Source organism: Vibrio diabolicus (assembly GCF_011801455.1).
Lineage (GTDB): Bacteria > Pseudomonadota > Gammaproteobacteria > Enterobacterales > Vibrionaceae > Vibrio > Vibrio diabolicus.
In genome coordinates this window covers 2883566-2941236 of sequence record NZ_CP042451.1, presented here as the reverse complement: position 1 = coordinate 2941236, position 57671 = coordinate 2883566, and the positions used below count along the sequence as shown (strand labels likewise).

The window sequence follows — 57671 nt, the reverse complement described above, 5'->3', positions numbered from 1 at the left end:
AAACACTTTTGCGTCTTCACCTGACTCATCCGTCATCTTCAAAACGCCAACAGGACGGCAGCGAATCACTGAACCTGGCATGAGTGGGTATGGTGTTGGTACCAGTACGTCGACTGGGTCGCCATCAAGAGACAGCGTATTGTTCACGTAGCCATAGTTACATGGGTAGAACATCGGTGCAGACATGAAACGGTCGACAAATACCGCACCAGAGTCTTTATCTACTTCGTACTTGATTGGATCTGCATTTGCAGGAATTTCGATCACGACATAGATATCTTCAGGCAGCGACTTGCCTGCTGGCACATGGTTTAAGCTCATTAGAATATTCCTTTTCATTAACGATGAGTCACACAGAAGCGGCTTCATCTGATGATAAATTCGCGTTTCACTTTAGCGACAAAAACGCGGCAGGTAAACACCTGCCGCGTTGGACAAAGGTCTGAAATTATTCTTCGTCGCGGTGCAGTTCAAGGAACTCTTCAACTTTGCGAACCATGTTCTTAGAACCAACAAAGAAAGGCACACGTTGGTGCAATTCGGTTGGTTTGATATCCATGATGCGATTGACGCCGTCTGATGCAATACCGCCCGCTTGCTCAATTAAGAACGCCATTGGGTTACATTCATAAAGCAGACGCAGTTTGCCCTGTGGATGGCTTTGCGTACTAGGGTAAAGGTAGATACCACCTTTCAGTAAGTTGCGGTGGAAATCAGCAACCAATGAGCCAATGTAGCGCGAAGTGTATGGACGACCGTCTTCTGGCACATTCTCTTGGCAGTACTTGATGTACTTCTTCACCCCTTGAGGGAAGCGAATGTAGTTACCTTCGTTGATCGAATAAATCTTGCCTTCTTCTGGAATCATCATGTTTTCATGAGAAAGGCAGAAGCTGCCGATAGATGGGTCGTAAGTAAAGCCGTTTACGCCGTTACCCGTGGTGTAAACCAACATGGTTGATGAACCGTAAATCACGTAACCAGCGGCAACTTGCTTATGACCAGGCTGAAGGAAATCTTCTTCTGTCGCTGGCGTGCCAATAGGTGAAACACGGCGATAAATAGAGAAGATAGTACCGACAGAGACGTTCACATCGATGTTAGAAGAACCATCAAGTGGGTCCATCAGTACCACATATTTGGCGTTTTGGTTGAGCTCTTTGTTGAAAGCAACCGCTTCGTCTTCTTCCTCACTGGCAACGCCACACACTTGGTCACGAGCTTCAAGCGCGGCTTTGAACTTATCGTTCGCGTAAACATCGAGCTTTTGCTGGTCTTCACCTTGGACATTTTCCGTGCCTACAGCACCAGTGATATCACCGAGACCCGCTGCGTTGATTTCGCGGTTAACGATTTTTGCAGCTAAACGAATGGAGGCTAAAAGGGATGATAGATCACCGCTAGCGTGGGGGAAATCCGCTTGTTTTTCGACAATGAACTCGCCTAGGGTGCGCAGTCCTGACATGGTTAATCCTTACATTTTCATTTCATTGGGGGTAGTGCGCAAGTGAGCATCTCTTTATGGATGTTAAACGATTGCGCTGGATGTAAGTTTAAGTCGCAGATCTTTTTAATGGTAATGAAGTAACTGTTTGAGATCTCAATTTATTTGTAGACTTGTTTGAGGGATTCATCAGTAAGCAAGAGGTTGTACAGTCTGTGTTCAACCTTGTCATATTTGTGAAAGGGACTGCAAGAAGAAGGCTAAAGTCTCTCGCTTTTCTGGTTGTGATCGCGATAATGAAAGCATTAAAGAACGCATTACAAGGTTTAGTTTATGCACATTCATATCTTGGGTATCTGTGGCACATTTATGGGCGGCGCTGCGATTTTAGCGCGCCAATTAGGGCATAAAGTCACTGGTTCTGATGCCAACGTTTACCCACCGATGAGCACGTTGCTTGAGTCTCAAGGTATTGAAATTATTGAAGGCTTCGACCCGTCTCAACTCGACCCTCAACCAGACCTTGTGGTGATCGGTAATGCCATGAGCCGCGGTAACCCATGTGTTGAACATGTGCTCAATACCAACATGCGCTACACCTCTGGTCCGCAGTGGCTCAACGAGTTTTTGCTGCACGATCGCTGGGTATTGGCGGTATCGGGTACACACGGTAAAACGACCACGTCGAGCATGCTGGCTTGGATACTCGAAGACTGCGGTTATCAACCTGGTTTCCTAGTTGGTGGAGTTCTTGGTAACTTTGGAGTCTCTGCTCGTTTGGGCGAAAGCATGTTTTTTGTCGTTGAAGCGGACGAATATGACAGTGCTTTTTTCGATAAGCGTTCTAAGTTTGTGCACTACCATCCTCGAACCTTAATCATGAACAACCTTGAGTTTGATCATGCTGACATCTTCGATGATCTAGAGGCGATCAAGCGCCAATTCCATCATTTAGTGCGAACGGTTCCCGGCAATGGCTTAATCTTAGCTCCGAAGCAAGACCAAGCTTTGGCGGATGTATTAGAGCGTGGTTGCTGGACAGAAAAGCAGTTTTCAGGTGTTGATGGCGACTGGCAAGCGCACAAATTAGTGGTCGATGGCTCAAAATTTGAAGTTGCTCTGCAAGGCGAGAAGGTCGGTACCGTCGAATGGGATTTGGTGGGTGATCATAACGTTGATAATGCACTGATGGCGATTGCCGCGGCGCGACACGTTGGCGTAACGCCGGAGCTTGCGTGTCAGGCTCTGGGCCGTTTCATTAACACCAAGCGCCGTCTTGAGTTAAAAGGTGAAGAGCAAGGTGTGACGGTTTACGATGATTTTGCGCATCACCCAACGGCAATTGAACTCACCGTCGGTGGTTTGCGTAACAAGGTAGGCGAAAAACGCATTCTTGCCGTGTTGGAACCTCGTTCTGCCACTATGAAGCGCGGCGTGCACAAAAACACACTCGCGGATTCGCTACACAGCGCAGATGAAGTGTTCTTATTCCAACCAGACAACATCGAATGGTCGGTGCAAGATATCGCGGAACAATGTCAGCAACCTGCTTTTGTTGACGCTGACATCGATAACTTTGTAGCGAAAATCGTTGAACGTGCGCAGCCAGGTGACCAAATCCTCGTGATGAGTAATGGTGGCTTTGGCGGTATTCACGGCAAGATCCTCGAGCAACTTAAACAAAAAGCCTGATTTTATGCAAAACAAACAGCAGCAAGCAGAAAAAGCCATCACTTTAGCGTTAACTGGAGCATCTGGTGCACCTTATGGTCTGCGCCTTTTAGAATGTTTGGTCGCGGCGGATTATCATGTCTACGTTCTGATCTCTTCGGCGGCTCGTGTCGTGATGGCAACCGAACACAATCTTAAGTTGCCAAGTGGCCCAGAAGCCGCAAAGCAAGCGCTGGTGGAACATCTCAACTGTGATCCAAATAACATCACCGTTTGCGGTAAAGACGATTGGTTCTCGCCGGTTGCGTCTGGTTCTGCAGCGCCCAAACAAATGGTGGTTTGCCCATGCTCTGCGGGAAGCGTTGCGGCCATAGCACACGGTATGTCGGACAACTTGATCGAACGGGCCGCTGATGTAGTAATGAAAGAGCGCGGGCAGCTGTTGCTCGTGGTTCGCGAAACACCATTCTCAACGCTGCATCTGGAGAACATGCACAAACTGTCGCAAATGGGCGTGACCATCATGCCAGCGGCTCCGGGCTTCTATCATCAGCCGAAGAGCATTGAAGACTTAGTGGATTTTATGGTGGCGAGAATTCTCGACCACTTAGGTATTGAGCAAGGTTTAGTGCCTCGTTGGGGTTATGACCAGCGTTCGTGAGCTGATTGTGTAACCACTCAAATACCTTTACAATCCATCCAACTCATCGGGGAGCAAACCCATTTAGCATTGAGTCAATCAATGCATTTGGGCGCTGAGACCTAAGTTCTTAACTAGGGACCCGTATTACCTGAACCAGATAATGCTGGCGTAGGAATTGAGTCTGGATATTGGAAGTCCTTAATAGCCGCCTCAACCCTGTGCCGCTCAACTTATTTCTCTGAAATACTCATGGAGAGCGAGCAGTGAAAACCACTTCAAGTCTGATTGCCTTAGCTGCAATTACCTCTACTTCAGCGTTTGCTGCTGAAAACCCATTAACTATTTATACCTACGATTCTTTTGCCGCAGATTGGGGGCCGGGTCCTAAAATCGAGCAAGCTTTTGAAGCAAAATGTGGCTGTGACGTTAACTTCGTGGCGTTGGACGATGGTGTGTCGATCCTGAATCGTCTTCGTCTTGAAGGCGGTAATAGCAAAGCCGACATCGTGTTAGGTCTGGATAACAACCTGATGGCAGAAGCAAAGAAAACCGGTCTGCTTACCGAGCACAATGTGGATACGGCCAACACAGTGTTACCAAATGGTTGGAGCGACACGACGTTTGTACCGTACGATTACGGCTACTTCGCATTTGTGTACAACACAGAGAAACTGGCTAATCCGCCGAAAAGCATGAAAGAGCTGGTGGAAACGCGCGATGATTTGAAAGTGATTTATCAAGATCCGCGTACGTCAACGCCGGGCCAAGGCTTGATGCTGTGGATGAAATCCATCTATGGAGACGATGTGACGCAAGCGTGGCAGAAGCTAGCGAGCAAAACCGTAACGGTCACGAAAGGTTGGTCAGAAGCGTATTCCATGTTCCTTAACGGCGAGTCGGACTTAGTGCTTTCTTACACTACGTCACCTGCGTACCACTTAATTGCGGAAAACGATTCAAAGTTTGCGACGGCGAATTTTGCTGAAGGTCACTACATGCAAGTTGAAGTCGCCGCTAAAGTGAAAGGGGCAAAAAATTCAGAACTTGCTGATCAATTTATGAATTTCATTTTAAGTGATGAGTTCCAGTCAGCGATGCCAACGGGTAACTGGATGTACCCTGTTACTGACGTTGAGTTACCTGAAGGTTTTGAAACCTTGAGCGTTCCAAACAAGTCGTTGAGCTTTAGTGCTGATGAAGTGGCAAAAATGCGTAAGTCTTGGATTCGCGAATGGCAAAGCGCACTGACGTTTTAGCTGACGTTCCACCCCTCATCTGAATGAGATAGGTTTTACCTTTGAATTCTGTTCCAAAAATAGGTTTAGGGGTCGCGATGATCATCGCGACCTTTGTTGTTTCTGCCCTAGGTGCTTTGATTGTTCAAGCCCCTTCACTTGATGTGTCTGTGGTATGGGACGACCCGTATTATCAACATGTCACCAAGTTCAGCTTCTACCAAGCTTTTCTTTCCACATTGCTCAGTGTTGGCTTTGCCATTCCAGTTGCGCACGCGCTTTCACGTCGCCAATTTTGGGGTAAGTCATTACTGCTTAAGCTGTTTGCATCGACGCTAGTTTTGCCTGTTTTGGTTGGTGTTTTCGGGCTGTTAGCGATTTATGGCAACAGCGGTTTGTTAGCGCAGTGGCTACAGAGTTTCGATAGCAAACTGCCATTTTCTATTTACGGTTTGAACGGCATTTTACTCGCCCATGTGTTCTTTAATTTACCTTACGCGGCGCGCTTGCTGTTGCAAGCATTAGAATCTATTCCTGCCGAGCAACATAAGCTGTGTGCGCATTTAGGTATGAACCATTGGAATAAGTTTCGTTGGGTGGAATGGCCGCGTTTAAGACAGCAACTTCCCCACGTTTGTGGTTTGGTATTTATGCTGTGCTTCACCAGTTTCGCCACTGTAATGGCATTGGGGGGCGGGCCAAAATCTACCACCATTGAATTGGCCATTTACCAAGCGATTAAGTTTGATTTTGATTTACAAGCTGGGGCGTTATTGGCGCTGTGGCAGATGCTGTTATGTGGACTGCTTGCCATTGGAGTGCAGAAGTTAACAAAGCCTGTTTCTATCAGTGCTGGCAGCACATCGGTACAGCAATATTTAACGAAGGATCATGGGTGGTCAAAAGCTTGGGATAGCTTTTGGATCATAGGTGCCTTTTTACTGGTGATACCACCGTTATTGATGGTGTTACTGAGTGGCATCAACCAACAAGTTTGGACGGTTTTAACCGATGAACGTTTTTGGTCTGCGTTATCTAACTCACTCAAAGTGGCAGGGTTAGCCAGTGCGCTTGCGGTCGCTGCGGGCGTGTCTATATTGTTGACCAGTCGCCGTTGGCGATTGCAGTACAAAAATACGCGAGCCGATCAGATTGAGCTAATCGGCACCATTATTTTGGTGACGCCGGGTTTGGTGATTAGCACCGGATTATTCTTGCTGTTGCGATCATTTACCGATGTTTTTAGCTTGGCGTTTTTTGTTGTGATTTTGGTAAATGGTTTGATGGCTTTGCCTTACGTGATCAAAACGCTGGCACAGCCAATACTGCACATCGAGCAGCAATACCAGTATCTGTGTGCCAGCTTAGGCATGCGTGGCTGGCAACGCTTTAAAGTGGTGGAGTGGCAGGCGCTGCGCAAGCCATTCGCACATGCGTTTGCGATCAGCTTTATGTTTGCGATTGGCGATTTAAGTGCTATCGCGTTGTTTGGCGGGCAAGAGTTCCGCACTTTGCCTCTGTATTTGTTCCAGTTACTTGGCAGCTATCAGATGGACGCGGCTGCGGTGGTATCGGTGACCTTGTTGTTGTTGAGTGTGGGCTGTTTTGCCTTGATTGAGAAAGTATTGAAAACGAAGGAGAGAGCGTAATGTTAGTGTTGGATGATGTGCAGTACACCTACCAACGTGAGCTGTTTCGTTTTGACTTAACGATTGAGCAAGGTCAGATTGTGTCGCTGATGGGACCAAGTGGGGCTGGAAAATCGACGTTGCTGGCGTTGGTGGCTGGGTTTATCCATCCTGACCAAGGTGACATTCGGGTTGATCGTGAGTCGATTGTGCACAAAGAGCCCTATCAGCGTCCTTTCTCCATGCTGTTCCAAGAGCATAACTTGTTTTCTCACTTGTCGGTGCGTGACAACATTGGCTTAGGTTTACACCCAGGGCTAAAGCTCACGGTAGACCAAAAACGTCAGGTTGAACAAGCTGCGCAGCAAGTTGGCGTTGCAGAGTACCTCGACCGTTTGCCTGAGCACCTTTCTGGTGGGCAGCGTCAACGTGTTGCCTTAGCACGTTGTTTTGTTCAGCCTCATCCCATGTGGCTGTTGGATGAGCCTTTCTCGGCGCTTGATCCGGTTTTACGTGAAGAGATGCTGAGCTTGGTAAAAAAACTGGCGGCAGAGCGGGGAATAACCGTATTGATGGTCACGCACCATTTAAGCGATGCCAAAGCCATTGCCAGCCACTTTGTGTTTGTGGCTGATGGCAAAGTGGAAGCGGCGGATAGTATGTCTGCATTGAGTGAACAGCATGCTAGTGAGAAGCTTGCGGCATTTATCCGAGCCGCACGCTAATGCTCAATGGTGGCGGGATTATGCTTCACCGCAACACAAACCATGTCGAGGACCAAATTCAAACTGAGATCTTAGGCTCATGATATGGTCAATCATCGCTTGTACTCGTCGCGTTCGGTTTGCGCCAGGACGATAGACTAAATAAATGGGCATTGGTACCGTGTGCCATTGAGGTAAAACTCTGACTAAGGAGCCATTTTCCAGCTCTTGCGTCATGTTTTGCATAGGTAAGTTAGCGATTCCCAATCCTTTGAGCGCGCCTTTTAATACCGCTTCTACGGTGGTGCTAGAGAAGTTACTGCTTACCGAGACGTTGACCGTGCTGTCCTGCGAAATCAACGTCCAAGGGCCTATCTCTGAAACATACTGATATCTCAAACAGTTGTGTGTTGTCAGATCTTCTGGCGTTTTAGGTACGCCACACTCAGCTAAATACTCAGGACTGGCGGCCAATACTCGGGTGGTGTAGCCCAATTTTTTAGCAATCAGTCGATCATCGACGATCTGGCCGACTCGAATTGCCATATCAAAACCGTGTGAAAACAGATCAACAAAATCGTTCGATGCTTCTAACGCAATTTGTACTTTTGGCCATTGTTTTAAAAATGGTAAAAAGATGTGCTCAGCCATATACGCGTCCAAGGCTGGTGGCGCAGCAATGCGAAGCCGACCTTGGATCTGCTGTTCCATTTCCTGAACGTCTTGACCAATCGAGTGAAATTCCTCAACTAAGCTTGCAGCACGCTCTAAAACCATTTGACCAGCTTCGGTAATCACCAACTTTCGGGTCGTGCGCTCTAGGAGCTTGGCTTCAAAGTGTTGTTCGAGTCTGGTTATGGCTTTACTAACAGTAGATTTTGGTAGGTTTAACTCCAGCGCGCACTTGGTTAAGCTCAGTAGTCGACAGCTTGTGACAAAGATAGAGAGCGTCCTAAAGTCAATTGTTTCTAAATTTCGAACAATCACTTTCAATTATCCATATTGTTTCAATATTGATCTGATTATAGTCTGGCTCTTCATCCTTAGCCATCAAGTTATTGTCATTTGAGGTAAACAACATGTCCAACTCTGTAGACTTATTTTCTCCTATCGAACTCGGTCAATTAGCATTAGATAACCGTGCCATTATGGCCCCTTTAACGCGCGCTCGTGCCAGCGCAGATCATATCCCGAATGACCTTATGGTTGAGTACTATGCTCAACGCGCGAGTGCTGGACTTATCATTGCTGAATGCACCATGGTGATGGAAGGAACGTCTGCTTTTATGGCAGAACCGGGCATTTATAACGAAGAACAAATTGCAGCTTGGAAAAAGGTAACGGATGCGGTTCATGAAAGAGGCGGTAAGATCGTCTTGCAAATTTGGCATGCGGGACGCGCTTGTCATCCTGAACTGAATGACGGGAAAACGCCTGTTGCAGCGAGCGCACTAGCCATTCGTGATGAGTTAGTCCATACCCCTTCAGGTAAGCAAGCATATACGGTACCACGAGCACTCGAAGTGGATGAGATAGCTTCCATTGTGGCAGCGTTTAAGCAAGGTGCGGAAAACGCCAAGAGAGCAGGCTTTGATGGTGTGGAGATACATTGCGCCAATGGTTATCTTATCGATAACTTTCTTCGTGATGGATCGAATTTACGTACTGATGAGTACGGTGGCTCGGTCGAAAATCGTGCTCGTTTCTTACTTGAGATAGTTAAAGAAGTGATCGAGGTATGGGGATCTGGAAGAGTAGGGCTGCGCACATCACCATTAAATGGATTTAATGATATGAAAGACAGCGATCCGGTTGGCTTGGTTCGTTACTTAGCTAAGCAACTTAATGCTTTCGATCTTGCTTATTGGCACGTGATGCGTGCGGATCTAAAGGGCGTACAAAAAGCAGATGTTCTCAAGCCAGCACGCGAAAACTATCAAGGTCACTTAATGGCGAACGTGGGCTACAGTGCACAAGAAGCGACAACGGCAATTGCAGAAAATCAAGTTGATGTGGTCGCATTTGGCGTTCCATTTATCGCCAACCCTGATTTAGTTGAGCGATTTAAGAAAAATGCACCTCTTAATGAGGCAAAACCTGAGCACTTTTATTTAGGTGGAGCAGAAGGTTATACCGATTACCCAGTAATGGCATAATCCTTACTTGTTCAATATAAAAAGGACGCTAATGTTAGCGTCCTTTTTCGTTTCTTTAGTTGTTTAACCTTGCGGTTTCACGACCATCACATTGATTGGAGAATATTCCACGACCTTACTTGCGACAGAGCCAAGCATTACTTTATTGATTTTAGAACGCTTGTGACTTGGCATAATGATGAGATCAGCGCCCAAGCGCTCTGCATAATCAAGAATCGTCGCGTAGGCTTTGCCCTCAGCAACATGCACTTGGTACACAACATCTTCAGCAATATGCTTATTGGCGAAAGCTTTTAATTGCTGCTTCACGTCTTGCTTCATTTTGGCTGCTGCATCTTTTGGGAAGTATGTAGCAACCATCGACATGTGAATACCAGGTAATACTGTTAGAAGGTGGATTTGTGCATTCGCTTGCTTTGCCTGCCAAACCGCTAGTTCAACCGCTCGGTCTGAAAAGCCTTGGTCATTTAGATCAACCGGAACAAGAATTTGTTTGTACATTCAATGTCTCTCACTAAGGCCCCTTCCTCGGGGCCAAATCGGTTATGCGCTCAATTGTTCCTTACGAGCACGACGTTTTTGGTTCATGGCAAGCACCAGCAAAATCATTAAGCATGGCACAAATACCCATTCTTTCATCGGACGTTCTGCATCTTGGATAACCCACTTGATCTCCCAATCAAAGTCGATACCTGCAGACTCTGCCGGGCTACCAAACTCGACCATATCGACAATCATTTTGTTGTCGCTTTCGGTCAGCATCAGACCCATAGACGAAATACGTGCTTCCGCTGTTGTCGCACTGTCTTCGAATGGAAGACGAACCGTTTTCTCGATGTAGTCGCCCTCAAGGTTTTCGCCGGCAACACGTAGCTCCAATGATTCTCCTACACTTAGCGTTTCCGTGATTTGAGCTACCTCAACGCCAGGAGAAAGAACTTTCGCTGGATACAGCATGTCCCACCAAAAACCAGGACGGAAAAACGAAAATGTCAGTACTAATAATAGAACGGTTTCCCACCACTTGTTACGCGTGAACCACCATCCTTGTGTTGCGGCGGAGAAGATCAGCATCGCAATGATCGATGAGATGACAGTGAGTGCTAAATGCCACCAAGAGTCTATCCCCATCAACAGTAGCTGGGTATTGAACACAAACATGAATGGCAAAATGGCGGTTCGAATATCGTAAGTAAAGCCTTGGATACCTGTACGAATTGGGTCTGATTTAGCAATCGCAGCCGCCGCAAATGCCGCAAGACCTACGGGTGGGGTGTCGTCGGCCAAAATACCAAAGTAGAACACGAACAAGTGCACCGCAATGAGTGGGATGATCAAGCCATGTGCCGCACCTAGCGTGACAATAACCGGTGCCATCAACGTAGAGACGACGATGTAGTTCGCCGTTGTCGGTAGACCCATCCCAAGAACCAAGCTGATTATTGCAGTAAACAGCAGCATAAGAATGATGCTACCGCCAGAGATAAACTCGACGAAGTCGGTCATCACTAGGCCGATACCCGTCAGCGTGACAACACCAACCACGGTACCTGCCGCTGCCGTTGCAACGCCGATACCAATCATGTTACGAGCGCCAGCAACTAAGCTCTCAGCCAGATCGACGAAGCCATCTTTGGTTTGCTGCATCATGTCACCTTGCTTTGATAACAGAGCAATCAATGGACGCTGAGTCAGCAAAATGAAAATCATGAACACCGTTGCCCAGAATGCTGAAAGACCTGGCGAGAAGCGCTCTACAGTCAGACACCAAACCAATACAACGATAGGCAGTAGATAGTGCAAACCAGATTTAACCGTTGGGCCAGGATCAGGTACTTCTGTTAACTCTGCATCAATCTCAATTGCGCCATCTTGCACGTGATTTGCTGAGATCTTCACCAAGCCAACGTACGCAATTAACAGGGCAACCGTAACAATTGGCGTCGCGGCATCACCAAAGACATCTTTCGTCCAACCCACTCCGTAGTAAACCAATGCGCTGATCACACACAGTCCTAAGATTGTGCCAGTAAAGGAAAGCAAACTTTGTACTAACGTTGGGTTGTGGCGACGAGGAAGACCTGTCATACCCGCTTTACACGCCTCAAGGTGAACGATGTAAATCAAAGCGATGTAAGAGATAAGTGCCGGAAGTAGGGCAGCCTTAATCACCTCAACGTAGGAGATACCGACATATTCCACCATCAAGAATGCCGCTGCGCCCATGATTGGTGGTGTTAACTGACCATTGGTTGAGGCGGCAACCTCAACGGCTCCCGCTTTGGTGCCCGGAAAACCGACACGTTTCATCAATGGAATGGTAAAGGTACCAGTGGTTACCACGTTTGCGATTGAAGAGCCAGAAACAAGCCCGGATAAACCAGATGCAACAACGGCCGCTTTTGCAGGACCACCTTTCATATGACCCAGTAAAGAAAAGGCGACTTTAATGAAGTAAGCACCTGCGCCAGCACGTTCCAGCATGGCGCCAAACAATACAAACAAGAACACAAAAGAGGTTGAAACGCCTAATGCGACACCGAATACACCTTCCGTTGTTAGCCATAAGTGAGACATGGCCTTGTTTAAGCTCGCTCCTTTATGCGCGATGACATCGGGCATGTAAGGGCCTGCAAAGGTGTAAGTAAGGAAGACAGCAGCAACCACCATCAGTGGTGGACCGAGCGCTCGGCGTGTTGCTTCTAAAAGGAGAACCATACCGATGACAGCAACGACGATATCTACCGTTGTTGGTGCACCGGAACGTCCAGCTAGCTCGGTATAAAAAAGGTAAATATATGCCGCAGAAAAACTACCTGCTAGCGCCAATATCCAATCGACAAGAGGGATATGATCGCGAGGGGAATTTTTCATCGCTGGATAAGCAGTGAAAGCCAAGAAGATCGCGAAAGTGAGGTGGATTGATCGCGCTTCCGTGTCGTTCAGTACGCCGAAATTAAAAATAAATGGTAGCGGAGATGCGTACCATAATTGAAATAGTGACCAACACAGAGGAACAAACCAAAGGATTCGTCCTTGCATTCCCGAGGGGCTACGTGCACCTGTGTCTGCCTGAGCCACCATTTCTTGCACATCTTGTGACGGAGCTTGATTCGTCGCCATGTACTTTTTCCTTATTATTGATGGTCCTGTCGGATTTTTATCTATAACCACACTTCGCCTTTATCAGTGTAGCGAATGGAGCGAAGTTTGCTTTCGAGTATTTTGCTGCCTGAACTCAAAGTGTTGAATTTTGGAGACTCTGCTAGGCGGCGTTTAAGTTTTTCTTGGGTATGAACTCGCAATTTTCGGAAGAAAACTGGCGAATGAAGCATGCAGTTAGCACGTGCTACAACCTGCATGCTCAAACAGGCAGAAAACCATCTTTTCCTGCCTGTGAGTTTGGAGTCTGAGGAAGTTACTTAAGTAGACCCACTTCTTTGTAGTATTTTTCTGCACCTGGGTGAAGAGGGATAGATAGACCCGCTTTCACCATGTCTTCTTTTTTCAGGTTTGCAAACGCAGGGTGTAGACGTTTGAACGTATCGAAGTTTTCAAACACGGCTTTTGCAACGTTGTAAGCGACATCGTCTGAAACGTCTGCTGTTGTAACCATCGTTGCCGCAACACCAAAGCTGTTTACGTCTTTGTCTGTGCCACGATACATGCCAGCCGGCACTGAGCTAAAGGCGTAGTATGGGTTATCAGCAACAATCTTATCGATTTTCGGGCCAGTTGCAGAAACTAGCTTAGCATCACATGATGTTGTTGCTTCTTTGATTGAACCGTTCGGGTGACCCACCATGTAAATGAATGCGTCAATTTTGTTGTCACAAAGTGCTTGAGAACGCTCAGAGCCCTTTAGCTCAGAAGCCAATTTGAAGCTGTCGTTTGTCCAGCCCATCGCTTCCATAACAACGCCCATGGTTGCACGGTCACCAGAGCCAGGGTTACCGATGTTTACGCGCTTACCTTTTAGGTCTTCAACGTTTTCGATACCTGAATCTGCACGAGCAATGATGTTGAAAGGTTCTGTATGAAGAGAGAACATTGCACGTAGCTTTTTGTACGGGCCTTGTTCCGCAAACTTACTCGTACCGTTGTAGCCGTGGTACTGCCAATCCGATTGCACGATACCAAAATCTAACTCGCCAGCACGGATAGTGTTAACGTTGTAAATAGAGCCGCCAGTCGATTCTACTGAACAACGAATGTTGTGTTCTTTACGACCTTTATTGACCAATTTACAGATAGCACCACCAGTAGGGTAGTAAACACCTGTAACAGAGCCAGTACCGATAGTAATAAACTCTTGAGCGTTAACTGCGCCTGCACCCATTACTGCTGCAGCGATAGCGCCTACTTTGAGAAGTTTGTTAAATGCCATGAATTTCCCTTCCTTATATTCATTATTTACCCGGAAATAACCATAAATCACTTCTGGAGTTTCCTATTTGGAAACGGCATCTTTTCCAATCCAATCGTTTGAAAAAGCGAGCGAATCATAACAAAAAATTGGCAGAAAATTATCCAATTGTTAAATGTTATAGTTGATAAGTCTGAATCTTGTGCAGGAGGATAGTGTTAGATTTGTGATTTAATTCTTTTTATAACAAACACTTAATAAGTATTAAGTGAACGAAGTGAAAAAGATCAATTGCGTGATGTTAATCACAAAATAGGTGGTTAAATAATGGTCTGGATAAGCAAAAAATTTACATAAATCATGGGCTACAAAATGAGATTTCTTTTATAGCCCACAAAGAGTTAGCTGATCTAAATGTGAAAGAACTTAGCCAGTGTATTCGAACAGTTCACACACTGATTTGAACAACTGTTCAGTCGTAATCGCCATCGTTGGAGTGATAAAGATAGTGTCATCACCTGCAACAACACCAAGAATACCTTCGGATTTACCCAGTGAGTCAAGCAAGCGAGCAATCAACTGCGCAGCACCAGGGCCAGTATGGATAACAACTAATGCCGCGTTATGGTCAATGTCTAGCACCAGTTCACGCAAAGAGCTGCTTACAGTCGGTACGCCTAGCTCAGCAGGAAGGCAGTAAACCATTTCCATTTTTGCATTGCGTGTGCGGACGGCGCCAAATTTAGTCAGCATGCGTGATACTTTCGATTGGTTAATGCTTTCAAATCCTTGTTGTTTGAGTGCATCAACAATCTCACCCTGTGAGCCAAAGCTCTCTTCTTTTAATAGGGCTTTAAAGGCGCGGACTAAGTTGTCTTGTTTTTCTGAATTGCGCATAGTCATTACGAATCTCTTATTACGGGTCAGCAATTTTGCATATTCTCGCATATATATTCATGCGGTGCCAAAGAGTCCCAGTATTATGTTAGTTACGTCACTGTAAACTATATACCACATGGAATTCTTTAACTATATGAAGTAGGGCTGTTTTTGTTTTCTTGAATTCCTTGTCATTTCAACAGAATAAAAGAATAATCCAAGCCCCATTTGTAGCACGGTAACAGCGAGTTGCGCGAGGTCGCAAAGCTAGCGTTAATTGATTGTAATCAAGTTGTGATTCCGATAGCTTTATTTAAGTTGGTTACAAACTACCCTACGAATACGTTTATAAGAGAAATACTCTCAAGGAGAACTACATGAAAGTAGCCGTTATTGGTGCCGCTGGTGGCATCGGTCAAGCCCTGGCCCTTCTACTTAAGAACCGTCTTCCTGCTGGTTCTGATTTAGCCCTATACGATATTGCTCCAGTAACTCCTGGTGTGGCTGCTGATCTTAGCCACATCCCGACGCCAGTTTCTATCAAAGGTTACGCGGGTGAAGATCCTACTCCAGCACTAGAAGGTGCGGATGTTGTGCTGATTTCTGCAGGTGTTGCTCGTAAGCCTGGTATGGATCGCGCGGATCTATTCAATGTAAATGCTGGTATCGTTAAGTCGCTAGCGGAGAAGATTGCGGTTGTTTGTCCGAAAGCTTGTGTTGGTATCATCACAAACCCGGTAAATACAACAGTGCCAATTGCCGCTGAAGTACTTAAAAAAGCGGGTGTTTACGATAAGCGTCGCTTGTTCGGTGTAACAACACTGGATGTTATCCGTTCAGAAACATTCGTTGCAGAGCTAAAAGACAAAGATCCAGGTGACATTCGCGTACCTGTTATCGGTGGCCACTCTGGCGTAACGATCTTACCTCTACTGTCTCAAGTGGAAGGCGTTGAGTTTACAGCTGAAGAAGTAGAAGCATTAACGAAACGTATTCAAAACGCAGGTACTGAAGTTGTAGAAGCGAAAGCGGGTGGTGGTAGTGCAACACTATCAATGGGCCAAGCTGCATGTCGCTTTGGTCTGTCTCTAGTTCGTGCTCTTCAAGGAGAAGAAGGCGTAGTTGAATGTGCATACGTTGAAGGCGACGGTGAACATGCGACTTACTTCGCACAGCCTGTGAAACTGGGTAAAGAAGGCGTAGAAGAAGTACTAAGCTACGGCAAACTCAGCGACTACGAAAAGTCTGCACTAGACGGTATGCTAGAAACACTAAATGGCGACATCAACATTGGTGTTGAATTCGCAAAGTAATCTAGAAAGCTCGAATAAGAAGAAAGCCGATCAAAATGATCGGCTTTTTTGATCTTTGGCTTCTCTGCTTCGTAAAATTACTTGATCAAAACAACGTGGTGAAGGAGAAGATGATGGAAGCAAGTCGAATCCGTAAAGGCATGGTTGTTGAGTGCCAGCAGGGCGTAGGTACGATATTGGTGGTCGACCGTGAAGCAGAGACGGTACTGTTGTCGAAACAAGGCTCTGATCAGCAGATTGCGGTTAGCTTTGATGAAATAGAAGATGACCCACAACTGCATGGCGGTAGTGACAGATATTACTAGCGCCTATCACGGCATTAGGTATCAGATACAAAAAAGGAAGAGCTTGCTCTTCCTTTTTGTTTTAAGTCTTGCGTTATGGGTTGCTATGATTACTTCGTGCGTTGTACCGCGACATGAGCCAGAGTAATAAGCGCTTGCTTGTATTCAGATTCCGGCAATACTGATAGTTCTTCGATTGCTTTGTCTGCTTCTTCTAGTGCTTTTTGCGTCGTGTATTCCAGAGATCCGGCCTCTTTCATCACCGCGAGAATTTCTTCTAAGCGATCCATGCCATTGGCCTTCTCAATTGCTTCGCGAATCATGAGGGCATTGTCTGGCGTGGTATTACGCATAGCGTGAAGTAGAGGTAAAGTTGGCTTGCCTTCAGCCAAATCATCCCCCACATTTTTACCCATGTCTTCGCCATCAGAGGTGTAATCCATGACGTCATCAATAAGCTGAAACGCAGTACCCAAATACTTACCGTAATTTTGCATTGCGATTTCAACATGCTCAGGAGCATCGTTTAAGATTGCGCCAATTTGAGTTGCAGACTCAAATAAGCGTGCCGTCTTAGAGTAGATGACTTGCATGTAGCTTTCTTCTGTCGTGTCAGGATCGTTACAGTTCATCAACTGCTGAACTTCACCTTCGGCGATCACGTTTACGGCATTGCTCATTAGCTTAAGGATCTTCATGGATCCTAGCTCCGTCATCATTTGGAATGAGCGAGTATAGATAAAGTCCCCAACTAACACGCTAGCAGCATTGCCAAATGCAGCATTCGCAGTTGCTTTACCGCGGCGCATGTCTGATTCGTCGACCACGTCATCATGCAGCAAAGTCGCTGTATGGATGAACTCAATAAACGCAGCTGCCATGGTATGACCGTTGCCTTGGTAACCAAGTGCGCGGGCTGACAGTATCGCTAAAAGCGGTCTCAGACGTTTGCCTCCACCACTCACGATATAAAAACCGAGCTGGTTGATTAAAGAGACATCAGAATTAAGTTGGGCTTGAATTGTTTCATTCACTTTTGCCATGTCATCGGCAGTAAGCGCTTGGATAGTTTTAAAATCCATCGTATATCCGGCTGAAGTTAGACCCTGCAAGGCTTATTCGATTTATATAATTGTCGAATAATACACTAAAAAACGTTGATTAATACATTACTAAAGGGCATGATTGCCGCACTTTTCTTTGGCGATTAGCTTTTCGCCAATTTTTTCAAAATATGGCTTGTCATAGGAGCATCTATTCTGTAGAATCTGCGCCCTATTGATGATTAGTTTAGCGCACACCCTCAAGAAAGGCTGTGCGGAAAAAGCGGAGTAAAATATGTACGCTGTTTTCCAATCTGGTGGTAAACAACACCGTGTAAGCGAAGGTCAAACTCTTCGTTTAGAGAAATTAGACGTTGAAACTGGTGCAACTGTAGAATTTGATAAAGTTCTTCTTGTTGCTAACGGCGAAGACATCAAAGTTGGTGCTCCTCTTGTAGAGGGCGGCAAAATTGTTGCTGAAGTTGTACAACACGGTCGTGGCGATAAAGTTAAAATCGTTAAGTTCCGTCGTCGTAAGCACTCTCGTAAGCAACAGGGTCACCGTCAGTGGTTCACTGAAGTGAAGATCACTGGTATCAACGCTTAATCTATTAGGAGAGTTTAACAATGGCACACAAAAAAGCTGGTGGTTCTACTCGTAACGGCCGCGATTCAGAAAGCAAACGTCTAGGTGTTAAGCGTTTCGGTGGTGAATCTGTACTTGCAGGTAACATCATCGTTCGTCAACGTGGTACTAAGTTCCACGCTGGTAACAACGTAGGTATCGGTAAAGACCACACTCTATTCGCTCTTACTGAAGGTAAAGTGAAGTTCGAAGTGAAAGGTCCTAAGAACCGTAAGTTTGTAAGCATCGAAGCTGAGTAATTAGGTTTTTACCAAGTTACTTAATAGCTTTAAGCTGAATTCAAAAGCCCTGCCGAATCGGCGGGGTTTTTTATTTATGGCAGTCGACATATCGAAGTTTCTCGTTTCCACCTTATTTGTGGACTGGGAGCTTAGATCTGTCATCTGCTAAAATTGTCAGATGACAAAGTAGATTTAATCCACGCACGAAGTAGTCGGAGTAAAAGATGAAGTTCGTAGATGAAGCGGTAGTAAAAGTTCAGGCTGGCGACGGCGGTAGCGGCGTTGTGAGTTTCTGGCGTGAAAAATTCATCACTAAAGGTGGCCCTGATGGCGGTGATGGTGGCGACGGTGGTGATGTTTATATCCAAGCCGATGAAAACCTTAACACTCTGATTGATTATCGTTTCCAGCGCTTCTACGAAGCGGAGCGTGGTGAGAATGGCCGCGGCGGTAACTGTACTGGTAAACGTGGTAAAGACATTGTTCTTCGTGTACCTGTAGGTACGCGCGCAGTGGATATCCACACAAATGAAATCGTGGCAGAAGTTGCTGAACACGGTAAGAAAGTGATGATCGCAAAAGGCGGTTGGCACGGTCTAGGTAACACGCGTTTCAAATCTTCAGTAAACCGCGCGCCTCGTCAAAGAACATTAGGCACAAAAGGTGAAGTACGTGAAATTCGCCTTGAGCTATTGCTCCTTGCGGACGTTGGTATGCTTGGTCTACCTAATGCAGGTAAATCAACCTTTATCCGCGCAGTCTCAGCAGCAAAACCAAAAGTCGCAGATTACCCATTCACGACGTTGATCCCAAGCTTGGGCGTAGTGAGTGTCGTACCAGAGAAAAGCTTTGTTGTTGCAGACATTCCAGGTCTTATCGAAGGTGCAGCAGATGGCGCTGGTCTTGGTATTCGATTCTTGAAGCACTTAGAGCGTTGCCGAGTGTTGCTGCACATGATCGATATTATGCCAATTGATCAGTCTGATCCGGTGCAAAATGCACTGACGATCATTGATGAGCTAGAGCAATACAGTGAAAAACTGGCAAGCAAGCCACGCTGGTTAGTGTTCAACAAAGTTGATTTAATGCCTGAAGAAGAAGCGAATGAGAAGATCCAAGAAATCTTAGACGCACTAGGCTGGGAAGACGAGTACTTTAAGATCTCGGCGATCAACCGTAACGGTACTAAAGAGCTTTGTTACAAATTGGCTGACTTTATGGATAACCTACCTCGCGAAGAGGAAGAAGTGGCTGAAGAAGATAAAGTTAACTTCATGTGGGATGACTACCATAAAGATGCGATGGCGGGTAAAGACGTTATCACTGAAGATGACGACGACGATTGGGATGACTGGGACGATGAAGAAGATGACGGTCACGTTGTCTACGTTCGTGACTAATCAGAACTGTCAAACAATGCCTGTTTGCCAATAATTCATTAAGCCGCAATTATTTATTGCGGCTTTTTTTGTATCTAAATCATATTTAGATGGTGTGATTTACGGCACAATAGCCGATACGTCGTGATTTTTGAGGGCTAGTTTGGACCTCTCGCGTATGAATGAGCAACACCCTAAAAGGAATTAGACTGATTTATGACTCTAGAAACCATACTGTCTGGAGAGTTGGCGGTATCCACTCAACGATCTATTTCTCGCCTTGTTGCCCAAGCCGGGCAAATGCTACTAGCTCATGGTGCTGAAAGTACTCTGGTGAGCGATATTATGCGCCGTATTGGCCTTGCTTGTGGGGTTAATGAAGTTGCGGTTGCGCTATCAGCCAATGCATTGGTTGTAACGACGGTAATGGATGGACACTGCATCACCACTACCCGAAGTTGTGCCGATCGTGGCATTAATATGCGCGTTATTACGCAAATTCAACGTATCTGCATCATGATGGAGCGTGGGCTGCTCGATGCAACCATGGCGCAGAAAAAGCTGAACGCCATCAGTCCAGAGCGTTATAACCGCTGGCTGGTGGTGTTTATGATTGGCTTGTCATGTGCGGCATTCAGTCATCTGGCAGGTGGTGATTTGGGGGTATTTGTTATGACCTTTTTAGCATCAGCTGGTGGCATGATCGTTCGCCAAGAAATTGGTCATCGTCACTTTAATCCTTTACTGAACTTTGCAGCGACCGCCTTTGTCACGACCTTAATTTCTGCGCAAGCGGAAATCTACCAAATCGGCAATCTGCCCACCGTTGCAATGGCATCGTCGGTATTAATGCTCGTACCGGGTTTCCCGTTGATTAACTCGGTGGCAGACATGCTGAAAGGGCACATTAACATGGGTATTGCCCGGTTTGTGATGGCCAGCTTACTGACGTTGGCGACGTGTTTGGGCATCGTTGCTGCGATGAGCGTTACTGGAATTTGGGGGTGGGCAATCTGATGAGTTTGTTTGATTTGATGCTTGGCCTGCTGAATGACATGTTTTTCGCTGCGATTCCCGCAGTTGGATTTGCACTGGTTTTTAACGTGCCACAAAGAGCTTTAGTGTATTGCGCTGTTGGCGGCGCGATTGGACACGGCAGCCGTTATTTGATGATGCAGTTTGGTATTCCCATTGAATGGGCGACCTTTTTTGCCGCGACGCTAGTTGGGATGATTGGTGTGTACTGGTCTCGCCGCTTTCTCGCGCACCCAAAAGTGTTCACAGTGGCAGCTTTGATCCCGATGGTACCTGGCGTGTTTGCTTACAAAGCAATGATAGCCATGGTTGAGATCAACCATATTGGTTATTCACCTGAGCTCGTTGCAACTTGTATGGAGAACTTTCTTAAGGCCATGTTTATTATTGCAGGCTTAGCGGTTGGCTTGGCAGTTCCAGGGTTACTTTTTTATCGAAGAAGACCAATTGTTTAGGCGATCGTTTGTTCTAAAGTGTTATTTAGGTATAATTTGCGCTCAAATTTCTTCAAGGTAAAGTATTTCTATGATTAGCATGATTGCGGCAATGGCACATAACGGTGCTATTGATAAAGAAAAGCCAATGATCATCGGTAACAATAACTCAATGCCTTGGCACCTTCCTGCAGACTTTGCTTGGTTCAAAGAACATACACTAGGTAAGCCTGTGGTCATGGGGCGTAAGACTTTTGAGTCAATTGGTAAAGCTCTACCAAATAGGCTCAATATAGTCATTACCAGAGACCCATCTTATGCAGCAGAAGACGTAATAGTAGTAAGCTCTACTTTAGAGGCGCTAGAAGCTGCCAAAGGTCATGATGAGGTTATGATTATCGGCGGTGGTAGTATCTATGAAGCATTTCTTGATAAAGCTGATAAGTTGTATCTAACTTTTATTGATGCTGATGTTGAGGGAGATACTCAATTTCCTCAATGGGATGATGAATTCCAAGAAACGTACACTAGAGAATATCAAGCTGATGAGAAAAACGCTTATAACATGCGTTTTACGATTTTAGAAAAATAATCAAATTGAGCCGAATAAGAAAAGCACCGCAAATGCGGTGCTTTTTGTTTTCTAGTCCGGCAATCAGAGCCGTTAACTGAGTGCTTCTTGAGTGAAGACTTGCTTATCTTCCCAACGGATCATGGTCAGGCTTCCGCCCCAAACACAGCCAGTATCCAGACCGATGATCTCTTCGTCTACATGGCCTTGTAGTGCAGCCCAGTGACCAAATAACACCGTTTTATTGAGGTGAACGCGCTGAGGTACATCAAACCATGGAATAAGTTCGTTACCGGAAACTTGTTGTGGTGGTAGTTTACAATCCATATCCAAACGACCATCGGGGAAACAAAAGCGCATCCGCGTAAAAGCATTGATAATATAACGGTATCGGTCCAAACCCTGTAGAGAGTCATCCCAGGAATCAGGTTGATTACTGTACATGTTTTTTAAGAGCCAAGGCAGCTCTTCACTTTGGATGATGCGTTCAACTTCGCGGGCACATTTTCTTGCGGTTTTTAGATTCCACTGCGGTGATATACCAGCGTGACACATCACGAACTCGTCATGCTCAGCCATAAGAGGTTGCTGAGCTAGCCATGCTAATAGATCTTCTTTGTCGGGTGCTGTGAAAATAGGCGCGGTTTTATCTTTGTCTTTGACCTTTTTTATCCCGTGAGCAACGGCGAGCAGGTGAAGGTCGTGATTACCAAGCACCACTGTTGCGCTTGTGCCAAGTGACTTCACAAAGCGTAAAGTTTCTAGTGATTTAGGCCCTCTGGCGACCAAATCACCAGCGAGCCAAAGTTGGTCTTTTTTCGCAGAGAAAGAGACTTGTTCTAGTAGTCGCTGCAATTCATCAAAACAGCCTTGAATATCACCAACAATATAAGTAGCCACTGAATCTCCAATTTACTAATTTAAAACATTTGGAACAGCAAGACGAAATGGTTCAATTTCGGTGATGAACTCCTGTCCTTTTTCATCCAGCATTTTGTAGTGCCCTTGCATAACGCCGACAGGGGTTTCTAACGCGGTTCCGCTACTGTACGTGTATTCATCATTGCTTGGAATAAAAGGTTGTTGACCCACCACACCGTCACCTTCAACCGTCATTTGCTTGCCATTCGAGTCTGTGATTAACCAGCGACGGCTCACTAACTGCACGGTTTGTTGGCTAAGGTTTTTGATGGTGATGATATAGGCGAAAACGTAGCGTTGTAGCTCAGGATTGGACTGTTCTTCGATGTATTTGGTGTGAACTTGAATTTTGATGCAAGGTTGAATGACGTCCATGTGCACTCCTCAGAAACGTAATATCCCAATAATAATAAGCCAAACCGGCAAGGGTTTGGCTTATCGTTTGAGTTCTTAGTGCTGCGGGTTATCCGCAAGCCAGTTCGCCATCGCGACGAATTGTTCTAGCGTCAGGTTCTCTGGACGCATGCTTGGATTAACACCTAGCTCTTCTAGTACTTCTGTGCTTAACAACGATTTGTAGCAGTTACGAACTGTTTTGCGACGTTGGTTAAAGCCTTCACGACAAACGCGATCCAGCAAACGCAGATCTTTCGCAGGGCATGGTAGCTCTTCGTATGGCACTAGACGAACGACAGCAGAGTCCACTTTCGGTGGTGGAACGAATGCCGTTGGCGGCACTTCCAGTACTGGTACCACTTTACAGTAGTACTGAGCCATTACCGTTAAACGGCCGTAAGCTTTGCTGCCAGGACCGGCAGCTAAGCGGTTTACCACTTCTTTTTGCAGCATAAAGTGCATGTCTTGAATGTCTTTATGGAATTCAAAAAGGTGGAACATCAATGGTGTAGAGATGTTGTACGGCAAGTTACCGAAAATGCGTAGCTTGTTGTTTGGCTTCACTAATTGAGTGAAGTCAAAACGCATAGCGTCACCCTCATGGATGGTCAACTTATCCGCCAGTTCAGGGTGAGTACGTAGGCGTTCTGCCAGATCGCGGTCTAATTCGATAACTGTGAACTTATCCACTTCACGACCTACCGGCTCAGTGATTGCACCAAGACCAGGACCGATTTCAACCAGGTTTTGACCTGGTTTTGGGTTAATCGCTGATACGATTCCATCAATAATGTATGGATCGTTCAGGAAGTTTTGACCAAAACGTTTACGCGCTTTGTGTCCTAAATGGACATCATTTCTCATTGTTTCTTCTCTACCAAATCTATCGCATGCGTGAGCGCTGTTCGGAAACTCCCTGTATCCGCTTGACCTGTCCCTGCCAGATCTAATGCAGTACCGTGATCCACCGATGTTCTAATAAAAGGTAGACCAAGAGTAATGTTTACTGAACGACCAAAGCCTTTGTATTTTAATACTGGCAACACTTGGTCGTGGTACATGCCTAAAACAGCATCAGCATCATTTAAATATTTTTCATTGAAAATGGTATCTGCCGGCAAAGGGCCGAGCAGGTTGATACCTTTTTCTTGTCGAATCTTTTCCAGTGTCGGAGTGATGGTTTCGATCTCTTCACGACCTAAGCAGCCATCTTCGCCAGCATGAGGGTTAAGCCCGCAAACGTAGATGTTTGGTTGTGCGATAGCAAACTTTTCTACAAGGTCTTTATGAAGAATATCGATGATTTTTTCTAATCGCTCTTCGGTGACCGCTTTGGACACATACGCTAAAGGAATATGTGTTGTGACCAGCGCCACGCGTAGCCCTTCCGTTGCTAGCATCATGACGACTAGCGGCGTTTTTGACTTCTCGGCGAAAAACTCAGTATGACCACTGAATGCAACACCTGCGCGATTAATCACCCCCTTATGAACAGGGCCGGTGACAATAGCATCAAATTCATCATTCATACAGCCTAAAGCGGCTCTTTCTAGCGTTTTTAGTACATAGTGACCATTCGCTTCGTTGAGCTCGCCTGCGACCGCAGGTTCCGATATTTGGATATGATCAACGATAAGCGTGCCTGCTTTTTGTGCTTTAGGCATTTCTTCTGGATTGTAATCAGACAGTTGGACTTCAATGCCAAGCTGCTTGGCTCTGTCCATCAACATATTTTTATCGGCGCAGACGACAATTTGGTGTGCCCAATCTTCCTTCGATAGGGCAAGCACTAAGTCTGGGCCGATACCCGCAGGTTCCCCTGCAGTTACGACAATTCTACGAATTGTATTAGTTGTCATTGTTGTCATCCACGATTTCAACAAACGCACTTGCGCGTAGCTCTTGCATCCATGCGCCCGCTTCTTCATTAAATTTACGGTTAAATAGAATACGGTAAGCCTTATTCTTCATCGCTGAGTCAGTGCGGTCAACTTGGCGACGATCCAACACTTCAACGATATGCCAGCCGTGAACGGTTTTGAACGGTTCGCTGATTGAGCCAACAGGCAGAGTTTCTACTTGGTGTTTAAATTCTGGCACGTACAGATCTGGCGTTTGATAACCTAGCTCACCGTCTTGAGCTGCCGAGCCAGGGTCTTGGCTGTATTGCGTTGCCAATTGAGCGAAAGTGGCTTCGCCAGCTTTGATGCGGCGTACAAACTCATTCAGTTGCTTCTTCGCCCCTTCGTCACTCAGAATCACGGTTGGTTTAATCAAAATATGACGCGCATTTACTTCCGTTACCGCAACCGTTTCTAAGCCTTTTACATCTTCAATTTTTAGGATGTGGAAACCGACGCCACTGCGGAATGGGCCAATGATGCTGCCTTTGTTTTGCATTTTGATCTGATCGGCAAAGATGGTTGGCATCTCTTCTTTACGCATCCAACCCCAGTCACCACCTTGTAAAGCTTTAGGACCTTTTGAGTAGGTGTAGGCCATCTCCGTAAAGTCTGCACCTTCGTTTAGCTTTTTCGCCAGCGCTTTTGCTTCTGCTTCTACAGCAGACTTTTCTTTGTCATCAGAGAAGCGCAGTTGAATGTGTCCAATTTTGTATTGAACGGTCGCATTGGTTTCTTGTGATAGTTGCTCAGCAAGGCTGTCGACTTCTGCTGGAAGGATATTTATACGGCGACGAACCAGTGCATTACGGGCTTCTGAAGCGGCGATTTCCTTACGGATTTGTTCGCGGAATTCTGGGTAACTCAAGCCTTCACTTTCTACAGAAGCGGCGAGTTGTTCTACAGATTGTTCATTATTACGTGCGATCTCCGCAATCGCTTGGTTTAAGCGGTTATCGTCAATACGCACACCGATACGATCTGCTTCTTGGCCTTGCAACGTGTCAATAATCAGCTTTTCAACAACTTGTTCTTTTAACACGCTAGCAGAAGGTAAGCTCTTTCCGCTTTGACGTGCGTTGGCTTGCAGCGTTTTCATCGCTGTTTCGATGTCGCTTTGTAGAATTACACCGTCGTTCACGATGACCGCAACCTTATCGATCTCTACTGGTGCTGCAACCGCTCCGCAAGAGAGTAGGGTCGTGAATAAGATTGATTTCCAAATTTTCATTTAAAATTCCGTCAGTATTTTTTGAATAGGCGTCTTATTCATTTAAGACGCCTATTTCGATTAATTGTTCAGATAGAATGGGCGGCCGTACTTAATCGCGTTGTCAGAACCGTCCAGTTCTTTGACTGCAGTATCTTCACGCTGATTGGTCGCAAAGCCTTGAATACCGAAGTTAACGCTAAAGTTATTTTCGTATTCAGGTGATGCGCCAGTGCTGCCTATAGTTTGGTTTTCCCAACCAAGCAATTGGTTGGCGTAAGTCACACCAATGTACCAACAGTCAGACTGGTAACGCAGGCTCGCTAGCCATTCTAGGTCCGCATTTTCATTTAGGTCGTAGTAGTATTGACCACTTGCAGACCAGTTCGGGTTGAACTCGTAGGCCGCTACAATACCTGCTTGTGAAATGCCTTTACGAGTAATTGTGTCTAGGTTTTCGAGAATGATCGTATCTTCGATGTATTCACGCGTGACGTAACGATAGTTACCCTGAATAAAGCCACCGTTAAATTGGTACTCTAAGGTACTGTTCGCCAACTGCATGGAGCTCAAATCGATATCGTATTGAATTCCACCGTGATAGAACAAGTAATCGTTGTAGTTGAAATCAGCTTCAATCGCCCATGATGAGTAGTTGGTGGTCTCATCCGGAAGATTTGGGCTGTTGCTCAGTTTGGTCTTTTTATCGAAGTAGTAAATCTGACCAAATGAAACGTTAAGACGCTCTTTATAGTCATCATCAAAGAAGCGAGTACTCGCACCGTAGCTTAACTGGTTCGCAGAGGCGATTTTATCAATGCCACTGTACTTACGACTGCGGAATAGCCCGTAGTAGTCGGTTTGTAGCAAGGTGGTATCGTAGTTGTAGATATTGGTTTGATCTTCTTCAGGTACGTACAAGTACTGTAGCTGAGGTTCCAGTGTTTGTGTGTAGCCCTTGATCCAACTCGTGTCTCGCTCTAAGTAAAGTTGCGCATGCGTACGGAACTCGGGGATAACACGAGAAACTTCGTCATCTAACTGGTTTTGCAAGTTGACATCTGTCAGACCCGTTAAGTCTTGAGAGTAGTACGTGGAAAGCACGCGAGCTTCCGTTGTCCACGTTGCCCATGAATTTGAAAGCGGCAATGTAAGCCCTGGTTCAATATGAACACGGGTCGCATTTGGTCGCGCAGCATCGCTGGTATCGAAGCGGCTCACTTGGCTCTTCACGTCAAAGTTGAGGTAATCTCCCCACAATGGCGTGTAGTAGTTCAAGTCTAACTGAGGAAGCAGGCGATAAGGGCGGTTCTCTTCTTTCAATAAGATTTGGAAGTCACGAACGGTTAACGAGGCATCCCAGAAATCAGAACGATATTGTACTTGCCCTTCTTGAACCAGTTGACCATCTTCACGGTTACCAATATCGGAGTCGAGATCGAGGAAGTAATCAATATCACTCACTTTTGAGTAATCGACTTTGACTATCCACTGTTTATTGATAATACCGTCGTGTTTAACTTGGTAGCCCCAACGAGACTCGTCTTGATATTTGCGATCGCTATTGAGGTATTCGCCTTTGATTTCACCATTTCCCCAACCATCCGTTAGGTAGCGGAAATCAGTATCGAGTTTTGTTCCACGCTGCTGCATATAGAGCGTGGTGAGCGTCATGTCATATTGAGGTGCGATGTTCCAATAGAATGGCACCTCGACTTCCATACCATCGCTAGAACCATACGATAAAGAAGGGAAGAGGAAACCCGTTTTACGCGTATCTCCAATTGGCATGGTTAGATACGGCACATAGAAAACAGGAACGTCTAACACTTCAAATCGAGGATGGTGCAGCGTCGCCGTCTCTTCATCTTGGTCAACGTCAATACCTGATGCCACTAAACGCCATGAATTGTCGCCTTGAGGACATGATGTAATAGAACCATCTTCGAGTTCATAAACCGACTGACCTGTACGCGCGATGTATGCTGCTGTGCCTCGACCTTGTTGGCAAAGGAACTGATAATCGGTGTTCTCTAGTGAAAACGTGTCTTGGTTGATGTCATTAGTAACACGATCAGATCGAGCTTTGACTTGGCCGTCATTGAAAGTCACGTTGCCTTCGGCAACCACGACGTTATCTTGTTGGTGCAGCGTTACGCTATCTGCGGTGATTTTCTTCTGGCCTTGGGTGACTTGTACATTACCTGAGTACTGAGCTTTGTCACCATTGATGGCTTGCAGGGTGTCAGCTTCTACCACTACTGGGGTATTAAGAGCGTCCTCCTCGCCACTGGTATCGACCAAACATTGATCTGTGGCGGGCATTTCCTGCACACTATCATGGATATTCGCTTCAGCTTGAGTGGTGGGTACAAACAAGGCGGTGCTGATAGAGGCCGCTAAACATGTGCGGGAGAAATGTTGCATTGAATTGAACTTTCCTGTGTCACTACTACTCGATGGCTATAGGGCTTGTTGTACCCTAGCGTAATAGCCAAATGAATCAACTATAGTCGCATTTATCCCAGCGTATTGATTCACTGTGGCATAATGACGACAAAATAGCTGCAAAGATAAGCAGGCGAAATGGCCTAGCCGAAATAAAACTAATTCCATTATCATAAAGGAAATCGTTGCATCCGGCACTATAAGACCGCCGTCGTCGATAAAAATTCATTGATAGAGAACACATAATGCATATTTTTGGCAAAATTCTGGGTGCCTTTTTTGGCTTGTTACTTGGCGGGCCGCTAGGTTTACTCTTTGGCTTATTTATTGGCCATCAATTCGATAAAGCACGTCGCTTGAGTCAAGCCGGGTTCTCTACTGGCGGCTTTGGAAAAGGGCCGAGCCAAGCTCAGCGCCAAGAAGAATTTTTTAAAGCGGCGTTTGCGGTAATGGGACATGTGGCAAAAGCGAAAGGCCAAGTCACCAAAGAGGAAATCCAACTGGCTTCTGCCATGATGGATCGCATGAATTTGCATGGCGAACAGCGCCGCGCTGCGCAAGATGCGTTTCGTGAAGGTAAAGACAGTGACTTTCCGTTAGAAGACGTTCTTGTTCGTGTGAAAATTTCGACAGCAGGCCGTTTTGACTTGTTGCAATTTTTCCTTGAACTACAAATCTCGGCGGCCTTTGCTGACGGCTCGATTCATCCTAGTGAACGAAATGTGTTACACAAAATAGCACGTGGTTTGGGTTTCTCTTCTGAGCAGCTAGAGCGTCGCTTGCAAATGCAAGAAGCCGCATTCCGTTTCCAAAGCCAGGGTGGTTTTCATGGTCAGCATCAAGGCCAATCTTCTGGTGGTAGCTGGCAACAAGCTTCACAAGCGGATCAATTGGCTGACGCGTACAAAATTCTGGATGTGTCTTCAGATGCCGACAGTAAAACCGTCAAGCGTGCTTATCGTAAACTGATGAACGAGCATCACCCAGACAAATTGATGGCTAAAGGTCTACCACCAGAGATGATGAACGTAGCGAAAGAAAAATCTCAAGAGATTCAAAACGCTTACGATCTGATTAAAAAGGTCAAAGGCTTTAAGTGATTTTGTCAAAATCTAGAAAGTAAAAAGGGCACTTGGTGCCCTTTTTAGCTTTTGGGTTACGGGTGACCAAAAGCGTTGCAAGCTGAACGGTGGCGATAAATTAGTCAGTTTGATTCAAACTCCAATCGTATTCGTACTTCACTTTTCCAGAGAAGTCTTTGTACTGTGGCGCGTACTTTGCGATGTGGTTGAAAACTTGTTTTTCTCCACCAAAGTCCGCTGCAAACCAATCATAAATGGAAGACAGCTGTGCCGTGTTTCCTTGGATAGATACGCCTTTGTTGCTGTTAATAAACGTTCTGGCAGCACTTTCAAGTAAGGCTTCAGTGTTTTCGGCAGTGAATGCTTGAGCTTGTAGGTTAGGGCATCCCAAACTTGCACAATTTACGACGTAATGCGTTCTTGGGTCATTCCAAATTGGACGCAAAATTCGATGTTCAATATCGTTTAAAGTTAGATCCTTGCCGTTGACCACGACCACATCGTCTCCCCAAGGACCAAAGCTAAATAAGCCACCCAGCTTGGTGATGGATTCGACGGGATAGTTATCCAAAATAAGGTCAACCGTGATGGCGTTGTAAAGGTTCACCCAATAGGCGTATTGCTCTGCTTGGTTGTACTGCAATGGATCGAGTTTTACCAGTCGTCGGATGTACTGCTTTAACTTCGCTTTGTCGGAAGCCGTGACTTTGCTATAGCGGAACAAAGTATTCTCACCTTGTTCAACCAAGTAATTGTCTAACAGTTGTTGCCATTCCTGGTGCGAAATGTGTGTTTGGTTGGCCTGATTCGATTGTTGCCAATACGGCCACAAGTCAGATTTAGGAGCAGCGAACGCCGAGAAAGAAACCAGAGCACACAATAGCAATAACAGACGCTTCATAGAGATACCTTTGAATGAGATATTGTTGATAGTGTAGACCTGTTTAGTGCTTGTTTTCTTTCAGTAATCAGTAATCAGTTATCTGTTGCCTTTATTCTCCGTCATTCCGAGGAGCATAAGCGACAGCAGGAATCTAATCCCCACAAACGCTTGAGTAAAGAAAGTATGAATCTGCACAGTGCACACTCTGGCAGTCGATCCTGCATCACGCTCCTTCGCCGCTGTTCAGGATGACGAATTTTAACAGAGGCGTTCGGTATTCCGTAAGTAAAGCGTTATAAAATCAGTCACCTAAAACATTAAAAGGGCCGACAATTGCCAGCCCTTGATTTGTGTATTTACTAATGCGTTTTAACGCAAGAAGCTTGGAATATTCGCTTCGTATTCCGCAATTTTGTCTTCGTGTTGAAGCGTTAGCCCAATGTTGTCTAAACCATTTAACAAACAGTGACGACGGAACTCATCAATTTCAAAACCATATTCTTTGCCGTTGGCGCGAACCACATTCGCTTCTAGGTCCACTTCCACTTCTGCGCCTTCATTCGCCTCAACAAACTGGAAGATTTCATCCACTTCTTGCTCAGTCAAGCGAACTGGTACCATTTGGTTGTTGATCGAGTTGCCGTAAAAAATATCGGCAAAGCTTGGTGCGATCATCGCTTTGATGCCGTAATCCGCTAGTGCCCACGGTGCGTGCTCACGAGATGAACCACAACCGAAGTTTTCACGCGCTAGCAAGATAGAAGCGCCTTGGTAGCGCGGAGCATTCATCACGAACTCTGGATTTGGCTGTTCGCCAGCATCATCTAGGAAGCGCCAGTCATGGAATAGGTGCTTACCGAAACCTAGGCGAGAGACCTTTTGTAGGAACTGCTTTGGAATGATGGCATCAGTATCAACGTTCGCTGCATCTAGAGGAACAACTAAGCCTGTATGTTGTTTAAAGCCTGACATTTGTTTGCTCCTTAGTCTAGTTCACGAATATCTACAAAGTGACCAGCAATTGCTGCTGCCGCTGCCATCGCAGGGCTCACTAGGTGTGTACGGCCATCACGACCTTGGCGGCCTTCAAAGTTACGGTTTGAAGTAGACGCACAACGTTCATGTGGACCCAAACGGTCGTTGTTCATTGCTAGACACATCGAGCAACCTGGTAGGCGCCACTCAAAGCCCGCCTCTTTAAAGATGACATCTAGGCCTTCTGCTTCCGCCTGCGCCTTTACTTGCTCAGAGCCAGGAACGATTAGCGCTTGAACGTGAGACGCGACTTTGCGACCTTTCGCCACTTCCGCCGCGGCGCGCATGTCTTCGATACGTGAGTTAGTACAAGAACCAACGAAGACTTTATCGACGTTGTAATCCGACAATGACTTGCCCGCTTCCAGACCCATGTAAGCCAGTGCTTTTTCTGCCGATGCTTTTTCTACTGGGTCGGCAAAACTTTCTGGGGCTGGGATTGGTTGGTCTACCGCGATAACTTGGCCTGGGTTAGTACCCCAAGTGACTTGTGGTTTGATATCCGCTGCGTTTAGTGTCACGACCGCATCAAACTGAGCATCATCGTCCGTTTTTAATGTCTTCCAATATTCTACAGCGGCATCAAAATCCGCACCTTGAGGTGAGAACTTACGGCCTTTGATGTATTCGAACGTGGTTTCATCTGGCGCAATCAAACCGGCTTTTGCACCTAACTCAATCGCCATGTTACATACGGTCATGCGGCCTTCCATTGAAAGGTCTGTGATCGCTTCACCACAGAATTCAACTACGTAACCGGTACCGCCTGCTGCTGTCGTTTCACCGATGATGGCTAGCACGATATCTTTCGCCGTGATGCCCGGAGCCACTTTGCCTTTCACTTCGATCTTCATCGTTTTAGCGCGCGCTTGTTTTAGAGTTTGAGTTGCTAATACGTGCTCAACTTCAGAGGTACCAATACCAAAAGCTAGCGAGCCGAATGCACCGTGTGTAGCAGTGTGCGAGTCACCACAAACAATGGTCATGCCCGGCAGGGTAATACCAAGCTCTGGGCCCATAACGTGCACAATACCTTGGTATTTATGGTTGATGTCGTAAAGCGTAACGCCAAACTCTTCACAGTTTTTCGATAGCGTTTCCATCTGGATACGAGCCATCTCACCGGATGCGTTGATGTCTTTGGTGGTGGTCGAAACGTTGTGGTCCATAGTGGCAAAAGTTTTGCTGACCTGACGCACTTTACGACCTTTTTCACGCAAGCCGTCAAATGCTTGTGGAGAGGTCACTTCATGTACCAAGTGACGGTCGATGTACAAGATAGGGTTTTCCCCTTCTGCTGCGACGGCAACGTGTGCGTCGTAGACTTTTTCGTATAGTGTTTTCCCCATTGCTTCCTTTCCTCGTCGTCCTTGTTATCACAACCATGTTGTAGACTGCGAACGACAGTTATATTTATAAATTCAGTCTATTTATGCGTTCAAAATGTACTCAGCAATCTTATCGCCCATTTCAGACGTTGAGAGTGCCGGGTTGTTGCCTGCAAGGTCGCCTGTTAGCTCGCCAGCTGAAAGTGCTTTCGACACCGCTGCTTCGATGTCTTGTGCTGCGGCTTCTTCGCCAAGGCTATAACGTAGCATCAGTGCTGCCGATAGGATTTGTGCTACTGGGTTGGCGATGTTCTTACCTGCGATATCCGGTGCACTGCCGCCTGCTGGCTCGTACAGACCGAACTTACTTTCGTTAAGGCTTGCTGAAGGCAGCATACCCATTGAGCCAGTGATCATTGCGCACTCATCAGAAATGATGTCGCCGAAGATGTTTGAACACAGCATGACGTCGAACTGTGCTGGGTCTTTGATAAGCTGCATGGTTGCGTTGTCGATGTACATGTGTGATAGCTCGACATCTGGGTAATCTTTCGCGATTTCTTCGACTACTTCACGCCATAGGATTGAACTTTGTAGAACGTTCGCTTTGTCGATTGAGCAAACTTTCTTGCGACGTAGACGAGCAGACTCAAAGGCGATTTTTGCAATACGTTCGATCTCAAAGCGGTGGTACACCTCAGTATCAAACGCTTTTTCTGTCGCGCCTTCGCCTTCACGGCCTTTTGGTTGACCGAAATAGATACCACCAGTCAGTTCACGGACCACCACGATGTCAAAACCACGGCCTGAGATGTCAGCACGAAGTGGTGAGAAAGCTTCCAGGCCTGCGTGGATTTGCGCTGGGCGTAGGTTACAAAACAGTTGGAAGTGTTTGCGTAGTGGTAGTAGGGCACCGCGTTCAGGTTGGTCATTTGGTGGCAAGTGTTCCCACTTCGGACCGCCAACTGAACCGAATAGGACTGCATCAGACTCTTCACACGCTTTTACGGTGCTTTCTGGAAGTGGAGAGCCGTGATTATCGATCGCGATGCCGCCTACATCATGTTCGTCACGCTCAAACGCAATACCGTGCTTCTTTTCGATAGCATCCAATACCTTGTGTGCTTGCGCCATTACTTCCGGGCCGATGCCGTCACCGGGTAGGACGGCAATTTTGTATGATTTGTCTGTCATGTTAATCCTTTAAGTTTTCTAATTTTGAGCTTAATTATTTCAACGAGCGTGTTCTTTCCTGAGCCATGTAGCTCGGTTGTTATTACACAGTCGCAATCTTTTTCTGCTTCATTTCTTCGATTTTGTCTGCACGGTGGATGCTATTAATAACGTGCAATAGTGCTTGGCCGGAAGCTTCAACGATATCGGTGGAAACGCCCGTACCGTGGTATTTACGACCTTTGTAGTTGGCAATGATGTCAGCTTGACCCAAACCATCTTCACCTTCGCCTTTCGCGGTTAGGTCGAATTTATCCAGTACGATGTCGTAGCCTGTCACGCGGTAGATACATTGGTATAGCGCATCAACTGGGCCATTACCGACTGCCGCTTCACACATTTCTTCATCGCCACATTGCATTTTGATGCTGGTGGTGGCCATTACGCTGCCCGATTGCACGCTTAGGTAGTTCAGTTTGTAGAAGTCATCTTCTTCACGCAGGTTCGAGAAGTGCATTAGGGCCTCTAGATCGTAATCGAACACTTGGCCTTTGCGGTCGGCAAGTTTCAAGAAGTCCGCGTATAGAGCGTCTAGGTTGTACTCGTCCTCGTTGTATCCCATGGTGTCCATGTGGCTCTTCACGGCTGCGCGACCACTACGGCTGGTTAGGTTTAGTGCTTGGTTTTTAAGGCCAATCGACTCAGGGGTCATGATTTCGTAGGTATTCTTATTCTTTAACATGCCATCCTGGTGGATACCTGAAGAGTGGCTAAAGGCATTCGCGCCCACAATCGCTTTGTTGCTCTGAATTGGCATGTTGCATAATTGGCTCACCAATTTACTGGTGCGGTGAATTTCATCATGTTTGATGCCAGTGTGAACACCCAAGAACTCTTGACGCGTCTTGATGATCATTGCGATCTCTTCAAGAGAACAGTTACCTGCTCGCTCACCAATGCCATTGATGGTGCCTTCTATCTGACGTGCGCCGGCTTGAACGGCGGCAATAGAGTTGGCAACTGACATCCCCAAGTCGTCGTGACAGTGAACGGAGATGATCGCTTTATCAATGTTTGGAACGCGGTTGAAAAGGGTTTGAATAATGCCACCAAACTCGCTTGGTACTGTGTAGCCAACGGTATCTGGAATGTTGATTGTGCTCGCACCTGCATTGATGGCAGCTTCTACCATGCGACATAGGTTGTCGATAGGAGTACGACCTGCATCTTCACAAGAAAACTCGACATCATCGGTGTAGTTACGCGCATGTTTAACGGCGTTGACCGCCATTTCAAGTACATCGTCGTAGCTGCGGCGTAGTTTGTCTTCTACGTGAATGGTGGAAGTGGCTAAAAACGTGTGAATACGGAATTGGTCGGCCACTTTTAATGCTTCAGCGGCGGCATCAATATCTTTCGCAACGGCACGCGAAAGGGCACAAACTCGACTGTTTTTGATGTTTTTTGCAATGGTTTGTACCGACTCGAAATCACCAGGTGAAGAGATTGGGAAGCCAGCTTCGATAACATCAACGCCGAGTCTTTCCAGCGCATAGGCAATTTGCAGTTTTTCTTTAACCGTCAAGCTTGCTGACAACGCTTGCTCGCCATCACGCAATGTGGTGTCGAATATAATGACCTGATCGTTCATGTTTGCTTCCTTCCTGATTTCTGCACTTTACGTGCAAGTTAATCGTTTACTTCCAGTATTTAGATATAAAAAAACCCGCATTCTCATGCGGGTTCTTAGAAATTGGTGTGGTTATTTTTCTTCCACAGCCTACCCGCGCGAACTGGTCACGATCAGGAGGAGGCTAAGCAGAATAGAAAAATGAGCTGACATAGTTGTTAAGCTTTCCACATAATTAAGTTAACAAATTAGTACCGCACTCCATGGAGCGCGTCAACCCTAAAGTCGATTTTTTATTCATATCGGATGAGTCTTTTCATTTGCTCGAGAAAAATGATGCGCTAAGTGAAACAGCATGGTGCGATAGAAACGTGCTAGAAGAGGCAAGTTCTCATCAAGTTTGCGACGTTTCATTACCAAAACAAACATTGGGATTGCGACTTGTCACACAAAGGCCCGAATTGTTTGGCAAAAGTTTTGAATGACCATTTATAGTAGTGCAGTTGCACTAGGTAAAAAGAAGGGTTAAGGAATAATGAGGTTAGCAAAACAATTTGGACGTTCAGCCGCAGTATTTACTCTGGTCAGCTTATCGGGTTGTCAGCTGTTTCAATCTCAAACCTATATGGCAGAGATTTCCCCTGTTGTTGTTAATGATCACTCTCAGAGTGTCATGGTGATTAATGATCAAATGGATCGATTCTTGAGCTACGAGGGACGTGAGTCGTTTTTGAATCAAATGCTCGTTGCTCTTGAGTCGGACAGTCGAGATAAATTTAAAGGCAAAGATCCGGAAACCTATTCGTGGTGGAAGATCCGAGTGCAACCTAGTGAGAAACAACAAGCGGAAGTCTTCCGACCAACAGCTGACGGTGTGGATACCTCAAACCCCGTTGAGTTTATGGATGTCTCCTATCGCTCTAAGACCACATTAAACCTGCGATCCAAGCCGAGCCTAGAAGGAGAAAAGCTTGGCGTGTTATCGAAAGGGGAAGTTTTTAATGTGTTGGCAAAAGTGGTGGATCAACCTTGGTTTCTCGTTGAACAGAAAGGCGTGATAAAAGGTTATGTCCATAAGGATTATGCGCGCAGCAATGTGGTAAATCGTGACATTCTATCGACACAGCCTAATCCTCTTTTAGAGTCTGCTTCGAGCACAACTGAGCAAACGGGCATCGAGCATGAACTGTCAGGAAATTACACTTGCCGCTCCCTTAGCTACGAGCTAACAAAAGATGGCGACATGACGATGGGCTCTTTGCGCGCCTGTCGTAAGAAGAGAAAGGTCTGGTACATCGATACGCCTCAACCGCAGCAAGCAAACCCTTCTTAATAGATCTCTCCTATGATTGTGCTCAATAGATAGATTATTGGGCACACTCTAATTTGGCATTTGTCATTAATTGTCCAAACTCCCGTCATGCAGTTGTCACCTAAACCTCCTACTTTTCACACAACGGCGTTGTCAAAGTAAGGAAAGGTCACATGCGAACCATAGAGACAGTTACACAGCCAATTGCAACCATTGCTAAGTTTGATTTAGCGCTCTCTAGTGTTTGTCTTAAGCACCGTTTTAATCAGCAAGTTGCCAACATCAGTAAAGGAGTCTCCCACAGTGGTGACGGACATCTGTACTTGGTGCTAGGTTTATTAGCTTGGTATTTAGATAAAGAGCAGGGAGTCTGGTTTTTATTGGCGGGTTTACTTGCTTTTGCCATCGAGTTGCCAATTTATTGGGCGCTGAAAAACAGTTTTAAGCGTCGTCGCCCTGAAGAACTCAGTGCACTCCTTCCTGCTTTTATTACCCCATCAGATCGCTATAGCCTGCCTTCAGGACACACTGCCGCTGCGTTTGTCATGGCGACGCTGATTGATCATTTCTATCCGAGCCTAGGCGTTGCTGCATTCTTTTGGGCAAGTTTAATCGGAACCGCGCGAATCTTATTGGGGGTGCACTTTTTTACCGATGTCATCATTGGTGCACTGCTAGGTAGCCTTTGTGGTGGGTTAGCGATTGCGATGCTGGGAGGCTAATTGATGAAAATCTTATACGGTGTTCAAGGGACAGGAAACGGACATATTGCGCGTGCGAGGGCGATGAGTCATGCGTTTAAAGAGCACGATGTTGAGGTCGATTTTTTGTTTTCTGGACGAGCGCCTGAAAAGTACTTTTCAATGGAAGCGTTTGGCGATTATCAGACTCGCCGAGGCTTCACCTTTATCACTGAAAAAGGTTCAGTGAACTATGCGAAAACAGCATTGAGTAACAATTTGGTGCAATTTTGCAAAGAAGTTAAACAGCTTGATTTGTCGTCCTATGATCTCGTGCTCAATGATTTCGAGCCTGTTACGGCATGGGCGGCAAAACAACAAAATAAGCCGTCGATTGGTATCAGTCATCAAAATGCTTTCCGTTATCCAGTGCCGTTAAAGGGAGCGAGTTGGTTAGACAAATCCGTCATTGAATACTTTGCGCCTTCTCAACACCACCTTGGTTTGCATTGGCATCATTTTGATCAACCTTTGCTACCACCGATAGTGCATACCGTCGATAGCCAAGCAGAAAATGATGATTTTGTTTTGGTGTATCTACCGTTCGAATCCATTGAAGACATCTCGGATTTACTGTTCCATTTTAACCAGCAAGCGTTCATCTGTTATCACCCCGATGTGATCGAATGTGAGCAAGTGGAAAACATAGAATTACGCCCTTTATGCCACAGCAACTTTCAGCATCATTTGCATCGGTGTAGTGGTGTCATTGCCAATGGTGGATTTGAGCTCCCTTCGGAAGCTCTGTCTCTAGGGAAAAAATTATTGCTTAAGCCACTCGCAGGTCAGTTTGAGCAACAAAGCAATGTCGCGACCTTAGAAGACTTAGGACTTGCGATGTCGATGGAGAGCTTAGACATTTCCGCAGTACGCCAGTGGCTAAAGGAGCAACAAGCCGAAAGTGTGAAATACCCAGATGTTGCTCAGGCCATTGTTCATTGGGTATTGCAAGGCGCGTGGGATTCACAAGCGGAGTTATCCAAACAGTTGTGGGAGCAAGTTGATTTCCCAAGTTACGTGTCGAACATTTAAGTACGTTGTTCTAAGTACATTGTTCCTTCCTATTTTTGACACGATTTTGTTGCAGCCTTTCAACCTAGAAGGCTGCATTTTTATTCTCTCTCTTTCATTTCTATTCAATGTGTATTTGCTGATAATTTGACTGATAAGTGCAAATTTCACTCAGAGATATAGTCGTCATCTGTTGGTTTGTTCTCAACTGATAATCAAGGTAAATGCATGCGTGTGGTGACCATCCGTCTCATCAATTTGCTAAATACTTCCTCAAAGAATGCGCTTTTACGTGTTTTATAGTTTTTTATGTTTTTATCAAGCCATTGTTATTTAAAGGGTAAATACCTAATCGGCTAAAATTTACTGATTAAATATCAATCTAGTTGCGAAACCGCAATCGATTAGTTGATAGTACAGTTCGAGCCGGAAGTATCCGGACGGCAAATATAATAAAAAGTTAGGTTATCTATTCGTAAAATGATTCGAATCCAGCCGCCGTCTTTTGTGCGAGATGGGATTCTATTCGTTATGAATTTAATGAACAAAGTTGACGATTACAAAAGAGGCGCACTCAATGTTAGAGAAGAAAGATGCGATGAGCGCAATTGCTAGCTACCGTATGGAAAGCACTTTGCGTGGTGTAGATTTAAACCTACTGACTGTATTTGATGCTGTGATGCAAGAGCAAAATATTACTCGTGCAGCACATAACTTAGGCATGTCTCAGCCGGCAGTAAGTAATGCCGTGGCACGTCTAAAAGTGATGTTTAACGACGAGCTGTTTATGCGTCAGGGCCGTGGTATTCAGCCAACGCAACGTGCTCGTCAATTGTTTGGCCCAATTCGCCAAGCATTACAGCTGATTCGTAATGAACTTCCTAGCTCCGTATTCCAACCAGAATCTTCGACTCGCTTATTTAAGCTGGCGATTTGCAGCCCTTGTGACATGCGTTTTGCTCCGAAGATCATGGCAAAAGTGAATCAACAAGCACCAAACGTTCAGCTTCACCTAGATGCAGAATTTGACCGTCTGTTGTCTGAGCGTATGCGCTATCAAGAAATTGATTTCGTGATCGATTATGCTCGCTTTGATGAGCAAGGTTTCTCAAGTACTGAAATCTTCAAAGATGAATTAGTGGTTATCGCGTCAAAAACACACCCACGCATTCAAGGTGGTGTAACGGCCGAGCAACTGCTTAACGAAAAACATGCGAAGTTATCGAAAGTGCACGGTCAACGCAGCTTCTCAGAACAAGCATATCGTGAACTGGATTGCCAAGCCGCGTACGAAGGCTCTAGTCTAAGCAACCTACTATATGTGGTGGGTCAATCTGAGCTTGTGACTATCGCGCCACGTTGGATGGCAGAAAATGCGGTAAACAGCGATCAGCTGCAAATTCTAGACTTCCCATTTGCAAACAAGGAAATCAGCGGCTTCTTAAGCTGGCATGAATCAAGTGAAAAAGATAAAGGCCACATTTGGCTGCGCGATCAACTGATGATCACTTGTGGTGAAGTGGTTGCCGCAAAATAAGATGACGTTTGGTCTTATCTGTTAAGACCATATTGGTAATCATCAATTTTTACAATTCATTGGTCCCCGAGAGATTTTTGTCTCTCGGGGCTTTTTGTTTTAGCAATCAACAATCGAAACAGTAAGTTAAATAGAGTAATCATTCAGCAGTTTTGGGTATGTTCGCGACGTATAAGTGATAGTTGTCTCTTATTAGTGATAAGTTTGATACTGGTCAGTTGCGTTTTAGCAAGCCGTGAGTACACTTGTTCGCTCAATTAGCTTACGCCTGTAAGCCAAAAGGTAAGTAAAAGAATGGCCAAGTTAGATTTTCATATCGTTAAACGTATTCGTGAACAAATTGCGAACGGTGGTACGCGCGTTGCACTCAAGCATAAAGTGGGTGAGGAATGGCAAGGTATTACGTGGACGCAATTTGGTCAGCAAGTTGATGCTTTATCACTTGCACTTTTGGCTCAGGGATTAGGAGTCCAAGATAAAATCGGCATTTTCTCGAACAACATGCCGCAATGGACGATTGCTGATATTGCAGCGCTACAACTACGCGGCGTAACAGTACCTATTTACCCAACCAATACCGCCGCTCAGTCGGCGTACATCATTGACAACGCAGACGTCAAAGTGCTGTTTGTTGGTGAGCAGCCACAATTTGACGCAGCAGTGAGCATTTTCGACCAGTGCGAGCAGTTAGAGCTCATTGTTGCCATGTCTGATGATATCGAACTTGGCGAGCATGATTTCGTTATCTCTTGGCAAGCATTTGTCGCCAAAGGCGATACTACATACCAAGTTGAATTAGACGCACGTTTAGAGCAAGCAAAGGAAGATGATCTACTCACGCTGATCTACACCTCAGGTACCACAGGCCAACCAAAGGGTGTCATGTTGGACTACGCAAACATTGCGGCGCAATTGGAAGGGCACGATCAACGCTTGAGCCTTTCTCAAAGTGATGTGTCACTGTGTTTCCTTCCGCTGTCACACGTATTTGAACGCGCTTGGACCTTTTATGTGTTGTACAAAGGGGCGACCAACTGCTATTTGCAAGACACCATGCAGGTACGTGATGCACTGAGCCAAGTGCAACCTACCGTGATGTGTGCCGTGCCGCGTTTCTATGAGAAGATCTTCTCTGCGATTCACGAGAAAGTGTCTCGCGCGCCAATTCATCGCAAGATCATGTTTACTTGGGCTGTGAACATGGGCGCAAAAATGGCCGCTTGTCATCAAGAAAAACGTCAGCCATCGCTCATGCTGCGCAAGTCATATGCCCTGGCGGATAAATTGGTTTTGAGCAAGCTGCGTGCGTTACTTGGTGGACAAATCAACTTTATGCCGTGTGGCGGTGCAAAGTTAGATGAAACCATAGGTCGATTCTTCCACGCGATTGGTATCAATGTGAAGTTAGGTTACGGCATGACTGAAACCACGGCGACAGTATCGTGTTGGGATGATAAGTGCTTTAATCCAGACTCTATTGGTATGTCGATGCCTGGCGCGCAAGTGAAGATCGGTGAGAACAACGAGATTCTCGTGCGTGGTCCAATGGTGATGCGTGGCTATTACAAAATGCCAGAAGAGACCGAAAAGACCTTTGATGAGCACGGTTTCCTAAAAACTGGCGATGCGGGTTACATTGATGAAAATGGCAACCTGTTCATCACTGATCGCATCAAAGAGTTGATGAAAACTTCAGGTGGTAAATACATCGCTCCACAAATGATTGAAGGTGCGATAGGTAAAGACCACTTCATCGAGCAAATCGCGGTTATCGCGGATACGCGTAAGTTTGTCTCGGCGCTGATTGTGCCGTGTTTTGATTCTCTTGAAGAGTATGCGAAAGAGCTGAATATCAAGTATCACGATCGCGTTGAATTGATTAAGCACCACCAAGTGGTCGAAATGCTTGAGAAGCGTGTTAACGATCTCCAAAAAGAGTTGGCAAAGTTTGAACAGGTGAAGAAGTTTAAACTGTTACCAAGAGCTTTCTCTATGGATGATGGTGAGTTAACGCCAACTCAAAAACTGCGTCGTAAAGTCATCAATGACAAATACCAAGATGAAATTGAAGAAATGTATAAGGAAAAGTCAGAGAAAAAGTAACTTAAGCTGACTTAGATTTTATATTGATGAAAAAATCCCCAGTGATGTGATTGCGCATTACTGGGGATTTTTGTTTGTGTTGATTCTTTCTATTTTGCTCACCAAATACAGCTATTTAGCACCCTATACTTAAAAGGTTCTGAAATAATGTTCTTTTTTTGAACGTTAAATTTTTAGGTTGCACTGTGAAATAAGGTATGTGTGGCTGCTATTCCTACTAACATTCTAATTGCTAGCATCTTGTTTAAAAAGTAGACCAACCTCTCATTAGACCCGTTGATAATAAAACGTTACATTTGTTGGGTAACCTTGCGGGATGTTATGACGAACGCAAGACATAGCCGAAAACGTGGAAGTATTTCGATTAGGCTACGAATAAGACCTAGACTATGTAAAACCAGACCAATCCGTTGACCTTACGGTGAGGAAACTGGCTAAGGAGAGCAATTATGACAGCAATGTTGTCAGGCGCAGAGATGGTGGTTCAATCTCTGATAGAAGAGCACGTAGAGCAGATCTTTGGCTACCCAGGTGGCTCTGTTTTGGATATCTATGATGCACTGCATGCCAAAACCGATCAAATCAAACACGTACTTGTAAGGCATGAGCAAGCCGCCACTCATATGGCAGATGGTTACGCTCGTGCTACCGGTAAACCGGGTGTCGTACTGGTATGTTCAGGTCCGGGCGCGACCAATACCATTACAGGTATTGCCACGGCTTATATGGACTCCATCCCAATGATCGTTATCTCGGGTAATGTACCTAATAGCCTAATTGGTAATGATGCTTTCCAAGAATGTGACATCGTTGGTGTTTCTCGCCCAGTGGTCAAACACAGCTTTTTAGTGAAAAAAGCGGAAGATATTCCTGAAACGATCAAGAAAGCGTTTTATATCGCGACCACAGGTCGACCTGGTCCAGTAGTGATTGACTTGCCGAAAGATGTAATGAATCCGCAAATCAAACTGCCTTACCAATACCCAGAAACGCTTTCAATGCGTTCTTACAAGCCGACGACGTCGGGTCATAAAGGCCAGATTAAAAAAGCCCTTAAATCGCTGTTAGAAGCGAAAAAGCCAGTGCTTTATATCGGTGGTGGTGCTGTAATTTCTGGCGCTCATGAACATATTTTAGAGCTCTCCGACAAGCTGAACCTTCCAGTAGTCAGTACGTTGATGGGACTAGGCGCATTCCCTGGAACACATAAAAACTCACTGGGCATGCTGGGTATGCATGGTACTTACGAAGCCAATATGGCGATGCATGAAGCGGATCTCATTTTTGGTATCGGTGTGCGTTTTGATGATCGCACGACGAACAACCTTGAAAAATACTGCCCAAACGCAAAAGTCATGCATATTGATATCGATCCATCATCGATCTCGAAAAACGTGAAAGTGGATTTACCTATCGTAGGCTCTGCGGAAAAAGTGCTCACAACCATGCTTGGCCTGCTGGCAGAGCAAGAAGGTGGGAATGATCAAGATGCTATCACCGCATGGTGGGATGACATTCAGGTGTGGCGTGACCGCAACTGTTTGGCTTATGAGAAATCACCAGAGCGAATTAAGCCACAGCAAGTGATTGAAACCTTGCACAAGCTGACCAATGGTGATGCGTATATTGCTTCTGATGTGGGTCAGCACCAGATGTTTGCAGCACTTTACTACCCATTTAACAAACCACGCCGTTGGATCAACTCGGGTGGATTGGGCACTATGGGATTTGGCCTTCCGGCTGGTATGGGTGTTAAGTTTGCCATGCCACAAGAAGAAGTCGTGGTTGTTACGGGCGATGGCAGTATTCAAATGAATATCCAAGAGCTTTCGACAGCCATGCAATACGATATTCCAGTGAAGATCATCAACCTGAACAACCGATTCCTAGGCATGGTAAAACAATGGCAAGACATTATTTATCAAGGTCGTCACTCTAATTCTTACATGAGTTCTGTTCCTGATTTTGCAGCGATTGCAGAAGCTTATGGTCACGTCGGTATTCGTATCGAAACGCCTGATCAGCTCGAAGAAGGGCTACAAAAAGCGTTGGATATGAAAGATCGTCTGGTGTTTGTGGACATCAACGTAGACGAAACCGAACACGTATACCCGATGCAAATCAAAGGTGAGGGTATGGATAAAATGTGGCTAAGCAAAACGGAGAGAACTTAATATGAGACACATTATTTCACTGCTATTGGAAAACCAACCGGGTGCGTTGTCTCGTGTTGTTGGTTTGTTCTCTCAACGTGGTTACAACATTGAATCTTTGACGGTATCACCGACAGATGATGAAACGCTGTCGCGAATGAACATTACCACGACGTCTGATGAGATGCAGTTGGAGCAAATTCAGAAGCAGTTACACAAATTGATCGATGTGCTGAAAGTACAAGAAGTCACCGAGTACGAGCACATCGAACGTGAACTGATGATGGTGAAAGTGAAAGCCAGCGGTTTTGCGCGAGCAGAAGTGAAACGGACGGCAGACATCTTCCGTGGCCAGATCGTGGATGTCACTGCTGCTCAATACACGGTACAACTTGCGGGCACGAGTGAAAAGTTGGATGCCTTCATTCAAGCGATATCTGAAGTAACTGAAGTCGTCGAAGTTGCTCGTAGTGGCGTAGTGGGTATTGCCCGAGGTGAGCGCGCACTCAAACCGTAATTGTCTAATTGCATATAGAAAAGCCACTTAATCTAAGTGGCTTTTTGTTTAGAAAATAACAATTAATGATATAATTGTCGTTTTAGTAAGCATTATAGGCAGTAGACGCGTGAAAATACCTAAGCGAGTCGGCACATTGTTGGCGACAGCACTATTTTTTAGTGCGCTCACTGCAGTTTACTATTATCAGAAATATCTGACGTTATTAGAGAGTAACGTTGAGAATACCGCTCAAGAAGCATTACACCAACTGGCTTATACTGGTCGCGAATACAACAATATTCAGGATCAAATTGAGACGATCAGCGATCTTCTCGGTCACAGCCAAAGTCTTTACGACTATCTACGTCAGCCGAACCGGGTCAACCTTTCTATCTTAGAAGATATGTGGATCTCGGTTGCGATCAACCAAAAGCTATATAAACAAATTCGTTTTCTTGATATTACCGGTCAGGAAAAAGCACGGATTAATTACGATTTCAAAACGGGTATCGCTGCACCCGCCCTCAAATTACATGACAAGTCAGAGCGGGATTATTTTCATTACGCGCAAGGTTTAGGTAATGATGAAATTGCGTCGTGGGGGATTGAACTGGAGCGGGAAAATGGTGAGCTTGTTTACCCTTATAGCCCTTCATTGCGTATTCTGATGCCGATTTCTCTCAATGGGAAACGCGAAGGGTATCTTGTTCTTAATGTTGATATTGAGTATTTATCTTCTCGACTCAACTACTCACCGGTGCGGGATTTTCATATTGAGTTAATTAAAAGTGATGGCTTTTATATCGCGAGCCCTAAGTCATCACGCTTGTACGGCAATATTATCCCAGCTCGTTCTCAATTTAATTTTGGCCGGATGTACCCCAACATTTGGCGCACGATGATCTCAGAAGTTTCGGGCTATGAGTACAACGGCTCGAATTTGATTGCGTATAGCACGATCCAATTTGTTTCTAGTGAACCACTTCATCTGGTTATTGATCTTACCAATGAGCAATTACTATCTCGATCTCAGCGAGATATTGATGACTTAATCCAAGAAGCGTTTTTTGTATTAAGTTTGGTGTTTGGTTTTACTTTACCAACGACCGCGCTAGCCCTGCACTATCGACGTCATAGTATGGAATCGAAGTTAGCTCGGGCTGCACTTGATGGCATGACTGCGGTGATGATCTCAGATGCGTCGCATCGAATCATTATGGTGAACCAAGAATTTGAAAACATGATGGGCTATTCAACCAAGCATACTCAAGGCTGGAATGCGCATAATCTAATTTTCTTACCGGAAGATCTCGAGTCGACCCTCAATATTTGGAATAAGCTTGCGAACGAGCACGTTTGGGAAGGTGAGGTTCGTTGTCGAACCAAGTTTAATCACGTATTTACCGCCATTATGCGCATTCAGGCAAACTTAACCAAGTCAGGTAAAGTAAGCTATTACATCACGTCGCTGGTGGATATATCCGAGCAAAAAGAGCTGGAAGAAAAGCTACGCAACCTCAGTGAAAAAGATGGGTTGACGGGCTTGTGGAACCGTCGAAAATTTGAAGAGCAATTAGCGCAATATGCCGGGATTATTGAGCGTTATCCTGATAGTCCCCCTGCATGTTTGGCGTTGTTTGATATTGACCACTTTAAGCGCATTAACGATGAACTTGGGCACGATGAAGGGGACAAGGTGATTTGCAGTGTCGCGGAGACTCTTCTTAAAGAGGTGCGCAGTACTGACTTTGTGTCTCGCGTCGGTGGTGAGGAGTTTGCGGTGATCATGCCGCATACCACACTCGAAGAAGCAGAAGTTGTATTGAACCGGTTACGTGTGGCGGTTCAACTGCGCAGTGATAGAGCGATTACTGTTAGCGCCGGGTATAGTGATTTAACTTCTGATCGCACGCGCACTTATAAATGTGCTGATATTGCCTTGTATGAATCCAAAAGTGCAGGGCGTAACTGCGTATCGCTATGTCATAGTTTCGATGATATTGCTTAGCTCTTTTTCAAAAACAAAAAATCGGGGATAGACCCCGATTTTTATGCTTATTTTAGCCTCAGCGTTATTCGCTAGCCAGTATGCGATATTGGTTGTCGATGGCCGCTTCGATACACTGCATTGACTGTCTCAAATAACGCTCTAGATAACCTAAAGCATCCTGGCTTCTTTTATCTAACGACGTCTTCATCAGCATTTCTTGCTCATCGATATTACAGTGCCCTGGGTTTCCAGTACCTAACATTTGCATAGCAAAATATTGGTAACGCTTAATTTGCGTGAGTAGATCGCGGAAAAAACCAAACATATTGGCAGAGCCAGCGCCTTCAAACAGCGCAGTAAGAAACTGATTATGGCGTTCTTCCCATTCCTTCCAGCAAAAGCTTTCGCCAGATTTAGAGCGGGATAACTTGTGATAAGCGGTTAGGACGTCCAGTTCCCAATTTTCATCGCCAATCACAATTGCTTTATTTAGTAGGCATGCAGAGACCATTTGTAGGCTCTCGTACAAGTCATTCAACTCATCGTTACATACAGGTGCAACCCAGCAGCCTTTTTGCGGCTCGAGTTTGACGTATTTGCTCCACGATAACTGCACCAAAGCTTCGCGAATGGGTGACGCTCCTACGTTGTACTTCTCTTTGAGTTCCGCAACCACGAGTTTTTGACCCGGTTTAAGCACGCCATCGAGAATATCCTGACGGATCATTTTTGATACTTTGTCGGTAAGAGTGGGACTGGACACATACACCTCATAGAAATTTTAATCGTGACGACAAAATTAAACAGTACGCAATTCTGCGCATGGTGAATGATACAGTTAGGCTATTATTAGAGCAAGAAAGCCATATAAAAAAAGAGGGCATAAGCCCTCTTTCTCAATCAACTGAAGTATGAAAAGTTCAGTCTTATAGTACGTGTACAGAAGCTGTGTTCGTAGTACCTGAAGCAACTAGAGCGCCAGAAACCATAACAACGATATCGCCTTTGTTACCTAGACCAGATTCTAGAGCAAGCTCTTTACCTGCTACGTAGAATGCGTCAGTGCTTTCGATTGAATCAACAACTACAGGAGTAACACCTTTAGTTAGAACTAGCTGTGCAGCAGTTTTCTTGTTAGTTGTTAGAGCTAGAATGTTTGCAGTTGGGAAGTACTTACGTACTGAACGTGCAGATTTACCACCTTCAGTTGCAACAACGATAAGTGGAGCAGCCAGTTTCTCGGCTGTGTCTACTGCGCCTTTACATACTGCTTCAGTGATGCGTAGACGTGGGCTGTCTAGACGAGAACCTAGCTCAGCTTTTAGCGCTGAATCAGTACGGTTCGCGATTTGAGCCATGATAGTTACCGCTTCAACAGGGTACTTACCTTTCGCTGTTTCACCAGAAAGCATTACTGCGTCAGTACCGTCCATTACCGCGTTAGCAACGTCGCCAGCTTCCGCACGAGTAGGACGTGGGTTGTTGATCATAGAATCAAGCATTTGAGTTGCAGTGATAACCATCTTACGTGCACGGTTACACTTCTCGATCATCATTTTCTGAGCGAAGATTACTTCTTCAGCTGGGATTTCAACACCTAGGTCACCACGAGCAACCATGATGCCGTCAGAAAGCTCTAGGATCTCGTCGAAGTTATCAACACCTTCTTGGTTTTCGATCTTAGAGATGATGTGGATGTTCTCGCCGCCGTTTGCCGCTAGAACTTCACGGATTTCTTGAACGTCAGAAGCTTTACGGATGAAAGAAGCAGCTACGAAGTCAACGCCTTGCTCACAACCGAATTTAAGGTCGTTCTTATCTTTTTCAGATAGAGCAGGTAGGTTTACAGAAACGCCAGGAAGGTTAACACCTTTGTTCTCGCCTAGTGCACCGTTGTTAAGTACTTTACATTTAACTTCTGTTTCAGTCTTAGAGATAACTTCCATCTCGATTAGACCGTCGTCGACTAGGATAGTGTTACCTACGTTTAGGTCTGCTGCGAAACCTGCATAAGTTACTGCAACTTTATCTTTGTTACCTACAACTGAAGTGTCAGTTGTGAAAGTGAATTCTTGACCAGCTACTAGATCAACGTCGTTACCGCCTTCTAGCTTAATAGTGCGGATTTCTGGACCTTTAGTATCTAGAAGAATTGCTAGTGGTTTGCCAGTAGCTTCCATTACTTTACGGAAGTTCGCGATACGAGTGCCGTGTTCTTCGTAGTCACCGTGAGAGAAGTTAAGACGCATTACGTTCATGCCTGCGTTCACTAGCTCAGTTAGCTTCTCTACAGATTCAGTTTTAGGGCCAATCGTACATACGATTTTGGTCTTTTTCATGGAAGATACTCTCCGGTAAGTATAGTTACAATTTGAAAGTCGGTTGTTTACTCTGAAGTTAGGGCGTTATTAATGACATTTAGTGCCTGTCACCCACCGATTTTTCGCCTCATTATCAGTACTTCAGATTCTGAAAGTCTTTCACCAAGTTTAGTCATTTTATGACTAAAAGATCGGCGATTTTGGTTACCTTTTTGTGACTAATCCCACTTTATATGCAGAAAGTTGCAAAAAAATAGCCTTCAATTCTGTAATTTTTTTTCTTTTCGGTGGCGAATTCTACCACTGAATGAATCCAATATCACTGTTTAAGAATTGTCTTAGGACAAGGTTTTATCGAGAAATATTAATTTTTTGGATCGAAATAAATGGACTTAAAAGTTTCGGTTTGACTATAATAAGTTTCACATCGAAACTTAAATTCAAAACGTAAATGTCGAAACGAAATACTCAACTAAGAAGACACGCCATTTCTAACTTGGTTTCTGAGCTAGGAGAAGTCAGCGTTGACGAACTCGCTCAGAAATTCGAAACCTCAGAGGTCACGATTAGAAAGGATTTAGCTTCTTTAGAGAAAAATGGCCAACTTCTACGCCGCTACGGCGGTGCGATTGCTATCCCAACAGAAGTCATTCACGAAGAATTGAGCGCTAATGTTTCGACTCGAAAGCTAAACTTGGCAAAAGCAGCGGCATCACTGATTCGAGACCATAATCGCATCGTGATCGACAGTGGCAGTACGACGGCTGCGTTGATTCAACAGTTGAATGACAAACGTGGCTTAGTTGTCATGACCAACTCATTGCATGTTGCTAACGCCCTTAATGAATTAGAGAGCGAACCAACACTGCTGATGACTGGCGGGACTTGGGATACGCACTCAGAATCTTTTCAAGGCAAAGTAGCCGAATCTGTGTTACGAGCTTACGACTTTGACCAGCTATTTATCGGTGCGGATGGCATCGATCTCGAACGCGGCACCACAACATTTAATGAATTGGTTGGTTTGAGTAAGGTAATGGCGGAAGTGTCGCGCGAAGTGATCGTCATGATCGAATCGGAAAAAATCGGTCGTAAGATCCCGAATTTAGAGCTCGCTTGGCATCAAATTGATGTGCTAGTGACGGATGCTGATATTCAGCAAGAACACAAAATACAGATTGAACAACATGGCGTGAAAGTCATTTGCGCCTAATCTAATAATGTAACCAGTTTCATATTTCACTTCCCTCTGAATACAGGCCTTTGCTTGCTGCCTCTATCTGAAACATGGCTAGGGAAGAACAAAACTACAAACGGAGATAAACACATGTGTGGAATCGTAGGTGCAGTAGCACAACGAGATGTTGCAGAAATTTTGGTTGAAGGTCTACGCCGCTTAGAGTATCGCGGTTACGACTCAGCTGGCGTTGCTGTTGTTGATGGCGAGTCAAACCTAACGCGCGTTCGTCGCTTGGGTAAAGTGCAAGAACTGGCTGATGCAGTAGAAGAAGCAAAAGTGATCGGCGGAACGGGTATTGCGCACACTCGTTGGGCGACGCACGGTGAACCATCTGAAGTTAATGCACACCCACATATGTCTGGCGATATTGCTGTTGTACATAACGGTATTATCGAAAACCACGAAGAGCTTCGTGAATTGCTTCAATCTCGTGGTTACGTGTTTGAATCTCAAACGGATACAGAAGTTATCGCACACATGGTTGAGTGGGAACTTCGCACTTCAGAAACGCTACTAGAAGCAGTACAAAAAACAGCGAAACAACTTGAAGGCGCCTACGGCACGGTAGCGTTGGATCGCAAAGATCCTTCACGCATCGTAGTTGCACGTTCAGGCAGCCCGATCGTAATTGGTTTTGGTGTGGGTGAAAACTTCCTGGCTTCTGACCAACTTGCGCTACTGAATGTAACGCGCCGTTTCATGTACCTAGAAGAAGGTGATGTGGCAGAAATCACTCGCCGTGAAGTTACTGTCTTTGACGCAACGGGCGAGCTGGTTGAGCGTGAAATCGTAGAATCCAACGCAGAACATGATGCTGGCGATAAAGGCCAATACCGCCACTTCATGCAAAAAGAAATCTATGAGCAACCTAAAGCGTTGATCAACACAATGGAAGGCCGTATCACGGCAGACTCTGTTGTAACTGATGCGATCGGTGTGCATGCGGCTGACATTCTAAGCAAAGTAGAACACGTACAAATCGTTGCGTGTGGTACGTCTTACAACGCAGGTATGACAGCGCGTTACTGGTTTGAAGACATTGCTGGCGTGAGCTGTGACGTAGAAATCGCCTCTGAGTTCCGTTACCGCAAGTTTGTGACTCGTCCAAACAGCCTATTGATCACGTTGTCTCAGTCTGGTGAAACCGCCGATACGCTAGCAGCACTTCGTCTTGCGAAAGAAAAAGGTTACATGGCGGCGATGACTATTTGTAACGTAGCAGGTTCTTCTTTGGTTCGTGAGTCAGATTTTGCATTCATGACTCGCGCTGGTGTTGAAATCGGTGTCGCTTCAACCAAAGCGTTCACGACTCAGCTTTCTGCACTATTGATGCTGGTTACGGCGTTAGGTAAAGAGCAAGGTCGCGTTAGCAAAGAGAAAGAAAAAGAGATTGTTGAAGCGCTACACGCACTTCCTAAGCAAATCAACGCGGCACTTTCTTTCGAGAAAGACATTGAAGCACTAGCGACGGATTTCGCAGACAAGCACCACACACTGTTCCTAGGTCGTGGTGAATTCTATCCAATCGCGATGGAAGCGTCTCTAAAATTGAAAGAGATCTCTTACATCCACGCAGAAGCTTACGCGGCGGGTGAACTGAAACATGGTCCTCTAGCGCTGATTGATGCTGACATGCCTGTTGTTGTGGTTGCACCAAGTAACGACCTACTTGAAAAGCTAAAATCAAACGTTGAAGAAGTACGTGCACGTGGCGGCCTTCTATACGTATTCGCAGATGCAGACGCAGGCTTCGAAGGCGATGAAACAATGAAGATCATCACGATGCCTCACGTTAGTGAAATCACGGCGGCGATCTACTACACCATCCCAATGCAGTTGCTGTCATACTACGTAGCACTGATCAAAGGTACGGACGTAGACCAACCACGTAACCTAGCGAAAGCGGTAACGGTTGAGTAATTACGCTTAACAGCAAAAATCCCAAGCGGCACATGCGAGAGTATGTGCCGCTTTTTTTTGTCTTATTCTAAGCGTAATGGAACGCTCAAGAGCCTTCGCCAGTAGGTTACTTTCATGACAAAAATGTCATTTTGTTGAAAGGGTGGTGTCAGAGGCGGTGTTCAATAATGACCTCATTGAAAACAAGCACTCAAAGGTTAACAACATGAACGCAATCAAAACTGCTCTTTTTGTAACGGTAATGGCAATGACTAGCGCATCTGCATTCGCTCAACCACTTTTCACTGGTGGCAACTACGTGAGCCGCGAAGAGATGAAAACCATCTCAGTTACGCCGATGGCAACGTCAGATGAGGCTTATCAACAGGCACTGTCTGAACTCAATTCACTTAAAACCATGTCGGCTCGTAAACTGAATAAAGAGCTCAATATCCTGACGTTTAATGTGAAGTCTCGCAGTACGCATTTAAAAGATGGTGGCTTCGTGACCGTGCAAGAACGCATGAATGAAGATGGTCAGTTGGAATATTTGGGCAAAGTGAATGTCAAAGTGCATTATGCCGAACGCGATAACAATCGATAATGGTTTGCCAATCGGGAAGAGTATGGTGTGGTTCACATCATACTCTTTTTCGATCTTTATACTGGGATTTCATCCTCCCGCTAACACACTAGGTAAGTGAACTTGAAAATATTGATCGTCGAAGATGAGCACAAAGCCGGAGAATATCTGCAAAAAGGTTTGATTGAATCTGGGTATGTGGTGGATTTGGTGCATGATGGGGTCGATGGGCTTTATCACGCTACCAGTGAAGAATATGACTTAATCCTCCTCGACATTATGTTGCCTAAACTCGATGGTTGGCAGGTGCTTAATACATTGCGCAGTAGTGGGATTCACACCCCAGTGATCATGCTGACAGCGAAGGATCAAGTGGAAGATCGCGTGCGCGGTTTTGAGCTGGGTGCCAATGACTATGTGGTGAAACCTTACGCGTTTGCGGAGCTACTGGCGCGTGTTCAAAACGTATTTCGTCATCATATTGCCGCGCAAGTGGTCGCATCGCCGCAAACATTACGTGTGGCAGATTTAGAACTTGATATGATCAAACGCGTTGCCACGCGCGCGGGGCTGTCGATGTCGCTTACCGCCAAAGAATATGCCCTACTTGAGTTGTTGATGCGCAAAACTGGCCAAGTGCTTTCACGTACCACCATTGCGTCGTTAGTGTGGGATATGAACTTCGACAGCGATACCAATGTGATTGATGTGGCGGTCAAACGTCTGCGTAGCAAAGTGGACAAACCGTTCGATAAACCACTGATTCACACTGTCAGAGGGATGGGCTACAAACTCGAAGAGAGTTGTGATGCCTAAGTTTTCGCTCCCTTTTTCCATGAAAAATAAACTCGTGCTGATGTTTGTTAGCATGACGTTCGTGACCTATTTTTCTTTGGCTTTCATCCTACAGTACGCCATTGAGAGCCACTTTTATTCGCAAGATTTCAGCTATATTTCCAGTAAGTTCAATGCCATTGAGAAAGCGTTAAAACGCTCGCCAGAGGACGTGTTCAAGCAAGCGAATAACAGCACGCTCTATATGTGGGTGTTTGAAGGTAAGCAGAACGTGTATCAGAACTCGAGCCTGACGATTCCTCAGAGCCGAGCCTACAGCATTAGTTCACCTCAGGTTTTAAATCACGAGCGCGCCATCGAATGGAGTGAGGACTCGCTGAATATTCGCGCGTTTGCGTTTCAAGCTGGGGAGTATCAGGTGGTGCTCGGCATGAGTATCAACCACCATATTTTGTTTTTGGATAAACTCGACTGGATTTTGTTTTGGGCGCTCGGTTTGGCGTTTGTGATTTCTTCAGCGTTGAGCGGTTGGATGGTAAAACGTGGGTTGAAGCCGATTGTGGGATTGAATCAGCACATTCAACAGATATCCCCAGAGCAAATGGGCATTCGTCTCGACCCCGATTCGTTGCCAATAGAACTGCGCGAGTTATCCAACAAACACAACGCGATGCTCGATAGGTTGCAAACTGGTTTTCGCCGCTTGAGCGAGTTTTCTTCTGATATAGCACATGAGTTAAAAACGCCACTCACCAACATTACCACGCAAAATCAGGTCATTTTAGGTGCGTGTCGAACGCCTGAAGAGTATCAGGATGCGATTGCCTCAACGTTGGAAGAACTCAACCGCATCACGAAAACCATCAACGATTTGCTCTACATTGCCAAGGCTGAAAACAAGCTCATTCATCGCCATGACGAAGTGTTTGCGGTGCGGGAGGAAATCGACCGCTTGGTCGCGTATTTTGAAATATTGGCCGAAGATGCCGATGTGCAAATCGTGAACTCAGGCGACGGTCAGCTCTATATGGACAAAAACATGTTTGAGCGTGCGGTGGGTAATTTGCTCTCCAACGCGATTCGTCATGCGTATGCTGATTCAACCATTGTGATTGACGTTCAAGAGGTTGATGAACAGGTGACGATATCGGTCAGCAACCAAGGTGATACCATTGCCGAGCAAAACTTACCGTACCTTTTCGACCGTTTTTATCGCGCAGATAAGTCTCGCCAACATGTAGGTAGCGTCGGTGCAGGGCTAGGTTTATCGATTACCCAATCTATCGTGCAAGCGTATGAAGGACAGATAAAAGTAACATCAGATAAAGACAAGACGCGGTTTGTTATGATGTTGCCATCGGCAGGTGTCAATGGAAGTGATAAGTCAGTTGAAGCATAAAAGGCAAGCCTTGGCTTGCCTTTGGAGACTTAAACTCGTTTGAAGTTATTCGGGTTATTGACCCAGTTGATGAGCGGTTAGAATTGCAGAGTAGACATTTTCTGCCGTCACTGGGAATGGCATATTGTGGATGGTTTCTCCCTCGGCCGTTGAGGCTTCGGCGACCTCGCGCAACTTATCGTGATTAAGCTCTTTAACGCCCATATCAAATAAGTTGGTTGGTAGACCTACCGATCGGCAGAAGGCGAGAACCGTATTAATCTCTTCCATCGCTGCGTTTTCTAGCACCAGTTGAACAAGTGTGCCGAACGCGACTTTCTCACCATGATAGAGATGATGACACTCTTCAAGCTTAGTTAGGCCGTTATGAATAGCGTGAGCACCCGCTAGACCACTGCTTTCAAAACCGATACCGCTAAGGTATGTATTGGCTTCAATAATGTTTTCTACCGCTTTGGTGCTCACACCATTTTCTACTGCAGCTTTTGCTTTTACACCATCTTCAAGCAAGGTTTCATAGCAAAGTTTCGCAAGCGCTTGCGCTGAACGCGTCGCTAAACCACCTGCCATTGTTGCCTTACCAGAGGTCATGTTGGCACGAGCTTCAAAGTAGGTGGAAAGCGCGTCGCCCATCCCAGATACAAGTAAGCGAACAGGGGCTTTGGCGATGACTGACGTATCCATGATGACCATGTCTGGGTTTTTAGGGATCATCAAATATTCTGCAAATTCACCTTCAGGTGTGTATATCACCGCAAGCGCTGAGGTTGGCGCATCAGTCGAGGCAATCGTAGGAACCACCACGACAGGAATTTTGGTGTAAAACGCAACAGCCTTTGCTGTATCTAACGTTTTACCACCACCAATACCGACAATGACATCGTGTTTCTGAGTGGCACAAATGTCCGTGATGCGTTCAATCTCAACGCGCGAACATTCGCCACCAAAAATGTTCATAGTGAGTGGAAGCTTTTCGTCAGCAAAACTTTGTTTGACGTCATCACCAACCAGGTTAGTCACGAACTCATCGGCAATTACTAACGGACGTTCACCCAATGTTTTCACATAGTGAGCGATAGATGTAAGTACTTGTTCACCTTGGACGTATTTGCTTGGGCTGATAATAATTTTGTCCATAATTCAAACCTTTAACCTTTTTTATGTGTGTTTTGGACTGCAATGAATATCCATTGTAGGGATAAGGTTTATATTAGGTTTGGTGTGGTAAGTGGTGAAGGATATCTCTGGTTTTGTTCCATGCTTTTATGACCTCTGTGTCAAACCGACTGTCAGAAGTAATAAGCATCACCATGCTTTATGGCGACGATCACTATTCAAGCGAATTCGTCGTTTTTCGTTTCATATTGAAACAAAAATACCGAAGTTGTTGTTTCAATATGAAACGGATTGATTTTTGTTGAGCACGTTTTTTCTCTGTTTAAGATGAATTCATGCCCTACATAAAAATATAAATGGAATGAGATAGAACGATGAAAAAGTTAATTAACCAAGTCGATGATGTTGTATTGCAGCAAATGGAAGGCCTGGCACTGTCCCGCCCTGAGCTAAAAGCCAACTACGAGCCTCGTTACATGTGGCACGAGGAAACGCCGGGGCAAGTGGCATTGGTTTCTGGTGGTGGCTGTGGTCATGAACCTTTGCACGCAGGTTTTATTGGTAAAGGCATGCTGACAGGCGCCTGCCCAGGAGAGGTATTTACTTCACCTACGCCTGATCAAATGTACGAATGTGGTAACCAAGTGAATACTGGTGAAGGCGTGCTATTTATCATTAAAAACTACACCGGCGACGTGTTGAACTTTGAAACGGCCGTGGAACTCCTTCATACCGATGGCATCAAAGTTGGATCGGTGTTGGTGGATGACGATGTTGCAGTCAAAGACAGCCTGTATACCGCTGGTCGCCGTGGCGTCGCTGGAACGGTATTGGTTGAGAAGTTAGTTGGGGCTGCCGCGAACAAAGGTTATTCGTTGGAGCAATGTGAAGCTCTGGCTCGTCGCGTTAATAATCACTGTCGTTCATTTGGCGTGGCGCTTAATGCTTGTGTTGTGCCAGCGGCGGGTAAACCATCTTTTGTTCTGGAAGATGATGAAGTGGAGTTTGGTGTTGGTATCCATGGTGAACCAGGTATCAAGCGAGTGAAATACACCGACGCCGATACGTTAGTGGATGAGATGTTTGCTGAAGTTGCTGAAAACACGCCTTATCAGCGCACATTGCGTATTTGGAATCGTGACGAAGGTGAATGGGATGAAGTGGAATCCAGCATTGAGCCTTTCGCCGCTGAACACGACTACATTGTGATGGTAAATGGTATGGGCGGAACGCCAATTTCTGAGCTTTACGGAGTGTACCGCCGTCTTGCCCATAACTGCGAGCAATCAGGGTTCCGTATCGTACGTAATATGG

At 45.6% G+C, this 57671-nt stretch carries 51 protein-coding genes and 1 riboswitch (2 of these 52 running past the window's edge); of the genes, 29 read left to right on the top strand and 22 right to left on the bottom strand.

Annotation, left to right across the window (positions count from 1 at the left end; translation table 11 throughout):
* A protein-coding gene (gene ppa / locus FR741_RS13825) for an inorganic diphosphatase (protein ID WP_065644950.1) crosses the window boundary here: on the bottom strand, positions 1 to 321 show its 5' portion. 210 nt of this gene lie to the left of the window's left edge; 321 of the gene's 531 nt are visible here — the first part of the coding sequence; the start codon lies at positions 319 to 321; the stop codon falls past the left edge of the window.
* Between the two features lie 127 nt (positions 322 to 448).
* Positions 449 to 1465: a class 1 fructose-bisphosphatase gene (fbp, locus tag FR741_RS13820; protein WP_005392321.1), complete on the bottom strand. Its 1017-nt coding sequence runs from the start codon at positions 1463 to 1465 to the stop codon at positions 449 to 451.
* A gap of 312 nt (positions 1466 to 1777) precedes the next feature.
* Here fbp and mpl point away from each other — a divergent pair, with 312 nt between their 5' ends.
* The 5 genes from mpl to thiQ all read left to right on the top strand — a co-directional run bounded on the left by mpl (position 1778) and on the right by thiQ (position 7346).
* Positions 1778 to 3136: a UDP-N-acetylmuramate:L-alanyl-gamma-D-glutamyl-meso-diaminopimelate ligase gene (gene mpl, locus FR741_RS13815; RefSeq protein WP_124007403.1), complete on the top strand. Its 1359-nt coding sequence runs from the start codon at positions 1778 to 1780 to the stop codon at positions 3134 to 3136.
* 4 nt (positions 3137 to 3140) lie between these two features.
* Positions 3141 to 3776 (top strand): flavin prenyltransferase UbiX, encoded by a 636-nt coding sequence (locus FR741_RS13810; protein WP_006742964.1) that lies wholly within the window; start codon positions 3141 to 3143, stop codon positions 3774 to 3776.
* Positions 3777 to 3813: 37 nt separating this feature from the next.
* Positions 3814 to 3950: riboswitch (TPP riboswitch) on the top strand.
* A 71-nt stretch (positions 3951 to 4021) separates the two neighbouring features.
* Positions 4022 to 5014 (top strand): thiamine ABC transporter substrate binding subunit, encoded by a 993-nt coding sequence (gene thiB, locus FR741_RS13805; protein ID WP_167426964.1) that lies wholly within the window; start codon positions 4022 to 4024, stop codon positions 5012 to 5014.
* A gap of 41 nt (positions 5015 to 5055) precedes the next feature.
* Positions 5056 to 6642 (top strand): thiamine/thiamine pyrophosphate ABC transporter permease ThiP, encoded by a 1587-nt coding sequence (gene thiP / locus FR741_RS13800; protein WP_167426963.1) that lies wholly within the window; start codon positions 5056 to 5058, stop codon positions 6640 to 6642.
* Complete coding sequence (gene thiQ / locus FR741_RS13795; protein ID WP_006742961.1) at positions 6642 to 7346, top strand: thiamine ABC transporter ATP-binding protein; 705 nt, start codon at positions 6642 to 6644, stop codon at positions 7344 to 7346. The genes thiP and thiQ overlap by 1 nt, the downstream gene beginning before the upstream one ends.
* An 18-nt stretch (positions 7347 to 7364) precedes the next feature.
* Here thiQ and FR741_RS13790 read toward each other — a convergent pair whose 3' ends face one another.
* Positions 7365 to 8312: a LysR family transcriptional regulator gene (locus FR741_RS13790; protein WP_167426962.1), complete on the bottom strand. Its 948-nt coding sequence runs from the start codon at positions 8310 to 8312 to the stop codon at positions 7365 to 7367.
* Between the two features lie 92 nt (positions 8313 to 8404).
* On the opposite strand from FR741_RS13790, the gene FR741_RS13785 reads away from it, so the two are divergent.
* Positions 8405 to 9481: an alkene reductase gene (locus FR741_RS13785; RefSeq protein WP_167426961.1), complete on the top strand. Its 1077-nt coding sequence runs from the start codon at positions 8405 to 8407 to the stop codon at positions 9479 to 9481.
* A gap of 63 nt (positions 9482 to 9544) precedes the next feature.
* Here the strand turns inward: FR741_RS13785 and FR741_RS13780 are convergent, their stop codons facing one another.
* From FR741_RS13780 to argR, 4 genes are all read right to left on the bottom strand, one after another.
* The gene (locus FR741_RS13780; RefSeq protein WP_005392306.1) at positions 9545 to 9982 is read right to left on the bottom strand and encodes a universal stress protein; all 438 of its coding nucleotides are present in this window, start codon (positions 9980 to 9982) and stop codon (positions 9545 to 9547) included.
* A 42-nt stretch (positions 9983 to 10024) separates the two neighbouring features.
* Positions 10025 to 12604 carry a TRAP transporter permease gene (locus FR741_RS13775; protein WP_167426960.1) on the bottom strand — a complete coding sequence of 860 codons (2580 nt, stop codon included), beginning with the start codon at positions 12602 to 12604 and terminating at the stop codon, positions 10025 to 10027.
* 295 nt (positions 12605 to 12899) lie between these two features.
* Complete coding sequence (locus FR741_RS13770) at positions 12900 to 13868, bottom strand: TAXI family TRAP transporter solute-binding subunit (protein WP_005392302.1); 969 nt, start codon at positions 13866 to 13868, stop codon at positions 12900 to 12902.
* A 405-nt stretch (positions 13869 to 14273) separates the two neighbouring features.
* Entirely contained in the window at positions 14274 to 14744 is a 471-nt protein-coding gene (argR, locus tag FR741_RS13765; protein WP_031780246.1) for a transcriptional regulator ArgR, read from the bottom strand.
* 359 nt (positions 14745 to 15103) lie between these two features.
* On the opposite strand from argR, the gene mdh reads away from it, so the two are divergent.
* Both mdh and FR741_RS13755 read left to right on the top strand, forming a co-directional pair.
* Positions 15104 to 16039, top strand: coding sequence for a malate dehydrogenase (mdh, locus tag FR741_RS13760; protein WP_005392300.1), 936 nt, complete (start codon positions 15104 to 15106; stop codon positions 16037 to 16039).
* 113 nt (positions 16040 to 16152) lie between these two features.
* Positions 16153 to 16344 (top strand): hypothetical protein, encoded by a 192-nt coding sequence (locus FR741_RS13755; protein WP_005392299.1) that lies wholly within the window; start codon positions 16153 to 16155, stop codon positions 16342 to 16344.
* Positions 16345 to 16433: 89 nt separating this feature from the next.
* Here FR741_RS13755 and ispB read toward each other — a convergent pair whose 3' ends face one another.
* Positions 16434 to 17405, bottom strand: coding sequence for an octaprenyl diphosphate synthase (gene ispB, locus FR741_RS13750; RefSeq protein ID WP_005392297.1), 972 nt, complete (start codon positions 17403 to 17405; stop codon positions 16434 to 16436).
* 256 nt (positions 17406 to 17661) lie between these two features.
* On the opposite strand from ispB, the gene rplU reads away from it, so the two are divergent.
* The 6 genes from rplU to folA all read left to right on the top strand — a co-directional run bounded on the left by rplU (position 17662) and on the right by folA (position 21673).
* Complete coding sequence (gene rplU / locus FR741_RS13745) at positions 17662 to 17973, top strand: 50S ribosomal protein L21 (protein ID WP_005383096.1); 312 nt, start codon at positions 17662 to 17664, stop codon at positions 17971 to 17973.
* Between the two features lie 20 nt (positions 17974 to 17993).
* Entirely contained in the window at positions 17994 to 18251 is a 258-nt protein-coding gene (gene rpmA, locus FR741_RS13740; protein WP_005383095.1) for a 50S ribosomal protein L27, read from the top strand.
* Positions 18252 to 18457: 206 nt separating this feature from the next.
* Positions 18458 to 19633: an Obg family GTPase CgtA gene (gene cgtA, locus FR741_RS13735; protein WP_005383091.1), complete on the top strand. Its 1176-nt coding sequence runs from the start codon at positions 18458 to 18460 to the stop codon at positions 19631 to 19633.
* 195 nt (positions 19634 to 19828) lie between these two features.
* Entirely contained in the window at positions 19829 to 20629 is an 801-nt protein-coding gene (locus tag FR741_RS13730; protein ID WP_167426959.1) for a threonine/serine exporter family protein, read from the top strand.
* Complete coding sequence (locus tag FR741_RS13725) at positions 20629 to 21102, top strand: threonine/serine exporter family protein (RefSeq protein WP_005392295.1); 474 nt, start codon at positions 20629 to 20631, stop codon at positions 21100 to 21102. The genes FR741_RS13730 and FR741_RS13725 overlap by 1 nt, the downstream gene beginning before the upstream one ends.
* Before the next feature lie 70 nt (positions 21103 to 21172).
* On the top strand, positions 21173 to 21673 hold the full coding sequence (gene folA, locus FR741_RS13720) for a type 3 dihydrofolate reductase (protein ID WP_167426958.1): 501 nt from the start codon (positions 21173 to 21175) through the stop codon (positions 21671 to 21673).
* Positions 21674 to 21745: 72 nt separating this feature from the next.
* Here folA and apaH read toward each other — a convergent pair whose 3' ends face one another.
* From apaH to lptD, 6 genes are all read right to left on the bottom strand, one after another.
* Entirely contained in the window at positions 21746 to 22552 is an 807-nt protein-coding gene (apaH, locus tag FR741_RS13715) for a bis(5'-nucleosyl)-tetraphosphatase (symmetrical) ApaH (RefSeq protein ID WP_167426957.1), read from the bottom strand.
* Between the two features lie 15 nt (positions 22553 to 22567).
* Entirely contained in the window at positions 22568 to 22948 is a 381-nt protein-coding gene (gene apaG, locus FR741_RS13710; protein WP_005379668.1) for a Co2+/Mg2+ efflux protein ApaG, read from the bottom strand.
* A 75-nt stretch (positions 22949 to 23023) separates the two neighbouring features.
* Positions 23024 to 23833: a 16S rRNA (adenine(1518)-N(6)/adenine(1519)-N(6))-dimethyltransferase RsmA gene (gene rsmA / locus FR741_RS13705; protein WP_005379669.1), complete on the bottom strand. Its 810-nt coding sequence runs from the start codon at positions 23831 to 23833 to the stop codon at positions 23024 to 23026.
* The gene (pdxA, locus tag FR741_RS13700) at positions 23830 to 24828 is read right to left on the bottom strand and encodes a 4-hydroxythreonine-4-phosphate dehydrogenase PdxA (protein ID WP_167426956.1); all 999 of its coding nucleotides are present in this window, start codon (positions 24826 to 24828) and stop codon (positions 23830 to 23832) included. The genes rsmA and pdxA overlap by 4 nt, the downstream gene beginning before the upstream one ends.
* A complete protein-coding gene (gene surA / locus FR741_RS13695) occupies positions 24818 to 26101 on the bottom strand; it encodes a peptidylprolyl isomerase SurA (protein WP_006742728.1) in 1284 nt (427 codons plus the stop codon). The genes pdxA and surA overlap by 11 nt, the downstream gene beginning before the upstream one ends.
* A gap of 60 nt (positions 26102 to 26161) precedes the next feature.
* Positions 26162 to 28507 (bottom strand): LPS assembly protein LptD, encoded by a 2346-nt coding sequence (gene lptD, locus FR741_RS13690; protein ID WP_006742729.1) that lies wholly within the window; start codon positions 28505 to 28507, stop codon positions 26162 to 26164.
* Positions 28508 to 28773: 266 nt separating this feature from the next.
* Here lptD and djlA point away from each other — a divergent pair, with 266 nt between their 5' ends.
* Positions 28774 to 29628, top strand: coding sequence for a co-chaperone DjlA (gene djlA, locus FR741_RS13685; protein ID WP_005383076.1), 855 nt, complete (start codon positions 28774 to 28776; stop codon positions 29626 to 29628).
* A gap of 100 nt (positions 29629 to 29728) precedes the next feature.
* On the opposite strand, the gene FR741_RS13680 is transcribed toward djlA, so the two are convergent.
* The 5 genes from FR741_RS13680 to leuA all read right to left on the bottom strand — a co-directional run bounded on the left by FR741_RS13680 (position 29729) and on the right by leuA (position 35680).
* The gene (locus FR741_RS13680; RefSeq protein WP_167426955.1) at positions 29729 to 30511 is read right to left on the bottom strand and encodes a DUF547 domain-containing protein; all 783 of its coding nucleotides are present in this window, start codon (positions 30509 to 30511) and stop codon (positions 29729 to 29731) included.
* Positions 30512 to 30862: 351 nt separating this feature from the next.
* Positions 30863 to 31465 carry a 3-isopropylmalate dehydratase small subunit gene (gene leuD, locus FR741_RS13675; RefSeq protein WP_046874029.1) on the bottom strand — a complete coding sequence of 201 codons (603 nt, stop codon included), beginning with the start codon at positions 31463 to 31465 and terminating at the stop codon, positions 30863 to 30865.
* A gap of 11 nt (positions 31466 to 31476) precedes the next feature.
* Positions 31477 to 32877 (bottom strand): 3-isopropylmalate dehydratase large subunit, encoded by a 1401-nt coding sequence (gene leuC / locus FR741_RS13670; protein WP_039841408.1) that lies wholly within the window; start codon positions 32875 to 32877, stop codon positions 31477 to 31479.
* 81 nt (positions 32878 to 32958) lie between these two features.
* A complete protein-coding gene (gene leuB / locus FR741_RS13665; RefSeq protein ID WP_046874028.1) occupies positions 32959 to 34050 on the bottom strand; it encodes a 3-isopropylmalate dehydrogenase in 1092 nt (363 codons plus the stop codon).
* A gap of 82 nt (positions 34051 to 34132) precedes the next feature.
* Positions 34133 to 35680, bottom strand: a complete 1548-nt coding sequence (gene leuA / locus FR741_RS13660) for a 2-isopropylmalate synthase (protein WP_006742733.1) — start codon at positions 35678 to 35680, stop codon at positions 34133 to 34135.
* A gap of 514 nt (positions 35681 to 36194) precedes the next feature.
* Here leuA and FR741_RS13655 point away from each other — a divergent pair.
* From FR741_RS13655 to FR741_RS13620, 8 genes are all read left to right on the top strand, one after another.
* On the top strand, positions 36195 to 36992 hold the full coding sequence (locus FR741_RS13655) for an SH3 domain-containing protein (RefSeq protein ID WP_046874027.1): 798 nt from the start codon (positions 36195 to 36197) through the stop codon (positions 36990 to 36992).
* A 152-nt stretch (positions 36993 to 37144) separates the two neighbouring features.
* Positions 37145 to 37693, top strand: coding sequence for a phosphatase PAP2 family protein (locus FR741_RS13650; RefSeq protein WP_046874026.1), 549 nt, complete (start codon positions 37145 to 37147; stop codon positions 37691 to 37693).
* A 3-nt stretch (positions 37694 to 37696) separates the two neighbouring features.
* Positions 37697 to 38743: an MJ1255/VC2487 family glycosyltransferase gene (locus FR741_RS13645; protein WP_005392259.1), complete on the top strand. Its 1047-nt coding sequence runs from the start codon at positions 37697 to 37699 to the stop codon at positions 38741 to 38743.
* Positions 38744 to 39299: 556 nt separating this feature from the next.
* Entirely contained in the window at positions 39300 to 40259 is a 960-nt protein-coding gene (gene calR / locus FR741_RS13640; protein WP_005379693.1) for a LysR family transcriptional regulator CalR, read from the top strand.
* A 294-nt stretch (positions 40260 to 40553) separates the two neighbouring features.
* On the top strand, positions 40554 to 42362 hold the full coding sequence (locus FR741_RS13635; RefSeq protein ID WP_046874025.1) for an AMP-dependent synthetase/ligase: 1809 nt from the start codon (positions 40554 to 40556) through the stop codon (positions 42360 to 42362).
* Between the two features lie 449 nt (positions 42363 to 42811).
* Entirely contained in the window at positions 42812 to 44536 is a 1725-nt protein-coding gene (locus FR741_RS13630) for an acetolactate synthase 3 large subunit (RefSeq protein ID WP_167426954.1), read from the top strand.
* A 1-nt stretch (position 44537) separates the two neighbouring features.
* A complete protein-coding gene (gene ilvN, locus FR741_RS13625; RefSeq protein WP_005392253.1) occupies positions 44538 to 45032 on the top strand; it encodes an acetolactate synthase small subunit in 495 nt (164 codons plus the stop codon).
* Between the two features lie 109 nt (positions 45033 to 45141).
* Positions 45142 to 47022 carry a sensor domain-containing diguanylate cyclase gene (locus FR741_RS13620; RefSeq protein ID WP_005392251.1) on the top strand — a complete coding sequence of 627 codons (1881 nt, stop codon included), beginning with the start codon at positions 45142 to 45144 and terminating at the stop codon, positions 47020 to 47022.
* Positions 47023 to 47086: 64 nt separating this feature from the next.
* Here FR741_RS13620 and FR741_RS13615 read toward each other — a convergent pair whose 3' ends face one another.
* Positions 47087 to 47773: a GntR family transcriptional regulator gene (locus FR741_RS13615; RefSeq protein ID WP_167426953.1), complete on the bottom strand. Its 687-nt coding sequence runs from the start codon at positions 47771 to 47773 to the stop codon at positions 47087 to 47089.
* A gap of 157 nt (positions 47774 to 47930) precedes the next feature.
* Positions 47931 to 49343, bottom strand: coding sequence for a pyruvate kinase PykF (gene pykF, locus FR741_RS13610; protein ID WP_005392243.1), 1413 nt, complete (start codon positions 49341 to 49343; stop codon positions 47931 to 47933).
* Positions 49344 to 49776: 433 nt separating this feature from the next.
* Between pykF and FR741_RS13605 the strand changes: the two genes are divergently transcribed.
* The 5 genes from FR741_RS13605 to FR741_RS13585 all read left to right on the top strand — a co-directional run bounded on the left by FR741_RS13605 (position 49777) and on the right by FR741_RS13585 (position 55241).
* Complete coding sequence (locus tag FR741_RS13605) at positions 49777 to 50538, top strand: DeoR/GlpR family DNA-binding transcription regulator (RefSeq protein WP_005392240.1); 762 nt, start codon at positions 49777 to 49779, stop codon at positions 50536 to 50538.
* Between the two features lie 114 nt (positions 50539 to 50652).
* Entirely contained in the window at positions 50653 to 52485 is a 1833-nt protein-coding gene (gene glmS / locus FR741_RS13600; RefSeq protein ID WP_005392238.1) for a glutamine--fructose-6-phosphate transaminase (isomerizing), read from the top strand.
* A 205-nt stretch (positions 52486 to 52690) separates the two neighbouring features.
* Positions 52691 to 53068 carry a DUF3316 domain-containing protein gene (locus FR741_RS13595; protein WP_167426952.1) on the top strand — a complete coding sequence of 126 codons (378 nt, stop codon included), beginning with the start codon at positions 52691 to 52693 and terminating at the stop codon, positions 53066 to 53068.
* 102 nt (positions 53069 to 53170) lie between these two features.
* A complete protein-coding gene (locus FR741_RS13590; protein WP_164666516.1) occupies positions 53171 to 53863 on the top strand; it encodes a heavy metal response regulator transcription factor in 693 nt (230 codons plus the stop codon).
* Positions 53856 to 55241 carry a heavy metal sensor histidine kinase gene (locus FR741_RS13585; protein ID WP_167426951.1) on the top strand — a complete coding sequence of 462 codons (1386 nt, stop codon included), beginning with the start codon at positions 53856 to 53858 and terminating at the stop codon, positions 55239 to 55241. The genes FR741_RS13590 and FR741_RS13585 overlap by 8 nt, the downstream gene beginning before the upstream one ends.
* Before the next feature lie 54 nt (positions 55242 to 55295).
* Here the strand turns inward: FR741_RS13585 and FR741_RS13580 are convergent, their stop codons facing one another.
* The gene (locus FR741_RS13580; RefSeq protein WP_006742744.1) at positions 55296 to 56378 is read right to left on the bottom strand and encodes a glycerol dehydrogenase; all 1083 of its coding nucleotides are present in this window, start codon (positions 56376 to 56378) and stop codon (positions 55296 to 55298) included.
* Positions 56379 to 56731: 353 nt separating this feature from the next.
* Between FR741_RS13580 and dhaK the strand changes: the two genes are divergently transcribed.
* Positions 56732 to 57671: the 5' portion of a dihydroxyacetone kinase subunit DhaK gene (gene dhaK, locus FR741_RS13575; RefSeq protein ID WP_167426950.1), read on the top strand. It continues 119 nt past the right edge of the window; the window shows 940 of its 1059 coding nt (coding positions 1-940); the start codon lies at positions 56732 to 56734; its stop codon lies beyond the right edge, outside the window.

Excerpts from the sequence above, each read along its gene's own strand:
- fbp (WP_005392321.1), bottom strand. The coding sequence starts at position 1,465 with ATGTCAGGACTGCGCACCCTAGGCGAGTTCATTGTCGAAAAACAAGCG.
- mpl (WP_124007403.1), top strand. The coding sequence starts at position 1,778 with ATGCACATTCATATCTTGGGTATCTGTGGCACATTTATGGGCGGCGCT.
- FR741_RS13810 (WP_006742964.1), top strand. The coding sequence starts at position 3,141 with ATGCAAAACAAACAGCAGCAAGCAGAAAAAGCCATCACTTTAGCGTTA.
- thiQ (WP_006742961.1), top strand. The coding sequence starts at position 6,642 with ATGTTAGTGTTGGATGATGTGCAGTACACCTACCAACGTGAGCTGTTT.
- FR741_RS13785 (WP_167426961.1), top strand. The coding sequence starts at position 8,405 with ATGTCCAACTCTGTAGACTTATTTTCTCCTATCGAACTCGGTCAATTA.
- FR741_RS13780 (WP_005392306.1), bottom strand. The coding sequence starts at position 9,982 with ATGTACAAACAAATTCTTGTTCCGGTTGATCTAAATGACCAAGGCTTT.
- FR741_RS13775 (WP_167426960.1), bottom strand. The coding sequence starts at position 12,604 with ATGGCGACGAATCAAGCTCCGTCACAAGATGTGCAAGAAATGGTGGCT.
- FR741_RS13770 (WP_005392302.1), bottom strand. The coding sequence starts at position 13,868 with ATGGCATTTAACAAACTTCTCAAAGTAGGCGCTATCGCTGCAGCAGTA.
- argR (WP_031780246.1), bottom strand. The coding sequence starts at position 14,744 with ATGCGCAATTCAGAAAAACAAGACAACTTAGTCCGCGCCTTTAAAGCC.
- mdh (WP_005392300.1), top strand. The coding sequence starts at position 15,104 with ATGAAAGTAGCCGTTATTGGTGCCGCTGGTGGCATCGGTCAAGCCCTG.
- FR741_RS13755 (WP_005392299.1), top strand. The coding sequence starts at position 16,153 with ATGGAAGCAAGTCGAATCCGTAAAGGCATGGTTGTTGAGTGCCAGCAG.
- ispB (WP_005392297.1), bottom strand. The coding sequence starts at position 17,405 with ATGGATTTTAAAACTATCCAAGCGCTTACTGCCGATGACATGGCAAAA.
- rplU (WP_005383096.1), top strand. The coding sequence starts at position 17,662 with ATGTACGCTGTTTTCCAATCTGGTGGTAAACAACACCGTGTAAGCGAA.
- rpmA (WP_005383095.1), top strand. The coding sequence starts at position 17,994 with ATGGCACACAAAAAAGCTGGTGGTTCTACTCGTAACGGCCGCGATTCA.
- cgtA (WP_005383091.1), top strand. The coding sequence starts at position 18,458 with ATGAAGTTCGTAGATGAAGCGGTAGTAAAAGTTCAGGCTGGCGACGGC.
- FR741_RS13730 (WP_167426959.1), top strand. The coding sequence starts at position 19,829 with ATGACTCTAGAAACCATACTGTCTGGAGAGTTGGCGGTATCCACTCAA.
- FR741_RS13725 (WP_005392295.1), top strand. The coding sequence starts at position 20,629 with ATGAGTTTGTTTGATTTGATGCTTGGCCTGCTGAATGACATGTTTTTC.
- folA (WP_167426958.1), top strand. The coding sequence starts at position 21,173 with ATGATTAGCATGATTGCGGCAATGGCACATAACGGTGCTATTGATAAA.
- apaG (WP_005379668.1), bottom strand. The coding sequence starts at position 22,948 with ATGGACGTCATTCAACCTTGCATCAAAATTCAAGTTCACACCAAATAC.
- rsmA (WP_005379669.1), bottom strand. The coding sequence starts at position 23,833 with ATGAGAAATGATGTCCATTTAGGACACAAAGCGCGTAAACGTTTTGGT.
- pdxA (WP_167426956.1), bottom strand. The coding sequence starts at position 24,828 with ATGACAACTAATACAATTCGTAGAATTGTCGTAACTGCAGGGGAACCT.
- surA (WP_006742728.1), bottom strand. The coding sequence starts at position 26,101 with ATGAAAATTTGGAAATCAATCTTATTCACGACCCTACTCTCTTGCGGA.
- lptD (WP_006742729.1), bottom strand. The coding sequence starts at position 28,507 with ATGCAACATTTCTCCCGCACATGTTTAGCGGCCTCTATCAGCACCGCC.
- djlA (WP_005383076.1), top strand. The coding sequence starts at position 28,774 with ATGCATATTTTTGGCAAAATTCTGGGTGCCTTTTTTGGCTTGTTACTT.
- FR741_RS13680 (WP_167426955.1), bottom strand. The coding sequence starts at position 30,511 with ATGAAGCGTCTGTTATTGCTATTGTGTGCTCTGGTTTCTTTCTCGGCG.
- leuD (WP_046874029.1), bottom strand. The coding sequence starts at position 31,465 with ATGTCAGGCTTTAAACAACATACAGGCTTAGTTGTTCCTCTAGATGCA.
- leuC (WP_039841408.1), bottom strand. The coding sequence starts at position 32,877 with ATGGGGAAAACACTATACGAAAAAGTCTACGACGCACACGTTGCCGTC.
- leuB (WP_046874028.1), bottom strand. The coding sequence starts at position 34,050 with ATGACAGACAAATCATACAAAATTGCCGTCCTACCCGGTGACGGCATC.
- leuA (WP_006742733.1), bottom strand. The coding sequence starts at position 35,680 with ATGAACGATCAGGTCATTATATTCGACACCACATTGCGTGATGGCGAG.
- FR741_RS13655 (WP_046874027.1), top strand. The coding sequence starts at position 36,195 with ATGAGGTTAGCAAAACAATTTGGACGTTCAGCCGCAGTATTTACTCTG.
- FR741_RS13650 (WP_046874026.1), top strand. The coding sequence starts at position 37,145 with ATGCGAACCATAGAGACAGTTACACAGCCAATTGCAACCATTGCTAAG.
- FR741_RS13645 (WP_005392259.1), top strand. The coding sequence starts at position 37,697 with ATGAAAATCTTATACGGTGTTCAAGGGACAGGAAACGGACATATTGCG.
- calR (WP_005379693.1), top strand. The coding sequence starts at position 39,300 with ATGTTAGAGAAGAAAGATGCGATGAGCGCAATTGCTAGCTACCGTATG.
- FR741_RS13635 (WP_046874025.1), top strand. The coding sequence starts at position 40,554 with ATGGCCAAGTTAGATTTTCATATCGTTAAACGTATTCGTGAACAAATT.
- FR741_RS13630 (WP_167426954.1), top strand. The coding sequence starts at position 42,812 with ATGACAGCAATGTTGTCAGGCGCAGAGATGGTGGTTCAATCTCTGATA.
- ilvN (WP_005392253.1), top strand. The coding sequence starts at position 44,538 with ATGAGACACATTATTTCACTGCTATTGGAAAACCAACCGGGTGCGTTG.
- pykF (WP_005392243.1), bottom strand. The coding sequence starts at position 49,343 with ATGAAAAAGACCAAAATCGTATGTACGATTGGCCCTAAAACTGAATCT.
- FR741_RS13605 (WP_005392240.1), top strand. The coding sequence starts at position 49,777 with ATGTCGAAACGAAATACTCAACTAAGAAGACACGCCATTTCTAACTTG.
- glmS (WP_005392238.1), top strand. The coding sequence starts at position 50,653 with ATGTGTGGAATCGTAGGTGCAGTAGCACAACGAGATGTTGCAGAAATT.
- FR741_RS13595 (WP_167426952.1), top strand. The coding sequence starts at position 52,691 with ATGAACGCAATCAAAACTGCTCTTTTTGTAACGGTAATGGCAATGACT.
- FR741_RS13585 (WP_167426951.1), top strand. The coding sequence starts at position 53,856 with ATGCCTAAGTTTTCGCTCCCTTTTTCCATGAAAAATAAACTCGTGCTG.
- FR741_RS13580 (WP_006742744.1), bottom strand. The coding sequence starts at position 56,378 with ATGGACAAAATTATTATCAGCCCAAGCAAATACGTCCAAGGTGAACAA.